We start from the raw sequence: 55430 nt of genomic DNA, 5'->3' as shown, positions 1-55430 counted from the left end.
AACCCTCGTACCCGCCTCGCGCTCGACTGGATGGGGCCGGACGTCGCCGTCGACATCAGCGCCGAGGATCTCGCCGAACGCACCGGGGCGCTGGCGAGCCGCATCAGCGGCCGGATCGCCTCCTGTCTCGCCCTTGCGGGGCTGAGGGCAGGCGACATCGATGCTCTGTTCCTGACCGGCGGCTCGACGCGCCTGGCGCATGTGCGCCGCGCCATCATCGGCGAACTGCCCCATGCCAGGGTTATCGAGGGCGATACTTTCGGCTCGGTCGGCATCGGCCTGTCCATCGAGGCGGGGCGGCGGTTCGGCCCCGCAGGCGGGCGCGCGGCGGCTCCGGCAACGAGGGGCGATGGCCGGCTGCCCGGAACGGCGCGCAGCCGCTGAGAGAAATCGCGCGAATGCCGGTATTTGTTGGTGGAACATATTGCGAACATCGAACAAAACGGGTACAACTCGGCCAACATTCGGCAAACCCCGATCCTCCCCTTGCATACAGCCCGGAGCCCGGCGATGACTCAAGCGTCTCTGCGACTCGTTGAAGGATCTTCCATGGACAAGGCCAAGGCGCTGGACGCCGCGCTTACTCAGATCGAGCGCCATTTCGGCAAGGGCTCGATCATGCGCCTCGGCAAGAACGACAAGATCATGGAGATCGAGACGGTCTCCACCGGGTCGATCGGGCTTGATATCGCGCTTGGCATCGGCGGCCTGCCGCGCGGACGCGTCGTCGAGATTTTCGGGCCGGAATCCTCGGGCAAGACCACGCTCGCGCTGCACACCATCGCCGAGGCGCAGAAGAAGGGCGGCGTATGCGCCTTCATCGACGCCGAGCATGCGCTGGACCCGATCTACGCCCGCAAGCTGGGCGTCGACCTCGACAACCTGCTGATCTCGCAGCCGGACGCCGGCGAGCAGGCGCTCGAGATCGCCGACACGCTGGTGCGCTCCGGTGCGGTGGACGTTCTGGTGGTCGATTCGGTGGCGGCGCTGACCCCGCGCGCCGAGCTCGACGGCGAGATGGGCGACAACCAGCCCGGCATGCAGGCGCGGCTCATGAGCCAGGCGCTGCGCAAGCTGACCGCCTCGATCAACCGTTCCCACACCATGGTGATCTTCATCAACCAGATCCGCATGAAGATCGGCGTGATGTATGGCAGCCCGGAGACCACGACGGGCGGCAACGCGCTCAAGTTCTATGCCTCGGTCCGCCTCGACATCCGCCGCATCGGCGCAATCAAGGAGCGCGACGAGGTGGTGGGCAACCAGACCCGCGTGAAGGTGGTGAAGAACAAGCTGGCGCCGCCCTTCAAGCAGGTCGAGTTCGACATCATGTATGGCGAGGGCGTCTCCAAGATGGGCGAGCTCATCGACCTCGGCATCAAGGCCGGCGTGGTCGAGAAGTCCGGCGCCTGGTTCTCCTATGACAGCCAGCGCCTCGGCCAGGGCCGCGAGAACGCCAAGAACTTCCTGCGGCAGAATCCCGACGTGTCCGGACGCATCGAGGCGACGATCCGCCAGAATGCCGGCCTCATCGCCGAGCAGATCCTCGCCGGCGCCGAGGCGGGCGAGGAAGACGAGGGCGAGGCCGAAGGCTGAGCCCGGCACCGCCTCGCCCGATGCGGGCGGGGATGGCCGGGGGCTGGCGAGGCCGGAAACCGGCGGGCGCGTGGCGGGCAGGCCTGCACGCGCCGGGTCGACGGTCGCGAGCGCGATAATGGAACGCCCTCGCCGTCTGGCGGGGGCGTTCGCGTTTGTGAGGCAGGGAACCGGGAAGGGCGGGGCCGGCGGGCCCGGCGCGGGCGCGTGGCGCTTTCTGGACAAGGGATTGGTGCCTCGTTAGAACCGTTGCGCCCGCGCCGGCGCGGGCCGGCGCCGCCACAGGCGCCGCTACTTCTCATCGGTGGATCCGGGTTTCATGAGCGGCGTTAACGAGATACGTGCGACCTTCCTCGACTATTTCGCGAAGAACGGTCATCAGGTCGTCGAATCGTCGCCGCTCGTGCCGCGCAACGACCCCACGCTGATGTTCACCAATGCCGGCATGGTGCAGTTCAAGAACGTCTTCACCGGCATCGAGAAGCGTCCCTATTCGCGCGCCGCCACCTCGCAGAAATGCGTGCGCGCCGGCGGCAAGCACAACGACCTCGACAATGTCGGCTACACCGCCCGTCATCACACCTTCTTCGAGATGCTCGGCAATTTCTCCTTCGGCGACTATTTCAAGGAGAACGCCATCGAGTTCGCGTGGAACCTGATCACCCGCGAATTCGAGCTGCCGGTCGATAAGCTCATGGTCACCGTGTACCATGAGGACGACGAGGCCTTCTCGCTGTGGAAGCGCATCGCCGGACTTCCCGACTCGAAGATCGTGCGCATCGCCACCTCGGACAATTTCTGGCAGATGGGCGACACCGGCCCCTGCGGCCCGTGCTCGGAAATCTTCTACGACCACGGTGCGCACATCGCCGGCGGCCCGCCCGGCTCGCCCGATGCCGATGGCGACCGCTTCATCGAGATCTGGAACCTCGTCTTCATGCAGTTCGAGCAGCTGCCGGGCGGCGAGCGCGTGAACCTGCCGCGCCCGTCCATCGACACCGGCATGGGGCTGGAGCGCATTTCGGCGGTGCTGCAGGGCACGCACGACAATTACGAGATCGACCTGATGCGCGCGCTGACCGGCGCCGTCGAGGAGATGACGGACGTGCCGGCCAACGGCCCGCAAAAGGCCAGCCACCGTGTCATTGCCGACCATCTGCGCGCCGCGACCTTCCTGGTCGCCGATGGCGTCCTGCCCTCCAATGAAGGGCGCGGCTATGTCCTGCGCCGCATCATGCGACGCGCCATGCGTCACGCGCAGCTGCTCGGCGCCCGCGACCCGCTGATGCACCGCCTGGTGCCGGTGCTGGTGCGCGAAATGGGGCGCGCCTTCCCCGAGATCGTGCGCGCCGAGACGCTGGTCGCCGAGACCCTGCGCCTGGAGGAGAGCCGCTTCCGCAAGACGCTGGAGCGCGGCCTGTCGATCCTCGAGGCGGAGAGCGAGGGGCTCGGCGCCGGCGCCAAGTTTTCCGGCGAGACCGCCTTCAAGCTCTACGACACCTATGGCTTCCCGCTCGACCTGACCGAGGACGCGCTGCGCGCGCGCGCCATCAGCGTCGATGTCGAGAGCTTCAACACGGCGATGGAGCGCCAGCGCGCCGAGGCCCGCGCCTCCTGGGCCGGCTCCGGCGAGGCGGCGACCGATACGGTGTGGTTCGGCGTGCGCGAGGATGTCGGGGCGACCGAGTTCCTCGGCTACGGCACCGAGGCGGCCGAGGGCGCGGTGACGGCGCTGGTGGCGGACGGGCGCCGCGTGCCGGAGCTGAAGGCCGGCGCGCGCGGGCTGGTGGTGCTGAACCAGACGCCCTTCTACGGCGAATCCGGCGGCCAGGTCGGCGACACCGGCATGCTGGCCGGCGAGGCGGGCCTGCGCGTCCGCGTGCTGGGCACCCAGAAGAAGCTCGGCGACGTCTTCGTCCACGAGGTCGAGGTGGAGGAGGGCACGCTCACCGTCGGCGCGCCTGTCGTGCTCACCGTGGACCCCGACCGCCGGCAGGCGATCCGCGCCAACCATTCCGCCACCCATCTGCTGCACGAGGCGCTGCGCCGCGTGCTCGGCGATCATGTGGCGCAGAAGGGCTCGCTGGTGGCGTCCGACCGGCTGCGCTTCGATTTCAGCCACCCCAAGCCCCTCGACGACGAGGAACTGCGGCAGGTGGAGGACATCGCCAACCGCATCGTGCTGCGCAACGAGCCGGTGGTGACGCGGCTGATGGCGGTGGACGATGCCATCGCCTCCGGCGCGCGGGCGCTGTTCGGCGAGAAATATGGCGAGGAGGTGCGCGTCGTCGCGATGGGCACCGATCCCGGCAATGGCGCGCCCTATTCGGTCGAGCTGTGCGGCGGCACCCATGTGGCGCGCACCGGCGACATCGGCATTGTCAGCGTGCTGGGCGAGAGCGCGGTCGGCGCCGGCGTGCGCCGCATCGAGGCGCTGACCGGCGATGGCGCCCGCCATCACCTGAACGGGCAGAGCCGGGCGCTGCAGGGCGCGGCCGGCCTGCTCAAGGCGCCGGTCGGCGAGGTCGAGGCGCGCATCGCGCAACTGGTCGAGGAGCGCCGCAAGCTGGAGCGCGAGCTCGGCGAGGCCCGGCGCAAGCTCGCCATGGGCGGCGGCACCGGGGCCGAGGAGCCGACCCGCACCGTCGGCGCGGTGCAGCTGCTCGCCCGCGAGGTCACGGGCATCGACCCGAAGGATCTCAAGAGCCTCGTCGACGAGGGCAAGAAGCGCATCGGCTCGGGCATCGTCGCCATTGTCGGCGTCACCGACGAGGGACGCGCCGGCCTCGTCGTCGGCGTGACCGATGACCTGACCGACCGCTACGATGCCGTGGCGCTGGTGCGGCACGGCGCCGAGGCGCTGGGCGGCAAGGGCGGCGGCGGGCGGCGGGATCTCGCGCAGGCGGGCGGCCCGGACGGGGCCCGCGCCGGCGAAGCGCTGGCGGCTATCGAGAAGGCGCTCGCCGGCTGAGGCCGCGCTGCCGGGCGTTTCCGGTCGGGGGAGTGGCCGGGCATGACGGCGCGCAGGCACGACAGGCGCTGGTTCACCGCCGCCGGATGGCGCGCGCGCCGACGGCGCCTCTACGAGATACTGGAACGCGATTCCGCGCGCGACCGCTGGTCCGAATGGGTCAATCTCGGCCTCATCGTGCTGATCGTCATCAACGTGCTGGCGGCCATTCTCGAGACGGTCCCGAGCCTGCTGCTGAAGGACTACGCGCTCTTTCACGCCTTCGAACTGCTGTCGCTGATCGTCTTCGCCTCGGAATACGCGCTGCGCGTGTGGGTGTCGGTGGAGGATCCGCGCTACCGCGGCCCCCAGCCCGTGCGCGCCCGGCTTCGCTACATGCTGACGCCGGTGGCGATCATCGACCTGCTGGCCTGGCTGCCTTTCGTCATCTCGGCCCTGTTCGGCGTCAATCTGCGCACGCTGGCCATTCTGCGCCTGCTGCGCTTCGTCAAGCTGGTGCGCTATTCGCCCGGCATGCAGTCGCTGCTGGAGGTGCTGCACCGCGAGCGGCAGTCGCTCATCGCCTGCTTCTGGTTGCTGGCGGCGGCGGTGCTCATCGCCGCCTCGGCGATGTATGTGGCGGAGGGCAGCGTCCAGCCCGACCATCTCGGCTCGATCCCGGCCGCCATGTGGTGGGCGATGGCGACGGTGACGACGGTCGGCTATGGCGATGTCTATCCGGTCACGGCGGCGGGGCGCATCATCGCGGGTATAACGATGGTGACGGGCATCGTGATGATCGCGCTGCCGGTCGGCATCATCGCCACCTCCTTCGTCGACGTGATCAAGCGGCGCGACTTCATCATCACCTGGGGCATGGTGGCGCGCGTGCCGCTGTTCGCCGATCTCGACGCCGCCGGCATCGGCGAGATTCACAAGGTGCTCTCGGCCCACACCGCCCAGCCCGGCGAGATCATCGCCCGGCGCGGCGACCCGGCGCGCTCCATGTACTTCATCGCCTCGGGCGAGGTGGTGCTGGAATTCGCCGAGGAAACGACGGTGCTGAGCGACGGGCAGTTCTTCGGCGAAATGGCGCTGCTGCATTCCGCGCGGCGCGCGGCGACGGCGCGGGCCCGCACGCGCTGCATGCTGCTGATGCTGGAGGCCGAGCACCTCGCCGACGTGATCCGCCGGCATCCCGAGATCGGCCTGCGCGTCCGCGCCATGGCGCGGGACGAGGAGGGCCCGCACGCGCTGAGCCGCCGGGCGGACATCGCCGGTGATGAACTGAAGAAGGATGAGGCGCGGGACTGACACCGCCCGCCGGGGCGAGGCCCCGGGGCGCGCGAGGCGCCCCGGGAGGGTCGATCAGGCAGGGACCGATCAGGCAAGCGCCTTCGACAGGTTCTCGGAGATCTTGTCGAGGAAGCCGGTGGTGGACAGCCACTTCTGGTCGGCGCCGACCAGCAGGGCGAGGTCCTTGGTCATGTCGCCGCCCTCCACCGTGTCGACGCACACCTTCTCCAGCGTGCTCGCAAAGGCGGCGAGGTCGGCATTGTCGTCGAGCTTGGCGCGATGGGCGAGGCCGCGTGTCCAGGCGAAGATCGAGGCGATGGAGTTGGTCGAGGTCTCCTTGCCCTTCTGGTGCTCGCGGTAATGGCGCGTCACCGTGCCATGGGCGGCCTCGGCCTCGACGGTCTGGCCGTCGGGCGTCATCAGCACCGAGGTCATCAGGCCGAGCGAGCCGAAGCCCTGCGCCACGATGTCGGACTGTACGTCGCCATCATAGTTCTTGCAGGCCCAGACATAGCCGCCCGACCATTTCAGCGCCGAGGCCACCATGTCGTCGATCAGCCGGTGCTCGTAGGTCAGCTTGCGCTTGTCGAACTCGGTCTTGAACTCGGCGTCGAAGACTTCCTGGAAGATGTCCTTGAAGCGCCCGTCATAGGCCTTGAGGATGGTGTTCTTGGTCGAGAGATAGACCGGGAAGTTGCGCGCCAGACCGTAGTTCAGCGAGGCGCGGGCAAATTCCCGGATCGATTCGTCGAGGTTGTACATCGCCATGGCGACGCCGGCGCTCGGGGCCTTGTAGACCTCGTGCTCAATGACCGCGCCGTCCTCGCCAACGAACTTGATCGACAGCGTGCCCTTGCCGGGGAACAGGAAGTCGGTGGCGCGGTACTGGTCGCCGAAGGCGTGGCGGCCGACGATGATCGGCTGCGTCCAGCCGGGCACGAGGCGCGGCACGTTCTTGCAGATGATCGGCTCGCGGAAGATCACGCCGCCGAGAATGTTGCGGATGGTGCCGTTGGGCGAGCGCCACATCTTCTTGAGGCCGAATTCTTCAACGCGGCCTTCATCCGGCGTGATGGTGGCGCACTTCACGCCCACGCCCACCCGCTTGATCGCCTCGGCGGCGTCGATCGTCACCTGGTCGCCGGTGGCGTCGCGGTTCTCGACGCTGAGGTCGTAATACTCCAGCGGCACATCGAGATAGGGGTGGATCAGCTTGTCCTTGATGTACTGCCAGATGATCCGGGTCATCTCGTCGCCGTCGAGCTCGACGACCGGATTCGCCACCTTGATCTTCGCCATGAACATTCACCTCGCACGGCAATCGTTGTCGGAGGGGTCGCGGCGCGTGTCCGCGCGGGCAGACGCCGGATGCGCGGGTGATACCGCGCCGTCCCCCTCAGGGAAAGCAGGTCCCGGGCCAATTTTCGACCAAACGACCCGGAGTCCGGCCTTCTCCACGCCAGCTTTCCTGGCATCTGGTATGCGGTATGGCCATAGGGCCTTGCTCGCGCGCCCGAACGCTTCGCAATTGCGCGCCGCGCGGCTATATCAGCGGCCTTCGAGAACGACGATCAGCGGGGAACGCGATGTCCGGCGCCGGTACCGACAGCACCAAGGCATGGCCGGAAGGCGGGCCGGTGGTGATCCTCGTCGAGCCGCAGCTCGGCGAGAATATCGGCTCGGCTGCGCGCGCCATGGGCAATTTCGGCCTGTCGCGGCTGCGCCTCGTCAATCCGCGCGAGGGCTGGCCCAACCCCAAGGCCGTCACCTTCGCCTCCGGCGCCGACCGCATCCTCGAGAATGCCGAGCTTTTTCCGGATCTGCGCTCGGCGCTGGCGGGCGTCAGCTTCGTCGCCGCCGCCACGGCGCGCGAGCGCGGCATGCAGAAGACCGTGCTCGGGGCGGATGCGGTCGTTGCCGAGATGGCCGGGCGCATTGCCGGCGGCGAGAACGTGGCGCTGGTGTTCGGGCGCGAGCGGACCGGGCTCTACACGGAAGAGGTCTCGCTCGCCGATGTCATCCTCACTCTGCCGGTGAACCCGGCCTTCGCCTCGCTCAACCTCGCCATGGCGGTGGCGGTGGTCGGCTATGAATGGTTCAAGCTGGCGTCGGGCGGGGCGCTGCCCTTCCAGCAGCCCGACCGCTACCCGATCGCCGACAAGGCGGACCTGTTCGCCTTCTTCGACCATATCGAGCGCGAGCTGGACGAGGCGCTGTTCTTCCGCTCGGAGCAGAAGAAGCCGGTGACGACGCGCAACATCCGCAACATCTTCCACCGCGTCGGCCTCACCCGGCAGGATATCGCCACGCTGCACGGCATGGTCACCGCGCTGGTGGAGGGCCGGCGCACCCGCGAGGAGCGCACCGCCGCTCGCCTTGCCGGGGAACGCAGGACGTCGACGGACGACGAGACGGCGGACTGAGCCGGAACGGCGGGACGGGGAGGGGACTTCCGCAACGTTCCGTTCACCAAGATGCGCCACAATGATGCCCGGGATGGAGGACATCAGATGCGTATCGAGGCTTCTCCCGTTTCCGGCTCCACCGGCACGCCCGGCGTCTCGCTTCTCGCTTCGTCAACGGGGCCGTCCGTCGTGTCGTCGCTGCCGCTTCAACCGCCTGTCGCCGCGCATCGTGCGCCGACCATCATCGTGTTCGATTCCGGCCTCGGCGGCCTCTCGGTCTTCCGCGAGCTTGCCCGCACGCGCCCGGATGCGCGCTTCGTCTATGCCGCCGACGATGCCGGCTTCCCCTATGGCCCGCGCAGCGAGGCGGATCTCGTCGGGCGCGTGGTGGCCGTGATGGACGCGCTTACCGCGCGGCTCGCGCCGGATGCCGTGGTCATCGCCTGCAACACCGCCTCGACGCTGGTGCTTCCGGCGCTGCGGGCGCGCTATGCCATTCCCTTCATCGGCACGGTGCCGGCCATCAAGCCGGCCTGCGAGCGCTCGCTCACGCGGCAGGTGAGCGTGCTGGCGACGCCCGGCACGGTGAAGCGCGACTACACGCAGGCGCTGATTCGCGATTTTGCCGGGGACTGCCGCGTGACGCTGGTCGGCAGTACCGATCTCGCGCGCCTTGCCGAGCTCGCCCTGTCCGGCGCCGAGGTGCCCGACGAGGCGTTCGCGGCCGAAATCGCCCCGGCCTTCGTCCGCGAGGGCAAGGGGCGCGAGAGCAAGGCGCGCACCGATACGGTGGTGCTCGCCTGCACGCATTATCCGCTGGTGCTGGACCGGCTGCAGAAGGTGGCGCCCTGGCCGGTGCGCTGGGTCGATCCGGCGGCGGCGATCGCCCGCCGGCTATCCTCGCTGCTCGGCCCGGTCGCCTTCGCCTCCAGCCCGGCGCCGCTGCGCCTGTTCTCCACCGGCACGCCGCTCGACGCCGCGCTTGTGGAGCGCATCGTCGGCCGCCGCGCGCGGGCCGGCGAACTGGTGCCGCTGACGCCGGCGCCGGTCTAGGCGGATCAGGATACGCCTTGCCTGTGCCGCGATCCCTGCCCAGCATGCCGGAACGGCAGGAGACGTGATGTGAGCGACGATTCCCTCGACGGCGGAGCCCGCCGCCCCGGACCGGGCACGGGGCCGACGCGGCGCGCCTTCCTCGCGGGCGCCGGTATGTGCCTCGTCGCGGCCGGTCCGTTCGGCGTGGGCGCGGCATCGGCGCAGAGCGCCCGCCAGTCCTTCGACACCTGGGTCGTGGAGTTTCGCGCCCGGGCCCGCGCGCGGGGGATTTCCGACGGGATCTATGACCGCGTGACTTCGGGCCTCAAGCCCGACACCTCGGTCTACGCCAAGGACGGCGCGCAGCCGGAATTCCGCGAGCAGCTCTGGCAGTATCTCAACCGCCGCATCTCCGAGTGGCGGTTGAACACCGGGCGCGCCGCCGCCAGGCAGAACGCCGCGCTGCTCAAGCGGCTGGAGAAGGATTTCGGCGTCGAGCCGGACGTGCTGCTCGGCCTGTGGGGCATGGAGAGCGCCTTCGGCGAGCTTGTCACCGATCCCGACCACATGAAGCCGGTGTTTCCCTCGCTGGCGGCGCTCGCCTGGGGCGAGCCGCGCCGGCGCAAATATTGGGAGACCGAGTTCCTCAACGGGCTGGCCGTGGTCCAGCGCGGCTGGGGCGAGCCGGACGAGATGCTGGGCTCCTGGGCCGGCGCCATGGGTCACACCCAGTGGATGCCGGAGGTCTGGCTGAATCTCGGCGTCGACTATGACGGCGACGGCCACCCTTCGCCCTACAGCGTGGCCGACGCGCTGGCCGGCTCCTCGCGCTACCTGATCCAGCGCGGCAAGTACCAGCGCGGTCTGCCCTGGGGCTTCGAGGTGACGATGCAGGGCGTGCCGGAGAAATATGCCGACGCGCGCGCCTGGCGCACCGTGGAGGACTGGGCGAAGCTCGGCGTGAAGCCGGCGGGCGGGGGCAGGTTCGCCTTTTCCAAGGCGAAGGCGCGGCTGTGGGCGCCGGTCGGCACGGACGGGCCGTGCTTCCTGCTGACGCAGAATTTCTACGCCGTGCGCAGCTACAACCCCTCCATGAACTACGCGCTGGCGGTCTGCCATCTCGGCGACCGGGTGCTGGGCGGCGATCCCTTCATCACCCCGTTCCCGGGCGGCGAGCGCGCGCTCACGCTGGCCGAGATCCAGGAAGTGCAGCGCCGGCTGACCAAGGCGGGCTTCGACACCGGCGGCGTCGACGGGCGCGTGGGCAACATGACCATGCGCGCCGTGGCCGGCTTCCAGCGCAGGATGGGTGTCCAGCCGGACGGCTATGCCGGGCTCGACGTGCTGGCGGCGCTGCGGCAGGGGCGCTAGCCTCCATCCGGGTGTCATCCCGGCCGGCGCGCAGCGAAGAGCCGGGATCGCTCTACCGTCGTCACGCGATCCCGGATCGCGCCGGTGGCGCGTCCGGGATGACGCTCCCGTGACGCCGCCCTTGACCTTCTGGCCTTTTTCTCCTAACACCCGCCCACTCGCGGGGCTGGCAACGGCCCCGTGAGACGTTTCACGCACCCGTGGTGGTGCTCGGCGCGTTCGAGCACTGCCTGTCGGCCCCTGTAAGGGGACAGAGGAGGGGGCGCGATCCAAACCGCAACCTTGCGAGAGGACCAGCGCAATGAGCAAGCGCGTTTCGGCCAAGCACAAGCTTGACCGCCGTATGGGCGAAAACATCTGGGGCCGCCCGAAGAGCCCCATCAACAAGCGTGAGTACGGCCCCGGCCAGCATGGCCAGCGCCGCAAGGGCAAGCTTTCCGACTTCGGCGTGCAGCTGCGCGCCAAGCAGAAGCTCAAGGGCTATTACGCCTCGATCGGCGAGAAGCAGTTCTACGCGGTCTATGTGGAAGCCTCGCGCCTCAAGGGCGACACCGGCGCCAACCTGATCGGCCTGCTGGAGCGTCGTCTCGACGCCGTCGTCTACCGCGCCAAGTTCGTCCCCACCGTGTTCGCCGCCCGCCAGTTCGTGAGCCACGGCCACGTCAAGGTGAACGGCCGCCGCGTCAACGTCCCGTCCTACCAGGTCAAGGTCGGCGACGTGGTCGAGGTGAAGGATGCCTCCAAGCAGCTCGCGCTGGTGATCGAAGCCGCCGCTTCCGGCGAGCGCGACGTTCCGGACTATCTCGAGGTCGACGCCCACAAGCTGACCGCGAAGTTCGCCCGCGTGCCCGAGCTCAACGAGGTGCCCTATCCGGTCGTGATGGAGCCGAACCTCGTGGTCGAGTATTATTCGCGCTGATACCTTCGGGGATCGCCGAGACGGAAAGCCGCCCGGGAGGGCGGCTTTTTTGTTGGAACGGGCCATGGCACGGAAACAGAAAAGCCGCCCCGGAGGGCGGCTTTTGCATTCTCGGTGCGTGCCGGGGCGCGATCAGGCGGTGGCGCGGCCGGCGACGACGACGCCCTTCTCTTCCAGAAGAGTCTGCAATTCGCCGGACTGGTACATCTCGCGGACGATGTCGCAGCCGCCGACAAACTCGCCCTTGACGAAGACCTGCGGAATGGTCGGCCAGTTGGTGTATTCCTTGATGCCGGTGCGCATCTCGTCGGAATCGAGCACGTTGATGCCCTTGTAGTCGACGCCGAGCAGGGCGAAGACCTGCGCGACCTGGCCGGAGAAGCCGCACATCGGGAATTGCGGGGTGCCCTTCATGAAGACGACGACGTCGTTGCTCTTCACCTGGCTGTCGATGAAATCGTGGATGCTCATGGCCTGGCCTTTCGCCCTTGCGGGCCTCGCGAGTGGTTGTCGCGGCGATGCGTCACCGGGCGGGGACGGGGGCCGCTTTCAGTCGGGTACATTGGTCTGAAGAGCGAGGGCGTGCAATATGCCGCCCATCTGGCCCTTCAGCGTCGCATAGACCATCTGATGCTGCTGCACGCGGCTTTTGCCGCGGAAGCTCGCGGATATGACGGTCGCGGCATAGTGATTGCCGTCGCCGGCGAGATCGCGGATCTCGACCGTTGCGCCGGGCAGTCCCTCCTTGATCAGCCGTTCGATCTCGGCTGCTTCCATCGCCATAAGCGGTGCTCCCTCACATCAGGCCCGCGCCCATATAGATGGGCAGCCAGGCCTCGTGCCGCTCACGCAGCGCGTCCACTACAATTGGGCGCTCGCCCGGGATATTCAATCGGTCGCCGCCGGTCGTGCCGAGCTTGGCGATGGCGACGCCGGCCGCCTCCGCGCGCTGGAGCACCAGCGCCTTGGAGCTGCCCTCGACGGTGAGGACATAGCGGGCCTGATCCTCGCCGAACCAGAAGCCGTAGGGATTGGTCTCCGCCGGCGGAGCCACGAGGTTGGCGCCGATTCCCGACGCCAGCGCCATCTCGGCCAGCGCGACCAGCAGGCCGCCGTCGGAGACGTCGTGTACGGCGGTGACAAGGCCCTCAGTGATCAGCGCGCGCACGAAGTCGCCATTGCGGCGCTCCAGGGCAAGGTCGACCGGGGGAGGGGCGCCGTCCTCGCGGTCGAGGATCTCGGACAGGAAGGCGGACTGACCGAGCCAGCCGGTGGTGGTGCCGATGACGAAGATGATCTCGCCGTTGTCCTTGAAGTCCAGCGTGGCCATCTTCTCGACATCGGCGAGCACGCCGACGCCGCCGATGGTCGGGGTCGGCAGGATGCCGCGCCCGTTGGTCTCGTTGTAGAGGCTGACATTGCCGGACACGACGGGGAAATCGAGTTCCTTGGCGGCGGCGGCGATGCCGCGCAGGCAGCCGACGAGCTGGCCCATGATCTCCGGCTTCTCGGGGTTGCCGAAGTTCAGATTGTCGGTCAGCGCCAGCGGCGTGGCGCCGACGGCGGTGATGTTGCGCCAGGCTTCCGCCACCGCCTGCTTGCCGCCCTCGAACGGGTCCGCCTCGCAGTAGCGCGGGGTCACGTCGCAGGTCATGGCGAGGCCCTTGGGGCCGTCCTCGACGCGCACCACGGCGGCGTCGCCGCCCGGCCGCTGCACGGTATTGTTGAGGATCAGGTGGTCGTACTGCTCCCAGATCCAGCGCTTGGAGGCGAAGTCGGGCGAACCGACGAGCCGCTCCAGCGCGCCGGGAATGGTGGCGCGGATGTCGAGCGCGGCCGGGTCGATGCGCTGCTGCTTGGGCGTCTCCACCCAGGGGCGGTCATAGAGCGGGGCCTCGTCGCCGAGTTCCTTGATCGGCAGGTCGGCCTTGATCTCGCCCTTGTGCTTCACGACGAAGCGCAAATCGTCGGTGGTGTGGCCGACGATGGCGAAGTCGAGCCCCCATTTGCGGAAGATGGATTCCGCCTGCTCTTCCTTGCCCGGCGCGATGACCATGAGCATGCGCTCCTGGCTCTCGGAGAGCATCATCTCATAGGCGCTCATGCCCTCTTCGCGGCAGGGCACGTTGTCGAGGTCGAGCTCGATGCCGAGGTTGCCCTTGGCGCCCATCTCGACCGCCGAGGAGGTCAGCCCCGCCGCGCCCATGTCCTGGATCGCGACGACGCAGCCGGCTTCCATGATCTCGAGGCAGGCTTCCAGCAGCAGCTTTTCGGCGAAGGGGTCGCCGACCTGGACGGTCGGGCGCTTCTCTTCCGCGTCCTCGCCAAAAGAGGCCGAGGCCATGGTGGCGCCGTGGATGCCGTCCCGCCCGGTCTTGGAGCCGAGATAGACCACCGGCAGGCCGACGCCGGTCGCCTTGGCGTAGAAGATCTTGTCGGCGTCGGCGAGGCCGACCGCCATGGCGTTGACGAGGCAGTTGCCGTCATAGCGGGTGTGGAAGCCGACGAGGCCGCCCACCGTCGGCACGCCGAAGGAATTGCCGTAGGAGCCGATGCCGCCGACCACGCCCGACACCAGATGGCGGGTACGCGGGTGCTTGGGATCGCCGAAGCGCAGCGCGTTCAGCGCCGCGATGGGGCGCGCGCCCATGGTGAACACGTCGCGCAGGATGCCGCCCACGCCCGTCGCTGCGCCTTGGTGGGGCTCGATATAGGACGGGTGGTTGTGGCTCTCCATCTTGAAGACGGCGGCCTTGCCGTCGCCGATGTCGATCACGCCGGCATTCTCGCCCGGGCCCTGGATCACCCACGGTGCCTTGGTCGGCAGGCCGCGCAGATGCAGGCGCGAGGACTTGTACGAGCAGTGCTCGTTCCACATGGCGGAGAAGATGCCAAGCTCGGTGAAGCTCGGCTCGCGGCCGATGAGCTTGAGGATGCGCTCGTACTCGTCGGGCTTCAGGCCGTGTTCGGCGACGAGCTCGGGGGAGATCTTCGGTTCGGCGGAGGTCATGCGAAGGCCGTCATTCCGTTTCGCGGGCGGGCACAGGCGGAGGGCGTGGCGCGGCCTAGGCCCGCTCCAGAACCCCGGCGATGCTCTCGAACAGGGCTCGCCCGTCGGTGGGGCCGACGAGCGGGTCGACATGGTTCTCGGGGTGCGGCATCAGGCCGAGCACGTTCAGCTTCTCGGAGACGATGCCGGCGATGGAGTTGGCGGCGCCGTTGAGCACCTGCGCGTCGTCGCGGCGCCCGTCCGGGAGCACATAGCGGAACACCACGCGGCCCTCGTCCTCCAGACGCTTCAGCGTCTCGGCGTCGGCGGTGTAGTTGCCCTCGCCATGGGCCACCGGGTAGCGCACGATGGCGCCCTTCGAATAGCGGCGCGTGAACGGCGTGTCGCTGCGCTCGACCTTGAGCAGCGCCTCGCGGCAGATGAAGCGCAGGCGCGCGTTGCGCACCAGCACGCCCGGCAGCAGGCCGCTCTCGCACAGGATCTGGAAGCCGTTGCAGATGCCGAGCACGAGGCCGCCGCGGGCGGCATGGTCGCGCACGGCCTCCATGATGGCGGCGCGGGCGGCGATGGCGCCGCAGCGCAGATAGTCGCCATAGGAGAAGCCGCCGGGCAGCACCACGAGATCGGTGCCGGCGGGCAGGGCGGTGTCGGCGTGCCAGACGAGGGCGGGCTTCACCCCGGTGACGAGCTGCAGCGCGCGCGCCACGTCGCCCTCGCGGTTGGAGCCGGGAAAGACGATGACGGCAGCTTTCATGGTCGTCAGCCCACGAGCTCGATGCGGTAGGTCTCGATCACCGTATTGGCGAGCAGTTTCTCGCAGGCATCCTTCAGCGTGGCCTCGGCCTTGGCCGGATCGGCGGTGTCGAGCTCGACGTCGAACACCTTGCCCTGGCGCACGCTGGCCACGCCCGGTACGCCGAGCGAGCGCAGGGCGCCCTCAATGGCCTTGCCCTGCGGGTCGAGCACGGCGGATTTCAGGGTGACGAGGACTCGCGCCTTCATGGAACCACTCTCGGGGACGTTCTAGCGAAACGGAAGCGGGACAAATAGAAACGGGGGCTTTGCGGCCCCCGCCTATCACTTGGCCGCGAACGGCTCAATGCTCGATTGCGGAATGGCAGACCCGAGGGCTGCGCATCCACTCACTTCTCGGGTTCGGACTTGACCAGCACCGGGCCGCCGGACTGCAGCCGCTCGTTCTCGGACATGATGCCGAGGCGGCGGGCGACTTCCGAATAGGCCTCGACCAGGCCGCCCATGTCGCGGCGGAAGCGGTCCTTGTCCAGCTTGTCGTTCGACTTGATGTCCCACAGCCGGCAGGAATCCGGGCTGATCTCGTCGGCGACGACGATGCGCATCAGGTCGTTTTCCCACAGGCGGCCGCATTCCATCTTGAAGTCGACAAGGCGGATGCCGACGCCGAGGAACAGGCCGGAGAGGAAATCGTTGACGCGGATCGCCAGCGCGATGATGTCGTCGATTTCCTGCGTGGTCGCCCAGCCGAACGCCGTGATGTGCTCTTCCGAGACCATCGGGTCGTTGAGCGCGTCGTTCTTGTAGTAGAACTCGATGATCGAGCGCGGAAGCTGGGTGCCTTCCTCGATGCCGAGGCGGGTCGACAGCGAGCCGGCGGCGACGTTGCGCACCACCACTTCCAGCGGGATGATCTCGACTTCGCGGATGAGCTGCTCGCGCATGTTCAGCCGCTTGATGAAGTGCGTGGGGACGCCGATCTCGTTCAACTTCTGGAAGATGTATTCCGAGATTCGGTTGTTCAGCACGCCTTTGCCGTCGATGACGTCGTGCTTCTTGTTGTTGAAGGCGGTGGCATCGTCCTTGAAGTGCTGGATCAGCGTGCCGGGCTCAGGGCCTTCATAGAGGACCTTCGCCTTACCTTCATAAATGCGGCGGCGGCGGCTCATGGGTGGGTACCGTCGGTTGAGGAAGTCCATTAGGGTGCCGGGGCTCCGGTTCCGGGTTCACGGCTGGGGCGCCGCTTATGCGCGATACGTTCGCGCTCTGTCGATTCGTTTCGCGTGGCACCGGCGCCCTCACCCGGACACTAGCCCATCGGGGGGGCGGATACAAACACCGGCGCGCGTATCGGCTGCGCGTCTGGCGCGGTCCCGCGGCCACGGGGGCGATGAGCGTCACATTGACGTAGGGGCGTGTCGTGACGTCGACGGGCGTTGATTTGGGGGCGGGCACGCGATAATCAAGCCCGCGACTTTCCGAGACACAGGGCGAGCAAGCATGAGCACGTTCAACGACCGCGAAGACGCGTTCGAGGCCAAGTACGCCCACGATCAGAAGCTGCGGTTCAAGGCCTTGGCCCGCCGCAACAAGGCGCTGGGCCTGTGGGCGGCCGAGAAGCTCGGCCTCGCCGGCGCCGAGGCGGACACCTATGCCCGCACGATCGTCGAGGCCGACCTCGAAGAGGCCGGCGACGAGGATGTCTACCGCAAGCTGAAGGCCGATTTCGACGCCAAGGGCCTCGACGTCTCCGAGCACCGCATCCGCCGTACCATGGAAGAGCTGCTCACCGCCGCCATCGAGACGCTGAAGAACGAAGGCTGATTCCGGGTCGGTCCGGGCGCCGGAGCGGGCGAATCACGCTTCGGCGCGGATCACGGCGGTTGCATCTTGGCAACCATCTTTCTGTCATTTGATTGCGAAGGAACCGCATTCGCGGCATCCCTGACGCTGGCTGCTGCCGTCCGCTCCGGACCGCCGCGCCAGGGGAGGAGCCGATGCGGTTCACGACGTCCTTCGCACTGGCCTCGTGCCTGACCGTCGCCGGCGCGCTCAGCGCCGCTGCGGCGCCGGCGGTCACGACGGCGTCGGCGAATGTGCGCGGTGGTCCGGGTACCTCCTATCAGGCGCTCGGCACGCTGCCGGCCGGCTCGCCCGTCGATGTGGTCGGATGCTCCGGCGGCTGGTGCCAGACCCAGTACGGCTACATCGCCGCCTCGCTGCTGAGCCAGGCCGGTGCCGCCTATGGCCTGCCCGCCGCGCGTCCCGGAACCGCCTACCGGTCTCCCGCCGCCGCGCCCATCCTGCCGTCTTCGCCATTGGCGCCGCCCACCTATTCCGCCCCGACCTATGCCGGCCCGGCCGCCGTGGCCGGCGCCGCCGCGCTCGGCTACGGCTCGGCGCCGTCGTCGGGGGCGGCCCCGGCCGCTCCCGCCCGGCCGGTCGCGCCCGCGCTCGCCGCCTCGCCGGCTCCCTCGGTCATGGCCGCGCCGGCCCAGACCCATGTCTATTCGCCGACCGGCCCGGCCGGGGCGGTCGCCCACGTGGCGGCCGAGGCGTCGCATCCGGGCACTGACACCACCATGGCGGGGCCGCGCACGACGATCGGCGTGGCCAATGTGCGCTCGGGACCGGGCGTCGAATACGATGTGGTCAAGACGCTGCCGGACTTCACCAAGGTCGAGGTCACGGGCTGCGCTAACAGCTGGTGCCAGACCAATGAGGGCTATATCAGCCTCTATCTGCTCTCGCGGGGCTCGGTGCAGCAGGTGCTGAGCCCGGCGGCGCAGCCGCGCATACCCGGCTCGAACACCCGCGACTCCGCTTCCTGGAACCCCGCCGCGCAGGCCGCCATGGGCTACGGCGCGGCCGGCATCGTGCCGCAGGGCTATCCCGCCCTGGCGCCGCGCACCGCTGCCGTTCCGCGCTCCATGCTCGCCGCCGCACCGGCGGGCTATGGCGCCGCGAGCACGGCATCGACGCGGACGGCGGCGAATGTGCGCGGCGGGCCGGGGACATCCTATCCCGCCCTCGGCACGCTGCCGGCCGGCTCGCCGGTCGATGTGGTGGGATGCACCGGCGGCTGGTGTCAGACCCAGTACGGCTACATCGCCGCCTCGCTGCTGGGGCAAGGCGGGGCCTATGGCGCGGCGGCCGCCTATCGTGCGCCGGCGCTGACCTATCGGGCTCCGCCGGTTCTGGCCGCGCCGGCGCCGATCTATGCGGCGCCTCCGGTCCTGGCGGCGCCGGCCCAGACCCATGTCTATTCGCCGACGGCTCCGGCCGGGGCGGTCGCCCACGCGGCGGCCGAGGCGGTGCATCCGGGCACCGACACCACCATGGCCGGGCCGCGCACGACAATCGGCGTGGCCAATGTGCGCTCGGGACCGGGCGTCGAATACGATGTGGTCAAGACGCTGCCGGACTTCACCAAGGTCGAGGTCACCGGCTGCGCCAACAGCTGGTGCCAGACCAATGAGGGATATATCAGCCTCTATCTGCTCTCGCGGGGCTCGGTGCAGCAGGTGCTGAGCCCGGCGGCGCAGCCGCGCATACCCGGCTCGAACACCCGCGACTCCGCTTCCTGGAACCCCGCCGCGCAGGCCGCCATGGGTTACGGCGCGGCCGGCATCGTGCCGCAGGGCTATCCCGCCGCCATTCCCGGTAGCGTGGTGCCGAACTATGCGGCGGCGGCGCGCGCCTATGCGCCTTCGACGGCGGTCGGCACCTATGGCGTGTCCGGCACGGCCACCACGACGGCCACGGTCAACGTGCGCAGCGGCCCCGGCACGGGCTACGACACGCTCGGCACGCTGCCGGCCGGCTCGCCGGTCGAGATCGTCTCCTGCACGGGGAGCTGGTGCCAGACGCAATATGGCTATGTCAGCGCGCGCCATGTCGACCAGGGCGGCGCCTTTGCCAGCGCAGCCCCGGCCCCGGCGCCGCGCCGGCGGACCGGCGTGACCGTTCCGGCCGCACGTCCCTATCCGGTCGGAACCAGCATCGGCACGGTGCCGATTTCGCCCTCGCAGGCGCCGCGTTATCTCGGCGCGCCCGGCATGGGCTCGGCGGTGACGCCCGCGCTGGCGCCCTCCGGGGCGGCGGGGAGTGCCGTCGCCGCGACGACGGTCAATGTGCGCAGCGGCCCCGGCACGGCCTATGACGTGCTCGGCACGCTGCCGGGCGGCTCGCCGGTCGACCTCGCCTCCTGCGCGGATGGCTGGTGCCAGACGCAATACGGCTATGTCAGCGCCCGGCTGCTCGAACCGGCGGGGGGCGACACCGGCGTCTACGCCGCGCCGACGCTGGCCGGCGCCTATCCCGGGACCGGCTATGCCGAGCCCGCATCAAGCCGGGGCTATTCGGCGCAGGCCTTTCCCGCCGTTTATGATCCCGCGCTCACTCCGCAGGCCGGCTACGCCACCGCCGCCAGCCTGCCGGTCGAGGACACACTGTCCGGCATCGGCAGCAGCCGGGACGGCTACGGGCGGGGTACCGGCTGGACCAACTGGCGCACGAGCTGGGGACCCGGCTACTGGGGGCCGGCCCTTCGCGGGCGCAACGCGACGTCCAACTGGGGCGCGCGCCCCAGCTACTGGGGCGGCCGCACCACCTTCTGGAACGTGCATCCGGGCTATCCCACGCGGGCCTATGCCGGCGACCGGCGCGGCAACATGTACTGGTCGCGAAAGGGCGAGGGGCGCCTGCCGCAATCGCCGGGCTTTTACTACGGCCTCGGCCCGCGCTGGCAGGGTCCCTATGCCGAGGGCCCCGAATATAACGGTCGGCCGGTGGTCTGGCGCCCGCGCAGCGGCGTGTGGTGAGCGCGGTCACATCTTCGTCCGACCGCGCCTTTCCGTAGGTAATGCAACCAATTCCGCCGGAATCGATTGCTATCGAGGATGAGGCGAGCACGAGGCCGGTCGACATGTCGACCGGCACGGCGCCCAAAAGGACGTTCGACGCCGGACGTCGGTGCTGCATCTTCGTGCGGCACGCACATCGCGGGAGGATGTGATGAAGCTCTTGAAGTCGCTCACGCTGGCGGCCGGCCTGCTGATCGCCGGCGCGGCCATGAACGCGGCGGCTGCGGCCGTTGTCACCAGCAATGTGAACATTCGCAGCGGTCCGGGCACGGGCTATCGCGTCATCGGCTCGCTTCCGGCGGGCGCGCGCGTCAATGTCGGCCGCTGCAGCGGCAACTGGTGCCGCGTGGCGGGCGGCTGGGTCAGCGCGGGCTTCCTGTCCGGCGGCGGCACGTCCGTGGTGGTGAACCCGAACTACTACGCGAACGACGTGGCTCTGGGCGTCGGCGCCTTCGCCCTCGGCGCGGCGGTCGGCTCGACCTGGGGTCCCGGTTGGGGCGGCGGTGGCTGGTACGGCCCCGGCTGGGGTGGCGGCTGGTACGGTCCCGGCTGGCGTCCGCGTCCCGTGTGGGGCCCGGGCTGGCGTGGTCCCGGCTGGCGCGGCGGTCGGGCCTGGCGCGGCGGTCCCGGCTGGCGCGGCGGGCGGGCCTGGCGTGGCGGCCCCGGTTTCCGTGGCCGCCCGGTCTACTTCCGTCCCGGTTTCCGCCGCCGCTAGTCGCGACGGCGGCGATCCGGCCGGGGCTCAGCTCCGGCCGAACACCCGCTGGAAGATCGTGTCGACGTGCTTGAGGTGATAGCCGAGGTCGAACTTCTCGGCGATCTCCTCGGCCGTCAGATACTGGCGGACCTCCGGGTCGTTGGTCAGCAGGGTCTGGAACTCGCCTTCGCCGCGCCAGACCGGCATGGCGTTGCGCTGCACGAGGCGATAGGCGTCCTCGCGGCTGGCGCCCTTCTGGGTGAGGGCCAGCAGCACGCGCTGGGAATGCACGAGGCCGCCGAGGCGGTCGAGATTGCGCTGCATGTTCTCCGGGTAGACCACCAGCTTCTCGATGACGCCGGCGAGGCGGTTCAGCGCGAAGTCGAGCGTCACCGTCGCGTCCGGCCCGATGCCGCGCTCCACCGAGGAGTGCGAGATGTCGCGCTCATGCCAGAGGGCGACATTCTCCAGTGCCGGCGTGACCATGCCGCGCACGAGACGGGCGAGGCCGGTCACGTTCTCGGTCAGCACCGGGTTGCGCTTGTGCGGCATGGCCGAGGAGCCCTTCTGGCCGGCGGAGAAGAACTCCTCGGCTTCCAGCACCTCGGTGCGCTGCAGGTGCCGGATTTCGATCGCGACGCGCTCCATCGAGGAGGCGACGACGCCGAGCGCGGCGAAATAGGCGGCGTGGCGGTCGCGCGGGATGATCTGCGTCGACACCGGCTCGACCTTCAGCCCGAGCTTTTCGGCGACATATTCCTCCACGCGCGGGTCGATCTGCGCGAACGTGCCGACCGCGCCGGAGATGGCGCAGGTCGCCACTTCCTCGCGCGCGGCGACGAGGCGGGCGCGGTTGCGCTGGAACTCGGCATGCGCCTGCGCCAGCTTCAGGCCGAAGGTGGTCGGCTCGGCATGGATGCCGTGCGAGCGGCCGATGGTGGGGGTGAGCTTGTGCTCGAAGGCGCGGGCCTCCAGCGCGGCCAGCAGCCGGTCGACGTCCTTGATCAGAATGTCGGCGGCGCGCACGAGCTGCACCGACAGGCAGGTGTCCAGCACGTCGGAGGAGGTCATGCCCTGATGGACGAAGCGCGCCTCGGGCCCGACGATTTCGGCCAGATGGGTCAGGAAGGCGATGACGTCATGCTTGGTGACGGCCTCGATCTCGTCGATGCGCTCGACGTCGAAGGTGGCGTCCTTGGCCATCTCCCAGATCTTCGCGGCGGCCTCCCTCGGCACCACGCCGAGCCCGGCGAGCGCATCGGTGGCGTGCGCCTCGATCTCGAACCAGATGCGGAAGCGGGTCTGCGGCTCCCAGATGGCAGCCATTTCGGGGCGGGTATAGCGCGGGATCACGGGCGGCTCTTTCGGCAAGCGACAGGATTGCCCGCGCTCTAGCAGATAGGCGAGAGCGGGACAAATCCCGCCCGTCCGTGGCGCCGACGCTCAGACCAGTTCGCCGCGCGCGCGCAGTGCCGCGTCACGGATGGCCTTCACGTTTCCAGCATAGGAATCTGCGCCGCCCTTGAACACGGCGGAGCCGGCGACGAGCGCGTTGGCGCCGGCCTCGATGCAGGCGGCCGCCGTGTCGCGGGTCACGCCGCCGTCGATCTCGATGTCGATCGGCCGCTCGTCGATCATGGCCGAGAGCCGGCGCACCTTGTCGAGCACGGAGGGGAGGAAGGCCTGCCCGCCGAAGCCGGGGTTCACCGTCATCACGATGACGAGATCGATGACGTCGAGCACCTGTTCCACCACGTCGGGCGGGGTGGCGGGATTGATGGCGACGCCCGCCTTCTTGCCCAGCGCGCGGATCGCCTGCAGCGAGCGGTGCAGATGCGGGCCGGCCTCGGCGTGCACGGTGATGTGGTCGGCACCGGCCTTGGCGAAGGCCTCCAGATACGGATCGGCCGGTTCGATCATCAGATGCACGTCGAAGGGCTTGGCGCAGAGCGGGCGGATCGCCTTCACCACGTCGGGGCCGAAGGAGATGTTGGGCACGAAATGCCCGTCCATCACGTCGATATGGATCCAGTCCGCCCCGGCGGCGTCGACCGCGCGCACCTCCTCGCCGAAGCGCGCGAAGTCGCAGGCGAGGATGGAGGGGGAGATGATCAGCGGACGGTCGGTCATGGCGGAACTCCGGCGTTTCGCGGGGGCGTAGCATCATGGGACCGGGGCGGCAATGGCGCGCCGCGCGGGGGAAGAAGCGCGCTGCGGCGGCAGCCCGGCGCCCTTGCGGAACTTGCGTATTGTCCGGGCAGGCGAAAAGGCCAAGCATATGGGGGTCGAATCCGTCCGTGCGCGAGGCGCGGGAAGCGGCGATCGAGTGGAGAACGTCTCATGATGAAGAAGAGCATGCTCGCCGCGCTGGCGGTGTTGTCGACAGTGGGCCTCATGGGCACGGTGCAGGAGGCCAGCGCATGGCGGGCGGCCGGCTGCGGCGGACGCGGCTGCGGCGTTGCCTGGGGCGGCGGCTGGCGCAGCCCGGGCCATTATTACGGTCCCGGCCGCTATTACGGCCCGGTGCCGCGCGGCGGCGGCGTGGTGGTGGTCAATCCGCGCCCCTACTGGCCGCCGGGCGGTGCCGTGGCCGCCGGAGCGGCGCTCGGCTTCCTGACCGGCGTGGCGGCGGCCAACCTCGCCGGCCCGCCGCCGCAGCCGAACTATTGCTGGTTCTACACCAATCCCCAGCGCACGCAGGGCTTCTGGGAACCCTGCCCCTGAGGCGTGAGCCGACGCCGGCCGCGAGGTCGGCGCAAAGAAAAGGCGGCCGGGATGAGCCGGCCGCCTGAGTGGAGGCAACACCGGGGGTGGATCATGTCCGGCCCCGGCCGTTCAGGAGGGTGGGCCGCCGAGCCCATCCGCTCCGCCGGCTCCCGGAAGAGCCGATCCGTCGTCACTTGGACCGCTCACTTGGACCCGTCACTTGGACCAGGCGTCGACCTTGTCCTTGTTCGCGGCGACCCAGGCCTTGGCGGTGGCGGCCGGGTCGGCGCCGGGCTTGTTGTTCTCGACCATCACCTTCTGCTCGTCGTCCAGCGAGAGCTTGAAGTTGCCGAGGATCTTGTAGGCCTCGGGGGCCTCGGTCTTCAGCTTGGTGGAGACGACGGTGTTCACGGTCTCCTCGCCACCGAAAACGCCCTTGGGGTCATCGAGGTATTTGAGGTCCCATTCGGCGAACATCCAGTGCGGCGTCCAGGTGGTGACGATGATCGGCTCCTTCTTGGAGTAGGCGTCCTTGAGCGCGGCGACCATGGTGGCGTCCGAGCCCTCGACCAGCTTCACCGGCAGGCCGTAATCCTTGATCGCCTTCTCCGACGCCTTCATCAGGCCGGCGCCGGGGTCGATGCCGATGACCTTGCCGCCGAACTTGGCCGGATCCTTCTTGATGTCCTCGATGGAGGTGATGTCGACATAGGTCGGCACGGCCCAGCCGATCTTGGCGCCGGTCACGTTCGGGCCGAGGTCTTCCACCTTGCCCTTCAGCTTGGCGTAATAGGCGGCGTGGGTGGCCGGCAGCCAGGCCGCGACCATGGCGTCGGCCTCGTCGGTGGCGACCGCCTGCCACATGGCCGCGCCCGAGAGCGGCACGATCTTGACCTTGTAGCCCTTCTCCTCCAGCGCGGTCTTGACGATGTTCGTCGCGACGACCGCGTCCGACCATTCGACATAGGCGATGGTCAGGTCCTTCTTCTCCGCCTGGGCGGCGCCGGCCGCGAGGCCAAGGGCGGTGGCGGCGAGGGCCGCGCTCTTCACGAATTTTCCGAGAAACGACATGTCGGGAGGCTCCACGTTGGAAGGGTTCGGGGGGCGGAAGTCGTTGCGCTGCTTCCGTTGAGGGTGAGGGATCAGCCGCGGTCGGCGGCCTGCCGGTCCTGCCGGATGTGGCGGGCGATGTGCTGGGTGATGCGGTCGAGGATGACGGCGAGCACGACGATGGCGATGCCGGCCTGGAAGCCCTGTCCCGCCTCGAGGCGCTGAATCGCCTTCCACACCTCGCCGCCGAGGCCGCCGGCACCGATCATCGCTGCGATCACCACCATGGAGAGCGCCAGCATGATGGTCTGGTTGATGCCGGCCATGATGGTCGGGATGGCGAGGGGAAGCTGCACCTTGAACAGCTTCTGCCAGCGGCTGGAGCCGAAGGCGTCGGCCGCCTCCACCAGTTCCGGCGGCGTCTGCATGATGCCGAGCGCGGTGAGGCGGATGGTCGGTGGCATGGCGAAGACGATGGTGGCGAAGCAGGCCGACACCGCCCCGAGCCCGAAGAACGGGATCGCCGGGATCAGGTACACGAAGCTCGGCATGGTCTGCATCATGTCGAGCGCCGGTGCCACCACGCGCCAGAAACGCTTGCTGAGCGCCGCCGAGACGCCGATCGGAATGCCGATGGCGAGCGCGAAGGCGGTGGAGACGAGCACCAGCACCAACGACTGGAGCGTCGCTCGCCACAGTTCGAGATTCCACAGGAAGGCGAAGCCGACGACCGTCGCGATGGCGATGCGGGCGGTGGTCAGGCGCCAGACCAGCAGGCCGAAGGCGAGGATGACCAGCCACGGCGGCAGGTCGACGAGGAAGTCGGTGGTACCCTCGATGCCGGAGCCCACCACGGCGCTGACCGCGCGGGTGACGCCGGAGAAATGCTCGGTCGCCCAGTCGAGGGCGATGTCGCACCATTCGGCGAGGGGAATGCGCGGAATCTCGAACGCCATGCCCGTGTCCCCCTAATGCGTCGTGTCGGCGCGGCGGCGCGCCAGCGCGGCCACGAGGTCGGCATTGGCGATGACCCCGCGCAGGAAGCGCTCGGCGTCGATCACGGCGATCTCGCCGCGCCCGTCGGCGAGCTTGGCGACAGTTTCGTTGAGGGTCGCGGAGGAGGGCACGCAGGCTTCGCGGTCGCTCAGCAGCAGGCGCAGCTCGGTGTCGCCGGCGCGCCGCAGCGTGTCGGCGTCGACCGTGCCCTGGAAACGGCCCTCGTGGCAGACGACGGTCATCACCGGCTCGCCGGACTGGACGAGGCTCGCCAGCGCCTCGGCGGCGGTGCTCTGCCAGGGCTTGACGGCCGCCGGCGCGCGCATGGCGTCGCCGGCCGTGACCACGCCCAGCACGTCGATATGCTCGACGAAGCGGCGGACATAATCGTCGGCGGGATGGGCGAGGAAATCGGCGGCGGTGCCTTCCTGCACGACGCGGCCGTCCTTCATCAGCACGATGCGCCCGCCGAGGGCGATGGCCTCGTCGAGATCGTGGCTGACGAAGACGATGGTCTTCTTGAGCCGCTTCTGCAGGGCGACGAGTTCCTGCTGCATGTCGCGCCGGATCAGCGGGTCGAGGGCGCTGAAGGCCTCGTCCATCAGCAGTACGTCGGGATTGAGGGCCAGCGCGCGGGCGAGGCCGGCGCGCTGCTGCATGCCGCCGGAAAGCTGCGAGGGGTAATGCTGGTCCCAGCCCTTGAGGCCGACGGTCTCGATCGCCGCCAGCGCGCGCTCGCGCCGTGCCTCGGCGGCGAGGCCCTGCACTTCCAGCCCGTATTCGACATTGCGCAGGATGGTGCGGTGGGGGAACAGCGCGAATTGCTGGAACACCATGCCGAAGCGGGTGCGGCGGAACTCCATCAGATCGCGCTCGCCGAGCGCGGTGACGTCGGTCTCGTCGACGAAGACAGAGCCCGAGGTCGGCTCGATCAGCCGGTTGATGCAGCGCAGGCAGGTCGACTTGCCGGAGCCGGACAGGCCCATGACGACAAGGATCTCGCCCTCGCCGACGTCGAAGCTCACATCGTGCAGCCCGATGACGGCGCCGGTCTGCTTCTGCACCTCGGCGCGGTTCTGCCCGGCCTGGAGCAGCGGCAGCGCCGCCCCGGCCTTGTCGCCGAAGATCTTGGTCAGACCCCGAACCCGAATGCGTGGCTTTGCGTCGTTCATGCGCTCCCCTCGTCTAGAGGCGAGTGTCGGGCGCATGGCAGCCATGCCGATTGGACAGATGCGACAATGGGGGCTGCAAAGACGACAGGAGGGTGACAGGACACCGTCGCTATTGCGTTCGCCTCAACAGCGCCGTTGCGTCGGCCGCAATGACGTCGCGCCCGCCGCGCGGCTCAGCCTCCGCGCCAGCGGTCGCGCCACGCGGGAATCGTGCCGGGCTGGGGCAGGGCGGTGGCCTCGAAGACGGCGCGGGCGCAGGCCCGGGCGAGCGCGCGCACCACTGCGTCGCCGATCAGGGCGAGGTCGAAGATCGGGTCGGCCAGCGGGCGCCTGCCGGTGGCAGCGGCGAAGATGGTGTCGCCATCGAGCGGGCTGTGCACCGGCCAGATGGCATGGGCGTAGCCGTCATGCGCCATCACCGCGAGGCGCTTGCACTGCGCCTTGGTGAGCACCGCGTCGGTGGCGACGATGGCGATGGTGGTGTTGGCGCCGGGCGGCAGGCCCTTCAGCAGCGGGCGCTCCGGCAAGGGGGGCAGCGGCGAGGGCAGGCCGAGCCCGCCGAACTCGCCGCCGCGCTCGAAGGGCGCCGCCCAGAAATGCGGCCCGCCGTTGAGATTGACAGTGCCGCAGGCATTGACCGCCACCAGCGCCCCGACCGTGTGGCCGGAGGGAGCGAGCGCCGAGGCCGAGCCCAGCCCGCCCTTGAAATCGACCGTCGTCGCGCCGGTTCCAGCGCCTGACGTGCCGAGCGGGAAGTCGCGTCCGGCGGCGTCGTCGGCCGCCTCGAGCGCCTCGATTGCCGCCCGGTAGCCCAGCTCGCGATAGGGCGAGAACCGGCCCCAGGCCTTGTTGCCGCCATTGATGAGATCGAACAGCACCGCCCCGGGCACGATGGGCACGCGCGCCTCGCCGACGGGAAAGCCGATGCCGCGCTCCGCCAGCGCCGCCATGACGCCGCCGCCGGCGTCGAGCCCGAAGGCCGAGCCGCCGGACAGGGTGAGCGCGTGAATGGCGCCGACCGTCTCGTCCGGCGCCAGCAGATCGGTCTCCCGCGTGCCCGGCCCGCCGCCGCGCACATCGACGGAGGCGACCGCCGGCTCGTCGAAGATGACGGTGGTGACGCCGGAGGCGAGGTCGAGGTCGGTGGCGTTTCCGACCCTGAGGCCGGCGACGTCGGTGATCAGGTTACGCATCGTTTTCCTCGCGCACGGGCATCACATCACGGGGAGGGCCAAGGCACCGCATTGCGCAACCCGATGCGGGCGTGCATTGGGAAGCTCCCCGGGAACGGCAAGGTTGCGCATTTCATGGCCGACGTCACTCTTCCGGCCGCCTTCGTGGCCGGTATCGCCAGCTTCGCCTCGCCCTGCGTGCTTCCGCTGGTTCCGCCTTACCTGTGCTACCTCGCCGGCACCAGCCTCGACCAGATCACCCACAAGGCGCCCACCGATGTCGCCGCGTGGCGCACGCTGGGCGCGGCCGGGCTGTTCGTTGCTGGCTTCACGACGGTGTTCGTCGCGCTTGGCGCCGGCGCCTCGGTGGCGGGCGGCTATCTGCGGCTCTACTCGCAGGAACTGGCCATCGTGGCGGGCGTCGCGATCCTGCTGATGGGCCTGCATTTCCTCGGCATTCTGCGCCTCGGCTGGCTGACGCGCAGCAAGCGCGTGCATGTCGACGCGCCGACCACGCTGGCCGGGGCCTATGTGATGGGGCTGGCCTTTGCCTTCGGTTGGACGCCCTGCATCGGCCCGGTGCTGGCGGCGATCCTCGCCGTGGCGGCGAGCGAGCAGACGCTGACGCGCGGAGCCGGTCTGCTGGCGACCTATTCCGCCGGGCTCGGCGTGCCCTTCCTGCTGGTCGCGGCGATGGCGCGCCCGGCGCTCGGCCTGCTCGGCCATGCGCGCCGTTACCTGCCGATCATCGAGAAGGTGATGGGCGCGCTGCTGGTGCTGACCGGCATCGGCTTCCTGTCCGGCTGGATGTCGGAGATGAGTTTCTGGCTGCTGGAGACGTTCCCGGCGCTCTCGGCCATCGGTTGAGCGGTACGCCGCTTCCACGGCATGGCCAAAAGAAAACCCGCCGGATCGCTCCGGCGGGTTTCGTCATAGGCGCGGTGAAAACCGACGCCGCGCGGCGAAGCGCGGCGGTGCGGCTCACATCTGCGAGTAGCCGCCGTCCTTCCAGACGTACAGCACGTAGTCGAGGGTGGTGCGGTCGCCCTTCTTGTCGAAGATCAGGTCGCCAAGAACGGTCTTGAAGGTCTTGCCCGAGTGGATGTACTCGGCCAGCTTGGCGTTATCGAGCGACTTGGTCGCCTCGGCAGCCTGCTGGAACACCTGGCCGGCGGCGTAGGTGTAGAGCACGTAGCCTTCCGGATCGATGCCCTTCTTCTTGAACTCGGCGACGACCGCGGCGGCAGCCGGGCTGTTGCGCGGATCGGGGCCGAAGGTCATCAGGGTGCCGGCGGCGCCCGGACCGGCGATGGTCCAGAACTCCTTGTCGGTGATGCCGTCGCCCGAGAACAGGACGGTGGTCATGCCCTGGTCGCGCATCTGGCGCACGAGCAGGCCGGCTTCGGTGTGCAGGCCGCCGTAATAGAGCACGTCGACATTGGCGGCCTTCAGCTTCGACACGAGCGCGGAATAATCCTTCTCGCCCGGGTTGATGCCTTCATAGACGACTTCCTTGATGCCGGCGGCATTCATGGACTTCTGGGTCTCGTCGGCAAGGCCCTTTCCGTAGGGGGTCTTGTCGTGAACGATGCCGACCTTCTTGCCCTTCAGGTTCTTGGCGATGTAGTCGCCGGCGACGGCGCCCTGCTGGTCGTCACGACCGCAGACGCGGAACACGGTGGTCATGCCGCGCTCGGTGAAGGTCGGGTTGGTCGAGGCCGGGGTGAGCTGGAGAATGCCCGCTTCGGCATACTGCTCGGAGGCCGGGATCGACACGCCCGAGTTGAAGTGGCCGAGGACGACCTTGACGCCGTCCGAGATGAACTTGTTGGCCACCGAGACGCCCTGCTCGGGCTTGGAGGCGTCGTCGCCGATGATCAGCTCGACCTTCTGGCCGAGGATGCCGCCCTTGGCATTGACGTCGGCGGCCCACTGTTCGGCGCCGTTCTTCAGCTGGGCGCCGAAGGTGGCATTCGCGCCGGTCATGGGACCGCCCACGCCGACCTTGATCTGCGCCGACGCCGGAGCGGCCAGCGCCGCCATGGCGCCGAGCGCGAGGCCGGCAATCAGAAGCTTCTTCATGAACGTCTCTCCTGGTTCTGGAAGGGTGGAAAGCAGGGCCTTTACGGCTCGGCGACGATCGCCCCGGGCCGGTATCATGCCTTTTTCGGTGCTCTTGTCGACGAGCAAGCGAAACATGGTGAAGGCGCCTATCGCGACTCGCCGGAACGGTTTCCGGCGCTGCCTTCGAGCCAGCCGAACAGCCCGGACTGGCGGTAGATCCAGCCATAGCGGGTGGCCATCTGCCGGGCCCGCTCGGCACGGAAGCCGAGGGTGGCGATGGCGACCAGGAAGGCCGTATCGGTGAGGAAATAGTGCAGCGAGAGCAGCGTGCCCTCGAACAGCGCGAAATGGAAGAAGCGCACCACGCAGCCCAGCAGCAGCGCATAGAGCACCGCCTGCCGGTAGGGCCGCCAGGTGGTGGCGATGGAACGGCCGGTCAGCCACGCCGCGCCGCCGCCCAGAAACAGGGAGACGAGCACGAAGTCGGCGCGCGACACCTCGACCACCAACTCGGGCATGAACGCTGCCGAGAGCAGGACGAGGGCGACCACCAGCAGGGGGAGGGCGACGGCGAGGCTTGCCGAACTGCCCTTGGAGACGAGGGTGCCGGAAACGGGAGCCATCAGTGCGCCCCTCCTTCGAGATAGGCGGCGCGCACTTCCGGACGCTCCAGCAGTTCGCGGCCCTCGCCGGAGAGGGTGATGGCGCCGTTGACGAGAACATAGCCGCGATGGGCGAGCTTGAGCGCGTGGAAGGCGTTCTGCTCGACCAGGAACACGGTGAGTCCTTCGGTGCGGTTGAGCTCGCGGATGGCGTCGAAGATCTGGCGCACCACCAGCGGCGCGAGCCCGAGCGAGGGCTCGTCCAGCATCAGCAGGCGCGGCCGGCTCATGAGCGCCCGGCCGATCGCCAACATCTGCTGCTCGCCGCCCGAGAGCGTGCCGCCGCGCTGGTTGATCCGCTCCTTGAGTCGCGGGAACAGCACGAAGACCTTTTCCAGATCGGCGTCGAAATGGGCGAAGCCATCGACCGCCGCGCCCATTTGCAGGTTCTCGAACACGCTCATGCGCGGGAAGATGCGCCGGCCCTCGGGCGACTGGGCGATCTTGAGATGGGCGATCTCATGGGTCGGCACCTTGGTGATGTCGCGCCCCTCGAACAGGATCGAACCCTCGCGCGGGCGCGGCTGGCCGAAGATGGTCATCATCAGCGTCGACTTGCCGGCGCCGTTGGAGCCGATCAGGGTGACGATCTCGCCCTTGTAGACGTCCACATCGACGCCGCGCAGGGCCATGATGTTGCCGTAGAAGGTCTTGACCCCGCGCACCTGGAGCATCGGCGCATCGGTGCGGGCCGGCGTGGCGAGGGCGGGTGTGGTGGCGGTGAGACTATCGCTCATGCGCTCGCTCCCGGCGCGGAATGCTCCATGTGAAGCTCGGCCTCGACTTCCTCCACGGCGTCCTCGTCGACGCCGAGATAGGCGGCGATCACGCGCGGGTCGTTCTTCACCGCCTGCGGCGTGCCGTCGGAAATCTTGGTGCCGTAGTCCAGCACGACCACATGGTCGGAAATTTCCATCACCACGCTCATGTCGTGCTCGATCAGCAGGATCGAGGTGCCGTGCTCGGCGCGGATGGCGCGCAGCAGGGTGTTGAGTTCGAGGCTTTCGCGCGGGTTGAGGCCGGCGGCGGGCTCGTCGAGACAGAGCAGGATCGGCTCCGAGCACATGGCGCGGGCGATCTCCAGCCGGCGCTGGGCGCCATAGGGCAGGTCGCCGGCCGGGTCGTCGGCGCGGTCGGTGAGGCCGACCTTGTCGAGCCAGTATTCCGCCTTCGCGGTCGCGGCCTTCTGGGCCTTCGTCCAGCCCGGCAGCCCGAACAGCCCCTTGAGCGAATAGCCCGAGGCGGCCATCAGCGCGTTGTGCTGGGCGACCATGAGGTTTTCCAGCACGGTCATGCCGGTGAACAGCCGGATGTTCTGGAAGGTGCGGGCGACCTTCGCCTCGCCGGACACCCGGTAGTCGGGCATCCGCTCCAGCAGGAACACGCCGGCGTCTCGCCCGACGAGCGAGCGCTCGCCGATGCGCGTGACCTCGGCGATCTCGTCGGGCGTCGGCGCACGGCCATGCGCCAGGATGAGGCGGCCCTCGCTCGGCTTGTAGAAGCCGGTGATGCAGTTGAACACCGTGGTCTTGCCGGCGCCATTGGGGCCGATCAGGGCGGTGATGTCGCCGCGCCCGACCTTGAAGCTGAGGTCGTTGACCGCGATCAGGCCGCCGAAGCGCATGAACAGGTGTTCGACCATGAGGATGGGGTCGGCTTCCCAGCGCGGGAGGCCGCTTGCGGGAGAGGTTGCCATCAGCCGTGGCCCTCCTTCACGAGATCGCCGGAAACCGCCTTGCGCTCCTTGAGGAAGATCGTCGGGTCGCGGGTGGAGACGAGGCCGCGCGGCTTCCACACCATGATGGCGACCATGGCGAAGCCGAAGATCAGCATGCGGTAGAGGCTGGGGTCGAAGTCGTTACCGAAGATCTGCTTGAGGAAGCCGAGATTGCGCAGCATCTCCATGCCGCCCATCATCACCGCCGCCGCCACGGCGACGCCGATCTGCGAGCCCATGCCGCCGAGCACGACGATGGCCAGGATCATCGCCGACACGTCGAAGGTGAAGCTCTCCGGGCTGACGAAGCCGGCACGCACGGCGAAGAAGCAGCCGGCGAAGCCGCCGAACATGGCGCCGGTCGCGAAGGCCGACAGCTTGGTCGTCGTGGTGTTGATGCCGAGCGAGCGGCAGGCGATCTCGTCCTCGCGCAGCGCTTCCCAGGCGCGGCCGACGGGCAGGCGCCGGAGGCGCACGGTGACGAAGGCGGTCAGCAGCGCCAGCGCCAGGATCACGAAGTAAAGGAAGACGATGCGGTGCATCGGGCTGAAGGGCAGCCCGAACAGCGCCGCGAATCCATCCGGCCCGGCATTGAAGGGAATGCCGAAGAAGGTGGCACGCGGGATCGAGGCGATGCCCGCCCCGCCATTGGTGAAGTCCACCCAGTTGATGAGCACCAGGCGGATGATCTCGCCGAAGGCCAGGGTGACGATGGCGAGATAGTCGCCGCGCAGGCGCAGCACCGGGAAGCCGAGAATCATGCCCCAGACACCGGCGAAGATGCCGGCCATCGGCAGGCAGAACCAGAACGCCCAGTTGGCCCAGAAGGTGGCGCCGAACAGGCCGGCGAAGAAGTCGTTGATCGGGGCCGAGGTGGCGAGCAGGGCATAGGTGTAGGCGCCCACCGCGTAGAAGGCGACGTAGCCGAGATCGAGCAGGCCGGCGAGGCCGACGACGATGTTCAGCCCCCAGCCAAGCATCACATAGGTGAGGATGAGGATGCCGAGGTCGATGAGGTAGCGGCTCTCGTTCAGCCCGCCCAGGGAGAAGGTGGCGATGGCCGGGAAGAGCACCGCGAAGGCCAGCAGCGCCGGCTTGACGCCGGGGCCCATCACCGTGCCGGCCCGGTCGAACAGGGTCGGGCCGGTGTGGGTGGAGGGTTTGCGGTTCGGCGACCACAAGGTGAGGTTGAGCAGCAGCCGGCCGACGAAGATGATGCCGACCATGATGGCCAGCAGCGAAGGCCGGTAGGCCAGCCCCAGCGCGCCGTCGATGATGACGGTCTCGAACCCGACAAGCGGGCCGAACAGGCCCAGCGCGACAAGGCCGGCGATCAGCGCGTCCTTGAAGGCGGGGCCCAGCACGGGGTTGGCGGCCGCGGGCGGAGCGGTTTCGGCGGTCTGGACAGCCATGATGCGCGACCTCAGACCTTCTCGACCTCAGGCCGCCCCAGAAGGCCCTGCGGCATGAAGATGAGCGTGATGGCGAGGATGGAGAACGCCGCCACGTCCTTGTACTCGATGGAGAAATAGGCCGACCAGAAGGTCTCGATCAGCCCGATCAGCAGCCCGCCGAGCACGGCGCCGGGCAGCGAGCCGATGCCGCCGAGCACGGCCGCCGTGAAGGCCTTCACGCCCGGCACGAAGCCGTCGGCGAAGTTCGCGACGCCGTAATACATCAGGTACAGCGTGCCGGCGACGGCGGCCAGCGCGGCGCCGATGACGAAGGTCAGCGAGATGGTGTGGTCGACATTGATGCCGAGCAGCGCCGCCATCTTGCGGTCCTGTTCGCAGGCGCGCTGGGCGCGGCCGAGCGAGGTCTTCTGCACCAGGTACCAGAAGCCACCGAGCAGCGCCGCCGTGATCACCATGATGATCACCTGCTTCCAGGCCAGCGTGACCTGATAGGAACCGTTGTCCATCAGCACGATCACATCGGTGATCATGGGCGGGATCGGCTTGTTGCGCGGACCCTGCGTCACCTGGACGAAATTGGCGAGGAAGATCGACATGCCGATGGCGGAGATCATCGGAGCCAGCCGGAACGAGCCGCGCAGCGGCCGGTAGGCCACCCGCTCGATCGCCCAGTTCAGCAGCGAGGTAAACACCATCGCCACGACAAGCACGATGGCCAGCGCCAGGAATATCGAGGTGATGCCCATCACCGTCGTGACCAGCAGGAAGCAGATCAGCGCGATGAAGGCGGAGACCATGAACACGTCGCCATGGGCGAAGTTCACCATGCCAATGATGCCGAACACCATTGTATAGCCGATGGCGATCAGCCCGTAGATCGAGCCGAGCGTCAGCCCGTTGATGAGCTGCTGAACAAAGATTTCCATATTATGCTCCGGCTCCCCTCAGCCGTTTCTGCGGAAGGCGCCTGCGCCGGGCTTTTGCGTAATTTATGATCGTGCCCATAGCGTATGCGCTTCTGACTCTTAGCCTGCACCGCGCTCCGATACAATTCGATCGAAAGACGAAATGCAATCGATCGAAACAGATGATATATGGGTAATAAGATACCGTTTTCTTGAAATCCCTTGCAACTCAGGCGCTTATTGAGGCGTTTGCACGGCACTGTCGTAGCGAAGGGGTTCATCTTTTCGTCACGTTCCGGCCATGCCGGGGTCGTGAATTCCTGTGGCTTTTCAAATTCGCACGGGGAGAGTTATGCACAGCGACGCTCCCGGCCGGGTCGGTGCGGGCGGCTGTGCACAATGGAAGGTGGAACGGGTTTGGATGAAGTGCGGAACCACGGCGCGCAGACGCATGTCGAACCCGGCCTCTATCGCGAGGCGATGAGCCGGCTCGTCGCGGCGGTGCATGTCGTCACCACGCGCGGCGAGGCGGGACGGGTCGGCTTCACCGCGACGGCGGTCGCCTCGGTGTCGGACAGCCCGCCGACCCTGCTGGTCTGCCTCAACCGTCGCGTCAGCTCGGCGGCGGCGTTCCGGCAGGCCGGGCGCTTCGCCGTCAACATGCTCGCCGCCGGGCAGCAGGAGATGGCGGAGATCTTCGGCGGTCGCGGGGCCCTGAACGGCGAGCAGCGCTTTGCCGCCGGGCGCTGGCACGAGGGCGCGCTTGGTGTGCCGTGCGTTGTCGGGGCCATTGCGGTGTTCGAGTGCGCGATGGTGGACGTGCGCACCATCGCCACCCATGACGTCCTCGTCGGCCGGGTCGAGGCGGTCACGCTCGGGCCGGATGGCGCCAAGCTGGCTTATGTGGATCGCAGATTCCGCGCGGTCTGACGCGTTCAGGCGAACTGGCCGGCGACCCAGCCGGACGACCACGCCCACTGGAAATTGTAGCCGCCAAGCCAGCCGGTGACGTCCACCACCTCGCCGATGAAATAGAGCCCCGGCACCTCGCGCGCCTGCATGGTGCGGGAATCGAGCCCGGCCGTGTCGACGCCGCCCAGAGTGACCTCGGCGGTGCGGTAGCCCTCCGAGCCGGTCGGCTTGAGCCGCCAGTTGTTCACCGCCTCGTCGAGGCGCCGCAGCGCCTTGTCCGAGAGGTCGGCGAGGTTGGCCGGACCGGCCTCGGCCTCGGTGACGAACTGGGCCAACCGCTTGGGAATGAAGGCGGAAAGCGCGGTGACCGGCGACTGCCGGCCATTGGCGGAGCGTGCCGCGCGCAGGGTGGCGAAGACGTCGGTATCGGGCGCGAGCGAGAGGGCAATCTCGTCGCCCTCGCGCCAGTAGGAGGAAATCTGCAGGATCGCCGGGCCGGACAGGCCGCGATGGGTGAACAGCAGCCCTTCCTCGAAGGCGGTCCTGCCGTGCCGCACACGTGCCTCGACGGAAACTCCGGTGAGCGGTGTGAGACGCCCAAGCAGCCCCGGCTCCAGGGTGAGGGGCACGAGGCCGGGCCGCGTGGGCTGCACCTTGAGGCCGAACCGTTCGGCCAGTTCGTAGCCAAAGCCGGTGGCGCCCATTTTCGGGATCGACTTGCCGCCCGAGGCGACGACCAGCGAGCGGCAGGCGAGCGCGCCCGTCGTCGTCGCCAGCGAAAAGCCGTCGGTGGTGCGCTCGATGCCGTCAATGGAGGTCGACAGGCGCAGTTCCGCCCCGGCTTCGCGCAGGTCGTCGGTCAGCATCGCCACGATCTGCCGCGCCGAGCCGTCGCAGAAGAGCTGGCCGAGGGTCTTCTCGTGCCAGGCGATGCCGCGCGCGTCGACGCGGCGGATGAAGTCGTGCTGCGTGTAGCGCCGCAGCGCCGAGATGCAGTAGCCCGGATTGGCCGACAGGAAGTTCTTCGGGCCCGCGTCGCGGTTGGTGAAGTTGCACCGGCCGCCGCCGGAGATGCGGATCTTCTCGCCCGGCGCGTCCGCATGGTCGATCACCACCACGCGGCGCCCGCGCCGGCCGGCCTCGATGGCGCACATCAGCCCGGCCGCGCCGGCGCCGACCACCACCACATCCACGTCCACAGGCCGGCTCACACCGCCTCCCCATAGGCATGCACGCCGCCGCAATAATCGGTGACGCGCCAGCCTTCCGGCGCCGGCTCCAGCCAGGAGGGGCCGACCGGCACCTTGCCGTGGCCGCCGGGTATGTCGAGCACATAGGTCGGGAGCGCGAGGCCGGAGACGCGACCGCGCAACGCTCGCATCAGTTCCTGCCCACGCTCGATGGTCAGGCGGAAATGCGCGGTGCCCGGCGCGAGGTCGGGATGGTGCAGGTAATAGGGCTTCACCCGGCACTCGACGAGGGCGCGGAACAGCGCGGCGAGCGTCTGCGCGTCGTCGTTCACCCCGGCGAGCAGCACGCTCTGGCCGACGAGCGCGAGGCCGGCATCCGCCAGCCGGGCCAGAGCGGCGCGGGCCTCGGACGCCAGCTCGCGGGCGTGGTTGGCATGCACCGCGACATAGGTCGTCACATCAGGCGCGCGCAACGCCTCCACCAGCGCCGGCGTCACCCGCTCGGGCGCCGCCACCGGCACGCGGGTATGGAAGCGCACGATCTTCACATGGCCGATGGCGGCAAGCCGGGCCATGAGGTCGGCCAGCCGGCGCGGCGCGACGACAAGCGGATCGCCACCCGTCACCACCACTTCCCAGATTTCCGGATGGGCGGCGACATAGGCGAGCGCGGCGTCGAGCGCCGCGTCGGACAGGCTGGTCTCGGCGCCGGGCCCCACCATCTCGCGGCGGAAGCAGAAACGGCAATAGACGGCGCAAACCCCCACCAGCTTCAGCAGAACGCGGTCGGGGTAGCGGTGAACGATGCCCGGCACCGGGCTGTGCGCCCCGTCGCCGATGGGATCGCCCAGTTCCTGCGGGTGCGTCTCCAGTTCGCGCGCATCGGGCACGAACTGGCGGGCGATGGGATCGGCGGCGTCATCGCGGTCGATCAGGCCGGCAAGGGCCGGCGTGACCGCCACGGCGTAGCGGGCGGCGACGCGGGCGAGGTCGTCGCGCGCGGCCTCGGCCGGCAGCAGGCCGGCCTCGCCGAGCTCGTCGAGCCCGCGCAGCGTGCGGGCCGGCAGCGCGGCGACGGCGGGAGAAGCAAGGGGGCGGTTCATGCGCGGCTTTGTGATGGTTTCCGCCCCGCTCGGCAAGGCGGACGCCGGCCGGCGCGTTATAGTCGCGTGGAAATGACCGGGAGGCGGCCATGCGCGCAGGCGACGACGACGTATTGCGGGTGGCCGCCGAGTGGCGGCGGGCGGGGCGGGGCGTGGCGCTGGCGACGGTGGTCGCCACCTGGGGCTCGGCGCCCCGGCCGGTCGGCAGCCATCTGGCGATCGACGGCGAGGGCAACTTCCTCGGCTCGATCTCCGGCGGCTGCGTGGAAGGCGCCGTCGTCGCCGAGGCGGCCGAGGTGATCGCCGGCGGCGGGGCGCGCCTCGTCGAATTCGGCGTCGCCGACGAGACCGCCTGGCAGGTCGGGCTGTCCTGCGGCGGACGCATCGCGGTCTATGTCGAGAGGGTCGACTGATGGAGCTCGCCCTTCTCGACGCGATGAATGCCGAGCGCGCGGCGCGCCGCGCCTGCGTGCTGGTGACGGTGCTGTCGGATGGCCGGCAGCGGCTGGTGAAGGCCGCGGATGCGGCCGCCGACCCGCTGGCGGGGCCGCTCGGCGAGGCGCTGCGCAGCGGCCGCAGCGGGCGGATCGAGCACGAAGGCGAGGCGCTGTTCCTGACCGTAGAGGTGCCGCCGCCGCGCCTGATCATCACCGGCGCCGTGCATATCTCGCAGGCGCTGGCGCCGATGGCGGCGATGGCCGGGCTGGACGTGACCATCATCGACCCGCGCACCGCCTTCGCCACGCCCGAACGCTTTCCCGGCATCGACCTGCGGGCCGAATGGCCGGACGACGCGCTGGCGCGCCTGCGCCTCGATTCCTTCACGGCGGTCGCCGCGCTCTCGCACGAGGCGCGGATCGACGATCCCGCGCTGGTCGCGGCGCTTGCGGCCGGCTGTTTCTATGTCGGCGCGCTCGGCTCGCGGCGCACCCATGCGGCGCGGCTGGAGCGGCTGGCAGGGCAGGGCGTGCCGCGCGCGGCGCTGGCGTCCATCCGCGCCCCGATCGGCCTCGACATCGGCGCCGCGAACCCGGCCGAGATCGCCGTCTCGGTGCTCGCCGAGGTAATCGCCGCGCGGCGCCGGGCGCCGCTGGCGCGCGTGATGCCGGCGGAAGGGGCGGGGGAGCCGCCGGCCGGCGGGCGTACCGCCGCCGTGGTGCTGGCGGCGGGGCTGGGCTCGCGCATGCCGGAGGCGCACAAGCTGACCGTGCCGCTCGGTGGCGAGCCGCTGGTGCGGCGGGCGGTGACGGCGGCGCTGGCCTCGGCGGCGCGCCCGGTCGTCGTGGTCACGGGCCATGCGGCGGAGGCGGTGCGCGCCGCGTTGGCCGGGCTCGACGTCGAGTTCGCCCATAACCCCGATTTCGCGGCGGGCCTGTCCACCTCGCTGCGCACCGGCATCCGCGCGCTGCCGGAGGCGGTTGACCGCGCGGTGGTGATGCTTGGCGACATGCCCGCCATCGAGGGGGCGCTGGTCGACCGGCTGGCGGGGGCCATCGACGTTCCGGCCGGCCGGCTCATCGCCGTGCCGGTGGCGCAGGGGCGGCGCGGCAACCCGGTCGCCTGGTCGCGGCGGATGTTTCCCGCGCTCACCGCGCTGGAAGGCGATATCGGCGCGCGGGAGATCATCGCCGCCAATGCCGGTCTCGTCGCCGAGGTGGCGGCCGAGGGGGAGGCGGTGTTCCTCGACATCGACACGCGCGACGAACTGGAGGCGCTGGCGCTGCACGAACTGGCGGCGCGGGCCGATGTCGACGCCGAGGCGGCATTGGACGGCATGAGGGCCGAAGACGCCTGACTCTTTCCGCCTGACGCTTGCCGCCTGAGGTTGGCCCGTGCGTCAGAACGGCATGAAGACGGAGAGCGCGCCATAGGCGCCGTCGTCGCTGTCGCTGCTCCAGCGCCAGCCGCCGGCGACGCGCAGCTCCTGCCGCGCGAGCGGAACGAGAAGAAACCCGCCGACCCGGGCGCTCTCGTCCAGCCAGTCGGTGGTCGCGCCGGCCTCGACGCCGAGGTCGAGCCAGTCGAAGGCCCGCCAGCCGGCGCTGGCGCGGGCGTTCATCGTGCCGTCGGCGGTGGAGCCGGCGAGGGCGGCGGACAGGGTGCGGCGTTCGTCGATCCGGTAGAACCATTCCACGACGAATTTGGCGCCGAACTGCGTGCCCTGGTCGGGATTGCCGGGGTCGGGGTACTGAAGCCGGTTGTCGACCACGTTGACGCCGCCATAGAGCGCCAGCGCGTGGGCGCCGCGCAGGAACTGCCAGCCGGCGAGCACCTCGCCCTCCTGCTTCTCGCCGGTGTTCCAGCCGCCGGGGACCGCCTGCGTGCGGTAGTCATAATGGCCGCCGCCGGCCTGCCCGCGCAGCCGCACGCCCTCCCGGTCCATCCGGTCGAACGGCGCCCAGGCCATGCCGGCCCAGCCATAGGCCGTGTCCCGCGCGATATCGACGCCGGAGAAGAAGTACAACCTGTCCTTGAGCGATGCCGGCATGAGTTCGCCGCCCGCGGCCTCGGGGCAGAGGGCGGCGAACAGCGCCGCCGCAAGCGGGCGCGCAAGCGGGCGCGCGTCGATACGCACGGGCGAAAGGAGCATCGCCGCGCTCGCGAGGTTGTGGGGAGATCAGATGGTTGTGCAACCCATCCGAGCACTTCGGGGCAGCGGTCTCAATCAACCGGGGATTGCCGACGAATCAGTATGCAAGCTGTGGAATGCCGCATTTTGTCGCAGGCGGTCAGACCGGCGGCGCCGCCAGGTGCTCGACCTCGACGCCCACCCGCTCGCAGATCAGCTCGGCGATCATCTGGCGGTGGCAATGTTCGGGATGGCGCTCGAAGCAGAGCAGGCAGACGCGCCGGCCCGCCGCCACGAGACCGACGAGTTCGTCGAGCTGTTCCTGCGCGGTGGGCGTGGCGAGATGGGCGTCGTAGATGCGGCGCAGCGTGCCGTAATCGCCGCCGCGCGCCGCCTGCCGGCCTTCCGCCGGCGTGCCGAGACCGCGCAGGTGCAGATAGTCGATCTCGCGCTCGCGCAGCCCGGCGGCCAGGATGTTCTTGGAGAAGCCGGCCCGGCGCGAGGCGGCCACCGCCCGCACGTCGACCAGCAGCCCGACGCCCGCCCCCTCCAGCGTGTCGAGCACGGCGGAGGAGGAGACCTGTTCGTATCCGATGGTGAAGAGCGGGGCGGTCATGGTTCCCGTTTGGCACAGCCGCGCGGCGGCGTCGAGCGCCCTCGTTTCCCCCGCTCCCGCGTGAGCCCCTTGCCCCCGCCTCCCGAATCTGTGGAGTTCTGCGGTCAAGCCCCTGAAGCGATCGCGCGCGCGTGCTAGGCGGGGGCTTAACATCGGGATCGCAGGCAGCATGAAGATCGGTATCGATCTGGGAACCAACGGCGCCGGCCAGCCGGTGCGGCTCGATCTGGAGGAGCTGCTGTCCACGCGCCTGCTGGTGCAGGGCAATTCCGGTTCCGGCAAGTCGCATCTGCTGCGCCGGCTGCTGGAGCAGAGCGCCGGCCATGTGCAGCAGGCGATCATCGACCCCGAGGGCGATTTCGTCGGGCTGGCCGAGCGCTTCGGTCACGTCGTCATCGATGCCGAGCGCACCGCCGGCGAGATCGGCCGCATCGCCGCGCGCATCCGCCGCCACCGCGCCTCGGTGGTGTTCAACCTCGAGGGGCTGGATGCCGACGCGCAGATGCGCTCGGCCGCCGCCTTCCTCAACGGCCTGTTCGACGCCGAGCGCGAGCACTGGTACCCCATGCTGGTGATCGTCGACGAGGCGCAGCTCTTCGCTCCCTCCGGCGCCAGCGAAATCTCGGAGGAGGCGCGCCGCGTCTCGCTTTCGGCGATGACCAACCTGATGTGTCGCGGCCGCAAGCGCGGCCTTGCCGGCGTCATCGCCACCCAGCGCCTCGCCAAGCTCGCCAAGAATGTCGCCGCCGAGGCGTCGAACTTCCTCATGGGGCGCACCTTCCTCGACATCGACATGGCCCGCGCGGCGGACCTGCTCGGCATGGAGAAGCGGCAGGCCGAGAGTTTCCGCGACCTCAACACCGGCTCCTTCGTGGCGCTCGGCCCCGCCCTGTCGCGCCGCCCGCTGCCGGTGAAGATTGGCCATGTGGAAACCGCCAGCCGCAACGGGCGCCCCGAGCTGATGCCGCCGCCCGAACTCGACTCGGCGCAGATCCAGGACCTGATCTTCGACGATCTGGCCACCGAGCCGCTGCCGGCCCCGCCGCCGCGTGCCGCCGTGCCGGCGACCGACGAGCTTCTGGACACCATCGAGGACACGCCGGCCCCCGCGCCGGTGCCGGTCGACCCGGAGGCCGCCGCCGCCTTCGATGCCGAGCGCGAGGCGCTGGTCGAGGAGATCGTGCGCCAGTTCGTGGCCGATCCGGAGGCGCCGTTCCGCTCCGCCGCCGCGCTCTATCCCGATTTCCTCGTGCATTGCCGGGTCCGCCGGGTCGGCTCGAAGGTGCCGGACCTTGCCGACTTCACCCGCCGCCTCGCCATCGCCCGCGCCGGGCTGGAGGCGCGCATCGGCGACGAGGGCTGGCAGCGCGCGGTGAATCAGGCGGCCGGCCTGCCGGAAGAGATGCAGGGCGTGTTCCTGCTGCTGGCCCGCGCCGGCATGGACGGGGCGCCGTCCCCGGCCGACGAGGCGCTGGCGCGCGCCTATGGCAGCCGCTCGCCCTCGCGCGGGCGCTGGCTGCTGACCTATATGGAGGAGCGCGGCCACCTCGTCTGCGAGGCGGATTTCCGCGGCCGGCGCGTGGTGCGCTTCCCCGCGCTCGGCTGGAAGACCGCGCCGGGCGACCCCAAGGCGCTGACCGCCTGACGTCCCGCCTCTGCTGCGGAGCCCCTCCCGCCGGCTCGGCCGGTACCCCCGACATGAAAACGGGCCCGTCGCCGGGCCCGTTTCCGTTTGTCGCTGTCACGTCGCTATGCGTCAGCCGCCATAGAGGTAGTTGGGCAGCCAGAGCGCGAAGTTCGGGAAGGTGTAGAGCAGCACCATCGCGAAGACGACGATGAAGATGAAGGGCATGACGCCGGAGAAGATCTCGTCGATCGAGACATGCTTGGGGGCCACGCCCTTCAGGTAGAAGGGAGCCATCGCCACGGGTGGCGACAGGAACGAGGTCTGCAGGTTCAGCGCCACCAGCACGCCGAAGAAGATCGGGTCGATGTTGAAGTGGTCGAGCAGCGGCAGGAAGATGGGCAGGAAGATCACGATGATCTCCGTCCATTCCAGCGGCCAGCCGAGCACGAAGATGATCACCTGGGTGAGGATCAGGAAGCCGATCGGGCCCAGGTCCAGCCCCATGATGAACTCTTCCACCAGGCGCTGGCCGCCGAGCAGGGCGAAGACGGCGGAGAACACCGCCGAGCCCACGAACAGCCAGCAGACCATCGCCGAGGCGCGCGCCGTGAGGAACACCGAGTCCTTGAGCTTCTCGATGCTGAAGGTGCGGTAGGCCAGCGCCAGCAGGATGGCGCCGAGCGCGCCGACCGCCGCCGCCTCGGAAGGCGTGGCAAGGCCGAGGATGATGCAGCCCAGCACGGTGACGATCAGCAGGACGAGCGGGAAGAAGGAGGTCAGCAGCGCCCAGATGATGGTCATCGTCGGGACGTTGCGCTCCGACGCCGGCAGCTTGGGCGCCAGCGACGGATTGATCATCGCCCGGATAACGACATAGGCGATGTACATGCCCGCCAGCGTGATGCCGGGGATGAAGGCGGCGGCGTAGAGCTTGACCACCGACACGCCGGCGGTCGCGCCGTAGAGGATGAGCATGACGCTCGGCGGGATCAGGATGCCGAGGCAGCCGCCGGCGCAGACGACGCCCGAGGCGATCTTGGTGTCGTAGCCGGCGCGCAGCATGGCCGGGAAGGCCAGAAGGCCCATCAGCGTGACGACGGCGCCGACGATGCCGGTCGCGGTGGCGAACAGCGCGCAGGTGATCAGCGTCGCGACGGCCAGCGAGCCGGGAATCCAGCCGGCGGCGAGCTGGATGGCACGGAACAGCCGGTCGAGGATGTTGGCGCGCTCGATCACATAGCCCATGAACAGGAACAGCGGGATCGAGATCAGCACGTCGTTGGCCATCACCGAATAGGTGCGCTGGACGAAGAGCTGGAAGATGCCGTCGCCGATCGAGAGGTAGCCGAAGGCCACGCCGAGCGCCATCAGGGTGAAGGCGATCGGGAAGCCGAGCATCAGCAGAATCAGGAACAGCACCAGCATCAAAATGCCGAGTGCGGGATCGGAGATGAACATCACAGGGACCCCCGGGTCGTGGCCTCACGCTCGGCGGCGTTGGCGGCTTCTTCTTCTGCGGCGGCCTTGGCGGCGGCTTCGTCGAGGATGACCTTCTCCAGTTCCTCCACATCGTGCAGGCGCTGCGGCCAGTCGCCGTCGCGGATGCATATCCAGCAGCGCACGACCTCGACCACGCCTTGGAACAGCATCATCACGCCGACGAAGGGAATGATGGCCTTGAACGGCCAGATGACCGGGCCTTCGGGGCTGAAGGAGGAATGCTCGTTCAGCAGCCAGGAGAGGTAGAAATACCCCCAGCCCGAATAGATCAGCGCCAGGATGCCGGGGAAATAGAACAGGAAATACAGGACCAGATCGCTCTTGGCCTGCGTCGTCGGCGCCCACTTCCGGTAGATGAAGTCGCCCCGCACATGGCCGTTGCGCGACAACGTGTAGGCGCCCGCCATCATGAACAGGGCGCCATAGAGCATCAGGCTGACGTCATAGGCCCAGGTGGTGGGGGCGCGCAGGACATAGCGGCAGTACACCTCGTAGCAGATCGCTACCATGAGGATGACGATGCACCAGGCGAACAGCTTGCCGATGAAGGCGTTCACCCGGTCAACGCCGAGAAGGATGGATTGCATTGGAAGTGGCCTCTTTTGGCATGGCCTCGTGCAGGCGCCGGCTGCCGGCAAGACAGAACGGCGTCCACCGCGCCCGGCACCGTGCGAGAGGCCGGTGCCGGGCGGATGATCGCCGGTGCTCTACCGAAACCAAAAGCCCCTCTCCGTCGCCGGAGAGGGGCGAAACGCGGCAGCAGGTCAGGCCGTCTTGAAGAAGTGGTCGTAGGCGAACTTGGAGTCCGGCTCGTATTCGAGACGGAAGCCGACGATGCGCTTGGCCCATTCCTTCTGGCTGTCGACCACCTTCTTGAAGACGGGGTCGGTCGAGAGGTTGGCGATCACGACGTCCCAGGCCTTGAGCTGGGCTTCCAGCACCGCCTTCGGGGTCGGCAGCACCTTCACGCCGCGCGCCTTGATGGCCGCGAGATCCTTGGAGTAGCGGTCCTGGGCCTTCCACATCATGGTGGAGGAGGTGGCGTCGGACGCGCCCTTGAGGATCTCCTGCACGTCGGAAGGCAGGCTGTCGAACTTCGTCTTGTTGAACAGGATCTCGAAGCACTCGAGCGCCTGATGGTAGCTGCCGAGCATGTAGACCTTGGCCACGTCGGGGAAGCCGAGGATGAGGTCGGAAGACGGGTTGTTGAACTCGGCGCCGTCGAGCAGGCCGCGGTCGATCGCCGGGACGATTTCGCCGCCGGGAACGATGGTCACCGCCGCGCCGAACTCCTTGAAGAGGTCCGCGCCGAGGCCGACGGTGCGGTACTTCATGCCCTTCATGTCGTCGGCGCTGGTGATTTCCTTCTTGAACCAGCCGAGCGGCTGGCTCGGCATCGGGCCGGTCAGCATGCCGACGACGTTCAGCTTCAGCGTGTTCTGGACGAGGTCGTCATAGAGCTGCTGGCCACCGCCATAGCGTACCCAGCCCAGCAGTTCGTCGGCGTCCCAGCCAAAGGCGGGCGCGGTGCCGAACAGCGAGAAGGCCTTGCTCTTGCCATACCAGTAGGCGGCGACGCCATGGCCGCCGTCGAGAATGCCCGAGGACACGGCGTCGAGCATCTGGAAGGCGGGGACGACCGAGCCGGCCGGCAGGATTTCCAGCTCGACGCGACCGCCGGTCATGGCGTTGACGCGCTTCACATAGTCGCCGGCGAACTCGTGGAAGATGTCCTTGTTCGGCCAGGTCGACTGGAATTTCAGCTTGATGGGGGCCTGCGCATGCACGGCCGGAGCCGCGACGGTGACGCCGGCGGCGGCGGCCGCAGCCGTGGCGATGAAGCGGCGACGGCTGGTGCGGACCTCGTGACGCGCGTCCGCATTCTTCCCTGACGTATCGGTCATGGGTGTTTCCTCCTTTAGCGTTTCCTTCGCGGGTCGTGCCCGCCGGGCGGCGATTGAGCGCCTTGTCCCGATGCCCCAAGGAGACGATGCCGAAACGGCAAGTGCAAGCCCTAATTCACGCCATTACGGCTAAATGACATCGACCAAAGTCGCATTTTGTCCCTGTTTGCGGGGCTTTGCGGGGTGGTTGGCAAATTTTTCTGACCGGAGCCGACGTCCGGGCAGTCGTTCCCCGGCGACGCGGCCGGGCGCGGTGGCGGCGCGCGTTCTGCGGTGCCCGCGCGATTTCGTCATCCGCCTGTCATTCGCGCGGCGTTGAACGGCGGCAGCGCGGGCGCCCGCCCGCATACTGACGGGGATCATTCCATGCGCGCGATTCTTCTTGCCGGCGTGTCGGCGGCGGTGCTCGCCCTCGCCGGCGCGTTGGCCACGGCCGAGGCGGCCGACGCACCCTTCAACCGCATCGGCACGTTCAACGTGGTCGACAACCTGCCCGCCGGCGCCGATCCGGCCAAGTCGACCGCCGCCGAGATCATCACCTTCACCGAGGACGGCAACACGCTGATCTACAGCGACAGCCCCGGCCAGCGCATCGGCTTCATCGACATCACCGACCCGGCCGCGCCCAAATCCGCCGGCGTCGTCGCCCTCGACGGCGAGCCGACGACCACGGTGGTGATCGGCAGCAAGGCCTATGTCGGCGTCAACACCTCCGAATCCAAGGCCAAGCCCTCCGGCCATCTGGCGGTGGTCGACCTCGCCACCCGCAAGGTCGAGGACAAGATCGACCTTGGCGGCCAGCCCGATTCGATCACCAAGAGCCCGGACGGCAGCTACCTCGCCATCGCCATCGAGAATGAGCGCGACGAGGACGTGAACGACGGCGCCATCCCGCAGATGCCGGCCGGCAACCTCACCTATTTCCAGGTGAAGAACGGCCGCGTGGTCGACGAGTCCAAGAAGGTCGTGGACCTCACCGGCCTCGCCGCCGTCGCGCCGGAAGACCCGGAGCCGGAATATCTCGACATCAATTCCCGCAACGAGGTCGTGCTCACCCTGCAGGAGAACAACCACATCGTCGTGGTCGACCTGCCCACCGGCAAGGTCACGTCGCATTTCTCCGCCGGCACGGTCGACCTCGACCATATCGACACCAAGAAGGACGGCGTGATCGACCTGTCCGGCTCGGCCAAGGGCGTCGCCCGCGAGCCGGACACCGTGCAGTGGATCGACGACGACCGCTTCGTGATCGCCAATGAGGGCGACTGGAAGGGCGGCACGCGCGGCTTCTCCATCTTCGACAAGACCGGCAAGCTGGTGTTCGAGAGCGGCACGGCGCCGGAACACATGGCGGTGCGTCTCGGCCACTACCCCGACAAGCGCAACAAGAAGGGCTTCGAGATGGAGGGCGCGGAAGTCGCGACCTTCGGCGACGACCGCCTCATCTTCGTCGCCTCCGAGCGCGGCTCGCTGGTGTTCGTCTATCGCGACAAGGGCCCCGGCGCGGCGCCGGAGTTCCTTCAGGTGTTGCCGGGCGGCGTCGGCCCCGAGGGCCTGATCGCCCTGCCCAAGCGCGACCTGTTCGTCACCGCCGCCGAAACCGACCTGCGCGAGGATGGCGGCATCGGCTCGGTCGTGACCGTCTACCAGCGCCAGCCCGGCGCCAAGCCGGCCTATCCGACCATCCTCTCGGCCGACGGCGCGGACGGGCAGCCGATCTGGTGGTCGGCCCTGTCGGGCTTCGCCGCCGATTCCAAGCAGCCGGGCACGCTCTACGCCGTGACCGACAGCGCCTATGCGCAGGCGCGCATCCTCACCGTCGACGCGACCGCCACCCCGGCGAAGATCGTCGCGGCGAAGGTGCTCACCAAGGGCGGCGAGCCGGCCAAGGGTCTCGACCTTGAAGGCCTCGCGGTGCGTCCCGAGGGCGGCTTCTGGGTGGTTTCCGAGGGCAACCCGGAGAAGAAGGAAAAGGCCACGCAGAACCTGCTGCTGCGGGTCGACGCCGACGGCGCCGTCGCCGAGGAGATCGTTCTTCCCGAGGCTCTCGCCGCGCAGGCCACCCGCTTCGGCTTCGAGGGCGTGGCGGTGATCGGCTCCGGCGCCGACGAGACCGTGTGGATCGCCGTGCAGCGCGAGTGGAAGGACGACCCGAAGGGCTTCGCCAAGCTTCTCGCCTACAAGCCGGCGACCAAGAGCTGGGGCTATGTCCGCTACCCGCTCGCCAAGACCGAGAAGGGCTGGGTCGGCCTGTCCGAACTCACCCCCTACAAGGACGGGCTGATCGCCATCGAGCGCGACAACCTCATCGGCCCGGACGCCAAGCTGAAGAAGCTCACCTTCGTCTCGCTCAAGGGCGTGACGCCGGCCGGGCTCGGCAGCGAGGCGGCCCCGCCGGTCCTCGCCAAGACCGAGATCAAGGACCTGCTGCCGCTGCTGCAGGCGCCCAAGGGCTATGTGCTCGACAAGGTCGAGAGCTTCGCCATCGACGCCGCCGGCAATGCCTTCATCGTCACCGACAATGACGGCGTGGACGGCTCCTCCGGCGAGACGCAGTTCATCGGCCTCGGCAAGCTCTGAGTCGACGGCTCGACCTCTCCGCTTTCCCTCATCCCCGGGCTTGACCCGGGGATCCCGCTCTGCGCCGGCGGTCCCGGTCCTCTGGGTGGCCGGGTCAAGCCCGGCCATGAGGGAGAAAAGGTCCGGAAAATCAGGAACGGGCGCCTTCGGGCGCCCGTTTGCGTTCCGGCCGGTCTTTGCGGGCCCGCGTGCTTCGAGTGCCTGCTGCGCAGGGCGCCTCAGCATGACGGAGTGTCGTCTCGGAAGGAGCGACGTCATCCTGAGGTGCGAGCGCAGCGAGCCTCGAAGGATGAAGGGTTCGGCTTAGTCGAGCACGGCGGCCTTGAGCAGGCAGACCATGGTGGCGTGCGCCGGCTCGGTGCCGAGGTTGCGGATGACGTGGCGGCGGTCGCAGCGGTAGCGCAGCGTCTCGCCGGCGCGGGCGGTCTCGAACGCGTCGCCGCATTCGACCTGCAACTCGCCGCTGAGCACCGACAGGCACTCGACCGAACCGCGCTGGTGCCCGTCGGAGACCAGCTCGCCGCCCGGTTCGGCGGCGAAGTCGAACCATTGAAGCCATTCCACCGTCTTGATCCAGCCGGTGATGGTGAGCCGGCATTTGCCGTCTTCCGACAGCAGGATCGGCGTATCGGCGCGGGTGAGGTGCTCGACGAAGGGCTCGTCGTCGGTGGCCGCCATGAAGCGGTCGATCGACATGTCGAGCGCCTGCGAGAGCCGCCACACGGTGGCCAGCGTCGGGTTGGTCTCGTTGCGCTCGATCTGGCTGATGATCGACTTGGCGACGCCCGACTGTTCCGACAGTTCCGACAGCGAGAGATTATAGGCCTTGCGCAGCCGCTGGATGGTGCGGCCGAGCTGGCCGGTGATGGCCTGCGCGCCGGCATCCATGTCGCTCCGATCGAAACTGCGCGTGCGACCTGACATGCCTGCTCCTGTTCGCCGATGTGCCCGTGTATCTAGGTTGCGCGCGCCGGCCGGCGCAAGCGCGCCGCGCCGTCGCGGCGAATTCAGATGCGCGCCGCATGGGGCCGGACTAAGCTCGCGCCATGATGCAGAGCAACGCCCTTCCCACCATCGATGACGTGGTTTCCGCCGCCGAGCGCCTTGCCGGCGTCGCCATCCGCACGCCGCTGATCAGTTCGCCGCGCCTCGACGAGATCGTCGGCGGGCAGGTGTTCCTGAAGCCCGAGCCGCTGCAGCGCACGGGCTCCTTCAAGTTCCGCGGCGCCTATAACCGCATCTCGCGCATCCCGCAGGACCAGCGCGCCGGCGGCGTGGTCGCCTGTTCCTCGGGCAACCACGCGCAGGGCGTGGCGGCGGCGGCGACGCTGATGGGCATGCGCTCGGTCATCGTGATGCCGAAGGACGCGCCGGAGATGAAGCGGGCGCGTACCATCGCCTTCGGCGGCGAGGTGGTGGAGTACGATCGCGAGCGCGACGACCGCGACGCCATCGCCGGCGCCATCGCGGCCGAGCGCGGCGCCGTCTTCGTGCCGCCCTATGACGATTTCTACATTATCGCCGGGCAGGGCACGGTCGGCCTGGAGATCGCCGAGGATCTTGCCGCGCGCGGGCTCGTACCCGACGTCGTGGTGGCCAATGCCTCCGGCGGCGGCCTCGTCTCCGGCATCGCGCTGGCGGTGAAGGACCGCTTCCCCGAGGCGCGGGTGATGACGGCCGAGCCGGCCGGTTTCGACGATCACGCGCGCTCCTTCCGTTCCGGCGGGCGCGAGCGCAACAACCGCGCCTCGGGCTCGATCTGCGACGCGCTGCTGGCGGCGACGCCGGGCCGGCTGACCTTCGAGATTTCCTCGCGCATCGTCGGCGAAGGCGTCTCCGCCACCGACGAGGAAGTGGCGCGGGCGGTGGCCTTCGCCTTCGAGGAACTGAAGATCGTGGTGGAGCCGGGCGGGGCGGTGGCGCTGGCCGCCGTGCTTGCCGGCCGGCTCGACCTCAAGGGCAAGGTGGCCGCCATCGTGCTGTCGGGCGGCAATGTCGACCGCTCGACCTTCGCCCGCTGCCTCGCCGCGGCCTGAGCCGGGCGGCGACGTCGGTCGTCGCGTCACCCCGCGAGGGCGGCGGCCCGCGCGGCGCGGGAATGGGCCATCTCGATATTGTGCAGGAACTGCTCGGTGCAGGCGCGCCAGCTGAAACGCTGCGCATAGGCGCGCGTGGCGGCGCGGTCGATGTCGAGCGCGGCGAGGGCGGACTGGCGCAGATCCTCGCCCAGCACGCCGACGGGAATCTCCGTCTCGCCGATCACGTCCTTCGGGCCGGTGACGGGATAGGCGGCGACCGGCAGGCCGCTGGCGAGCGCCTCCAGCAGCACGATGCCGAAGGTGTCGGTGAGGCTGGGGAAGACGAACACGTCCGCCGCCGCATAGATGCGCGCCAGAGCCTCGCCCTCGTTCAGGCCGAGGAAATGCACGTCCGGGTGACGGGCGGTGAGTTCGGCGCGCGCCGGGCCGTCGCCGACCACGACCTTGCTGCCGGGCAGGTCCAGATCCAGGAAGGCGCTGATGTTCTTCTCCACCGCGACGCGGCCGACCGACAGGAAGATCGGGCGCGGCAGCGCGGCGACGCGCGGGTCGAATTCCTCGGGCGGGCGCGGGTGGAACAGCCCGGAATCGACGCCGCGCGACCAGCGCATGATGTTCTTGAAGCCGCGCCCGCTCAGCTCCGCTTCCAGCGTCGGCGTGGAAACCATGATCCCGGCGCCGGAATTGTGGAAGCGGCGCAGGAAGGCGTAGGACAGCCGCTCCGGCACCGGCGCCCGGGCGGCGAGATATTCCGGGAAGCGGGTGTGGTAGCTGGTGGTGAAGCTCTGCCGGCGGCGCAGGCACACGCGCCGCGCCATGAGACCGATCGGGCCCTCGGTGGCGATGTGCACGAAGTCGGCGCCGATCTCGTCCATGCGCCGGGCGATGCGGCCGGGCGTGGCCAGGGCGAGGCGTATCTCGGGATAGGTCGGCATCGGCACGGTGCGGAAGTCGGCCGGGGTGAGGAAGTCGATGCGCGCGCCGAGCGCGGCGGCTTCGCGGGCGGTGTTCTGCAGCGAGCGGACGACGCCGTTGACCTGGGGCAGCCAGGCGTCCGTCGCGATGAGAATGTGCATCAGGCGGCGACCTTCGGGCTTTCGAGCAGCAGCGGCGCGTTCACCCGCGCCCGGGTCTCGCGCGCCCAGTCGATCAGCTCGAAGCGCCCGTCGGAATGCTCGACGATCGCCGTGCAGCTCTCGACCCAGTCGCCGCAGTTAAGGTACTCGACGCCGAAACTGTTGTGAATGACGGCATGGTGGATGTGGCCGCACACCACGCCGTCCACCTTGTGACGCCGGGCCTCGGTGGCCACGGCTTCCTCGAAGCGGCCGATGAAGTTGACCGCGTTCTTCACCTTCAGCTTCGCCCACTGGCTCAGAGACCAATAGGGAAAGCCGAGCTTGCGCCGTATCCAGTTGAGATAGGTGTTGAGCCCGAGAGCGGCGGTGTAGGCGCCGTCGCCGAGGAAGGCGAGCCATTTGGCGTGGCGCACGACGACGTCGAACACGTCGCCATGGATGACGAGGTAGCGCTTGCCGTCGGCGGCTTCGTGGATCGCCGTCTCGACCACCTCGATGCCGCCGAAATGGCTGCCGTAATAATCGCGGAGGAATTCATCGTGGTTCCCCGGCAGGTAGACGATGCGCGCGCCCTTGCGGCCCTTGCGCAGGAGCTTCTGCACCACGTCGTTATGGGCCTGCGGCCAGTACCAGCCGGAGCGCAGGCGCCAGCCGTCCACGATGTCGCCGACGAGATAGATCGTGTCGGCCTCGTGGTAGCGCAGGAAGTCGAGCAGCAGATCGGCCTGGCAGCCCTTCGTGCCGAGATGAACATCGGACAGGAAGAGGCTGCGGTAGCGGCGACCCTCGGGTGCGTCGTTCACCTCGGAAGCCCCGTCGATCATGGCTGCGAACAGGCCCGGTGATGTGTTCATGAGGGCAGAAAGCCCGAGTCACATCACGCTTTTATGACGATGCTGCGCTGCAGCGTTCACATGAAAAGCATCACCACGCTGGCGGCGACGAGCGCGGCCATCACGTAATTGACGATCCGCTGCTGGCGCGGGGTCGACAGCAGCCGGGCGAGCAGGGCGCCGAATCCGGCCCACAGGCACAGGCTCGGGAAGGTCACGATGCCGGTGACGATGGAAATGACGACGACTTCGGCGAACAGATTGTCTCCGCCCACCGTCGTGAAAGCCGGCACGATGCTGAGCGCGATCGTCCACGCCTTCGGGTTCACCCACTGGAACAGCGCCGATTGCAGCACCGTCATTGGCTTCTCCATGGCGGTGCCTCCGCCCGGCCCGCCGGCATTGGCGATCTTCCAGGCGAGGTAGAGCAGATAGAGCGAGCCGACGATCTTCAGCGTCTGGTGCATGTAGGGGATGGTCATGAACAGCGTGCCGAGCCCCATGCCGACCGCGACCACCATGATGCTGAAGCCGACCGTGACGCCCCATATCTGCGGCAGGGTGCGGCGGAAGCCGAAGGCGGCGCCCGAGCCGGCCGAGATCATGTTGTTGGGCCCCGGCGTGAGCGCGCCGGCGAGGGCGAAGAGAAACAGCGGCAGGAGTTGCGACGACAGCGGCACGGCGGGCTCCCTCGCGAGCCGGCGGAAACGTCACGCGCCGCCGGCACAGGCCGTCGACTGCTAGGCGGGGCGGCGCCCGCTTGCAACCCGGAATCCCCGCGGGGCGCGCCGCCGGCCGCCGGGCGGAAAAGCCGATGCCGCCGGCCCGGCCGGGCGCGGCGGCATCGCATTGTCGACGGGCTGCCCCGGAGGGCGGCGATCAATGGGCGACGAGCAGGGTCGCCGGCGGGTCGGTCAGCAGCGAGGCGGTGACGCCGCCGAGCACCATCTCGGCGAGGCGCGAGCGGCTGTAGACGCCCATCACCACCAGATCGGCGCCGAACTTCTGGGCCTCGTTGGCGATGGCGACGCCGGCCGTGCTTTCCTTGGCGTGGTGATGGCGGGCATTGACGCCATGGCTGGTGAGCCAGACGGTCAGCCGGGCGCCGGACGCAGCGGTGGCCGGATCGCCTTCCTCGACGGTGAGCACCTCCACCTCGTCGGCGGTGGCGAGCACCGGCAGGGCGAAGCGCACGGCGTGGCCCGCCTCACGGGAGGGCTTCCACGCCACCAGGGCGCGGCCGATGCGGGTCGGCACCGGCTTGCCGGTCGGCACCACCGCCACCGGGCCGTTGCAGGCGAGCGCAAGATGCTCGGGCAGGGTGGCGGCGAGCTGGTCGTCGACGGTGCCGTAGGGCGTCTCGCTGACGACGGTGACGTCGGCGAAGGTGACTTCCTCGCGCAGCGCAGAGGCGACCTCACCCTCGACAACCGTCCAGGTGCCGGTCACGCCGGCACCGGCGATGGTCTGCTCGAACTGAGCCTTGAGGCCGGCTTCCTTCTCCTTCGCCTCATGGACGAGTTCGTTCACGTAGATCGAGAGAGCGCGGCCCACCCGCGGGACACCGGCGGGATAGAGCGTATAGACCGCCTTGATCGCCGCTCCGGACTGGCGGGCCAGCGTCACGGCGAAGGCGAGACGGTCGTTGAAGCCCGAATCGGGCGCGGCGTGCAGCAGGACGGTGCGGATGGACATGGGCGCTTCTCTCCGGTGGGTGGGTTATCTGTTGTGACCTAAGGTCAAAGCGGTACCGATGAAAATGCGGAAAAGCACGATCAGCAAGAAACACTAGGTATTCACCATACCTGTTCCCGGCGCGGCGCGGCGCGGCGCCCGCGCCTTCACGAGCGCGCGACCGCGACCTCCGGCCGATTGTCTTTGTCTGGAGCGACAATAAGGTAGCCCGGCCTGTGCTGCGCCGCAGCACGTCGAGTAGGGAGTTCTTCATGTCGCGTCGCCTGACGATTGCCGCTGCAATCGCCATGTTCTCCGCCATTGCGGCTACCGCCGTGGTCGCCCAGCCCGACGTCGTAAAGGAGCGGCAGGCCCTCCTGAAGGAGTTCGGCAGCGTCACCCGGCCGGTCGCCGGCATGCTGCGGGGTCAGGCCCCGTTCGACCTCGCGACGGTACAGACGGCGCTCGACGCCTATGCGAAGAACGCAAAGGCGCTGCCCGCGCTGTTCCCCGAGGGATCCGGACCGGGCCCGGACACCGAGGCGCTGCCGGCCGTGTGGCAGAAGAAGGCCGAATTCGACGCGCTGTTCGGCAAGCTGGCGTCCGATGCGACCGCCGCCCGCGCCGCCATTACCGACGAGGCTAGCTTCAAGGCGAATTTCCCGGGCGTGATCCGCACCTGCGGCACCTGCCACGACACGTACCGCCAGAAGAAGTGAGGTTGAGCGTGCCCTCGACATCGCCGGCGCCGTCCCGGGCGCCGGATGTGCTGGCGAAGGACGTGCCGGCGAAGGACGTGCTGGCGTGGGACCTGCCGACGCGGCTCGCCAAGTGGACTCTGGCCGCGCTGGTGGGGCTCGCCTTCGCCAGCCGCTATTATGGCGATGCCGGGCTGGTCTGGCACCAGTGGAACGGCCTCGCGATTCTTGTCGTGCTGGTGTTCCGCCTGCTCTGGGGCTTCGTCGGCGGCTCGACGGCGCGCTTTGCCGGCTTCCTGCGCGGCCCCGGTGCCGTGCTCGCCTATGCCAGGGACATGCGGCGCGGCCGC

Annotated in this window: 52 protein-coding genes and 1 pseudogene (2 of these 53 cut by a window edge); 22 read left to right on the top strand and 31 right to left on the bottom strand. The window is 69.0% G+C overall.

What is annotated here, in order from left to right; all coding sequences use genetic code 11:
* From GBB76_RS05700 to GBB76_RS05685, 4 genes are all read left to right on the top strand, one after another.
* On the top strand, positions 1-384 hold the 3' end of the coding sequence (locus GBB76_RS05700) for an Hsp70 family protein (RefSeq protein ID WP_152302401.1). The gene continues 936 nt to the left of window position 1, outside the view; the window shows 384 of its 1320 coding nt (coding positions 937-1320); its start codon lies beyond the left edge, outside the window; it ends in the stop codon at positions 382-384.
* 126 nt (positions 385-510) lie between these two features.
* A complete protein-coding gene (gene recA / locus GBB76_RS05695) occupies positions 511-1596 on the top strand; it encodes a recombinase RecA (RefSeq protein ID WP_152302400.1) in 1086 nt (361 codons plus the stop codon).
* 319 nt (positions 1597-1915) lie between these two features.
* Positions 1916-4567: an alanine--tRNA ligase gene (gene alaS, locus GBB76_RS05690; protein ID WP_152302399.1), complete on the top strand. Its 2652-nt coding sequence runs from the start codon at positions 1916-1918 to the stop codon at positions 4565-4567.
* A gap of 42 nt (positions 4568-4609) precedes the next feature.
* Positions 4610-5860 (top strand): cyclic nucleotide-gated ion channel, encoded by a 1251-nt coding sequence (locus GBB76_RS05685; protein WP_152302398.1) that lies wholly within the window; start codon positions 4610-4612, stop codon positions 5858-5860.
* A 69-nt stretch (positions 5861-5929) separates the two neighbouring features.
* Here the strand turns inward: GBB76_RS05685 and GBB76_RS05680 are convergent, their stop codons facing one another.
* The gene (locus tag GBB76_RS05680) at positions 5930-7141 is read right to left on the bottom strand and encodes an NADP-dependent isocitrate dehydrogenase (protein ID WP_152302397.1); all 1212 of its coding nucleotides are present in this window, start codon (positions 7139-7141) and stop codon (positions 5930-5932) included.
* A gap of 287 nt (positions 7142-7428) precedes the next feature.
* Here GBB76_RS05680 and GBB76_RS05675 point away from each other — a divergent pair, with 287 nt between their 5' ends.
* The 4 genes from GBB76_RS05675 to rpsD all read left to right on the top strand — a co-directional run bounded on the left by GBB76_RS05675 (position 7429) and on the right by rpsD (position 11572).
* Complete coding sequence (locus GBB76_RS05675) at positions 7429-8265, top strand: RNA methyltransferase (protein WP_152302396.1); 837 nt, start codon at positions 7429-7431, stop codon at positions 8263-8265.
* Positions 8266-8352: 87 nt separating this feature from the next.
* Positions 8353-9300 carry a glutamate racemase gene (murI, locus tag GBB76_RS05670; RefSeq protein ID WP_202911174.1) on the top strand — a complete coding sequence of 316 codons (948 nt, stop codon included), beginning with the start codon at positions 8353-8355 and terminating at the stop codon, positions 9298-9300.
* A 156-nt stretch (positions 9301-9456) separates the two neighbouring features.
* The gene (locus GBB76_RS05665; RefSeq protein ID WP_152304761.1) at positions 9457-10653 is read left to right on the top strand and encodes a lytic murein transglycosylase; all 1197 of its coding nucleotides are present in this window, start codon (positions 9457-9459) and stop codon (positions 10651-10653) included.
* A gap of 301 nt (positions 10654-10954) precedes the next feature.
* On the top strand, positions 10955-11572 hold the full coding sequence (gene rpsD / locus GBB76_RS05660) for a 30S ribosomal protein S4 (RefSeq protein WP_152302395.1): 618 nt from the start codon (positions 10955-10957) through the stop codon (positions 11570-11572).
* 132 nt (positions 11573-11704) lie between these two features.
* Here rpsD and grxD read toward each other — a convergent pair whose 3' ends face one another.
* The 6 genes from grxD to purC all read right to left on the bottom strand — a co-directional run bounded on the left by grxD (position 11705) and on the right by purC (position 16534).
* Positions 11705-12043: a Grx4 family monothiol glutaredoxin gene (gene grxD, locus GBB76_RS05655; protein ID WP_152302394.1), complete on the bottom strand. Its 339-nt coding sequence runs from the start codon at positions 12041-12043 to the stop codon at positions 11705-11707.
* A 78-nt stretch (positions 12044-12121) separates the two neighbouring features.
* Positions 12122-12355 (bottom strand): BolA family protein, encoded by a 234-nt coding sequence (locus GBB76_RS05650; protein WP_152302393.1) that lies wholly within the window; start codon positions 12353-12355, stop codon positions 12122-12124.
* Between the two features lie 13 nt (positions 12356-12368).
* A complete protein-coding gene (gene purL, locus GBB76_RS05645) occupies positions 12369-14582 on the bottom strand; it encodes a phosphoribosylformylglycinamidine synthase subunit PurL (RefSeq protein ID WP_152302392.1) in 2214 nt (737 codons plus the stop codon).
* Between the two features lie 55 nt (positions 14583-14637).
* The gene (gene purQ, locus GBB76_RS05640; protein ID WP_152302391.1) at positions 14638-15336 is read right to left on the bottom strand and encodes a phosphoribosylformylglycinamidine synthase subunit PurQ; all 699 of its coding nucleotides are present in this window, start codon (positions 15334-15336) and stop codon (positions 14638-14640) included.
* A gap of 5 nt (positions 15337-15341) precedes the next feature.
* The gene (purS, locus tag GBB76_RS05635; RefSeq protein WP_152302390.1) at positions 15342-15584 is read right to left on the bottom strand and encodes a phosphoribosylformylglycinamidine synthase subunit PurS; all 243 of its coding nucleotides are present in this window, start codon (positions 15582-15584) and stop codon (positions 15342-15344) included.
* 140 nt (positions 15585-15724) lie between these two features.
* Complete coding sequence (gene purC, locus GBB76_RS05630; RefSeq protein WP_152302389.1) at positions 15725-16534, bottom strand: phosphoribosylaminoimidazolesuccinocarboxamide synthase; 810 nt, start codon at positions 16532-16534, stop codon at positions 15725-15727.
* Between the two features lie 301 nt (positions 16535-16835).
* Here purC and GBB76_RS05625 point away from each other — a divergent pair, with 301 nt between their 5' ends.
* From GBB76_RS05625 to GBB76_RS05615, 3 genes are all read left to right on the top strand, one after another.
* A complete protein-coding gene (locus GBB76_RS05625; RefSeq protein WP_152302388.1) occupies positions 16836-17159 on the top strand; it encodes a DUF1476 domain-containing protein in 324 nt (107 codons plus the stop codon).
* Positions 17160-17332: 173 nt separating this feature from the next.
* Complete coding sequence (locus tag GBB76_RS05620) at positions 17333-20158, top strand: SH3 domain-containing protein (RefSeq protein WP_152302387.1); 2826 nt, start codon at positions 17333-17335, stop codon at positions 20156-20158.
* A gap of 193 nt (positions 20159-20351) precedes the next feature.
* Positions 20352-20915 (top strand): SH3 domain-containing protein, encoded by a 564-nt coding sequence (locus GBB76_RS05615; RefSeq protein ID WP_202911173.1) that lies wholly within the window; start codon positions 20352-20354, stop codon positions 20913-20915.
* Positions 20916-20942: 27 nt separating this feature from the next.
* Here GBB76_RS05615 and purB read toward each other — a convergent pair whose 3' ends face one another.
* On the bottom strand, positions 20943-22250 hold the full coding sequence (purB, locus tag GBB76_RS05610) for an adenylosuccinate lyase (protein ID WP_152302385.1): 1308 nt from the start codon (positions 22248-22250) through the stop codon (positions 20943-20945).
* Between the two features lie 90 nt (positions 22251-22340).
* Positions 22341-23027: a ribulose-phosphate 3-epimerase gene (gene rpe, locus GBB76_RS05605; protein WP_152302384.1), complete on the bottom strand. Its 687-nt coding sequence runs from the start codon at positions 23025-23027 to the stop codon at positions 22341-22343.
* 210 nt (positions 23028-23237) lie between these two features.
* Here rpe and GBB76_RS05600 point away from each other — a divergent pair, with 210 nt between their 5' ends.
* A complete protein-coding gene (locus GBB76_RS05600) occupies positions 23238-23621 on the top strand; it encodes a hypothetical protein (RefSeq protein ID WP_152302383.1) in 384 nt (127 codons plus the stop codon).
* A gap of 198 nt (positions 23622-23819) precedes the next feature.
* Here the strand turns inward: GBB76_RS05600 and GBB76_RS05595 are convergent, their stop codons facing one another.
* The 4 genes from GBB76_RS05595 to GBB76_RS05580 all read right to left on the bottom strand — a co-directional run bounded on the left by GBB76_RS05595 (position 23820) and on the right by GBB76_RS05580 (position 28014).
* The gene (locus tag GBB76_RS05595) at positions 23820-24674 is read right to left on the bottom strand and encodes a glycine betaine ABC transporter substrate-binding protein (protein WP_152302382.1); all 855 of its coding nucleotides are present in this window, start codon (positions 24672-24674) and stop codon (positions 23820-23822) included.
* Between the two features lie 71 nt (positions 24675-24745).
* A complete protein-coding gene (locus GBB76_RS05590) occupies positions 24746-25609 on the bottom strand; it encodes a proline/glycine betaine ABC transporter permease (RefSeq protein ID WP_152302381.1) in 864 nt (287 codons plus the stop codon).
* A 12-nt stretch (positions 25610-25621) separates the two neighbouring features.
* On the bottom strand, positions 25622-26821 hold the full coding sequence (locus GBB76_RS05585) for a glycine betaine/L-proline ABC transporter ATP-binding protein (RefSeq protein WP_152302380.1): 1200 nt from the start codon (positions 26819-26821) through the stop codon (positions 25622-25624).
* 173 nt (positions 26822-26994) lie between these two features.
* Positions 26995-28014, bottom strand: coding sequence for a P1 family peptidase (locus GBB76_RS05580; protein ID WP_152302379.1), 1020 nt, complete (start codon positions 28012-28014; stop codon positions 26995-26997).
* A gap of 114 nt (positions 28015-28128) precedes the next feature.
* Between GBB76_RS05580 and GBB76_RS05575 the strand changes: the two genes are divergently transcribed.
* Positions 28129-28860, top strand: a complete 732-nt coding sequence (locus GBB76_RS05575) for a cytochrome c biogenesis CcdA family protein (protein WP_152302378.1) — start codon at positions 28129-28131, stop codon at positions 28858-28860.
* 114 nt (positions 28861-28974) lie between these two features.
* On the opposite strand, the gene GBB76_RS05570 is transcribed toward GBB76_RS05575, so the two are convergent.
* From GBB76_RS05570 to GBB76_RS05545, 6 genes are all read right to left on the bottom strand, one after another.
* Entirely contained in the window at positions 28975-30075 is a 1101-nt protein-coding gene (locus tag GBB76_RS05570; protein ID WP_152302377.1) for a branched-chain amino acid ABC transporter substrate-binding protein, read from the bottom strand.
* Between the two features lie 128 nt (positions 30076-30203).
* Positions 30204-30575: a DUF6867 family protein gene (locus tag GBB76_RS05565; protein ID WP_202911209.1), complete on the bottom strand. Its 372-nt coding sequence runs from the start codon at positions 30573-30575 to the stop codon at positions 30204-30206.
* Positions 30576-30679: 104 nt separating this feature from the next.
* Positions 30680-31456 carry an ABC transporter ATP-binding protein gene (locus GBB76_RS05560; protein WP_152302375.1) on the bottom strand — a complete coding sequence of 259 codons (777 nt, stop codon included), beginning with the start codon at positions 31454-31456 and terminating at the stop codon, positions 30680-30682.
* Positions 31453-32415 (bottom strand): ABC transporter ATP-binding protein, encoded by a 963-nt coding sequence (locus tag GBB76_RS05555; protein ID WP_152302374.1) that lies wholly within the window; start codon positions 32413-32415, stop codon positions 31453-31455. The genes GBB76_RS05560 and GBB76_RS05555 overlap by 4 nt, the downstream gene beginning before the upstream one ends.
* Positions 32415-33848, bottom strand: a complete 1434-nt coding sequence (gene livM, locus GBB76_RS05550; RefSeq protein ID WP_152302373.1) for a high-affinity branched-chain amino acid ABC transporter permease LivM — start codon at positions 33846-33848, stop codon at positions 32415-32417. Before livM ends, GBB76_RS05555 begins: the two co-directional genes overlap by 1 nt.
* Positions 33849-33859: 11 nt before the next feature.
* A complete protein-coding gene (locus tag GBB76_RS05545; protein WP_018391412.1) occupies positions 33860-34777 on the bottom strand; it encodes a branched-chain amino acid ABC transporter permease in 918 nt (305 codons plus the stop codon).
* 405 nt (positions 34778-35182) lie between these two features.
* On the opposite strand from GBB76_RS05545, the gene GBB76_RS05540 reads away from it, so the two are divergent.
* Positions 35183-35686 (top strand): flavin reductase, encoded by a 504-nt coding sequence (locus tag GBB76_RS05540; protein ID WP_246669101.1) that lies wholly within the window; start codon positions 35183-35185, stop codon positions 35684-35686.
* Between the two features lie 5 nt (positions 35687-35691).
* Here the strand turns inward: GBB76_RS05540 and GBB76_RS05535 are convergent, their stop codons facing one another.
* Together GBB76_RS05535 and GBB76_RS05530 are read right to left on the bottom strand one after the other, a co-directional pair.
* Entirely contained in the window at positions 35692-36879 is a 1188-nt protein-coding gene (locus GBB76_RS05535; protein ID WP_152302371.1) for an NAD(P)/FAD-dependent oxidoreductase, read from the bottom strand.
* Positions 36876-37961 carry a lysine-2,3-aminomutase-like protein gene (locus GBB76_RS05530; protein WP_152302370.1) on the bottom strand — a complete coding sequence of 362 codons (1086 nt, stop codon included), beginning with the start codon at positions 37959-37961 and terminating at the stop codon, positions 36876-36878. The genes GBB76_RS05535 and GBB76_RS05530 overlap by 4 nt, the downstream gene beginning before the upstream one ends.
* A gap of 89 nt (positions 37962-38050) precedes the next feature.
* Here GBB76_RS05530 and GBB76_RS05525 point away from each other — a divergent pair, with 89 nt between their 5' ends.
* The 3 genes and pseudogenes from GBB76_RS05525 to GBB76_RS18815 all read left to right on the top strand — a co-directional run bounded on the left by GBB76_RS05525 (position 38051) and on the right by GBB76_RS18815 (position 39756).
* Positions 38051-38374, top strand: a complete 324-nt coding sequence (locus GBB76_RS05525) for an XdhC family protein (RefSeq protein ID WP_152302369.1) — start codon at positions 38051-38053, stop codon at positions 38372-38374.
* Positions 38374-39048, top strand: a pseudogene (locus tag GBB76_RS18820) (XdhC family protein); the annotation flags it as partial. The gene GBB76_RS05525 and the pseudogene GBB76_RS18820, both read left to right, overlap by 1 nt.
* A gap of 15 nt (positions 39049-39063) precedes the next feature.
* Positions 39064-39756, top strand: a complete 693-nt coding sequence (locus GBB76_RS18815; protein WP_305765049.1) for a nucleotidyltransferase family protein — start codon at positions 39064-39066, stop codon at positions 39754-39756.
* Positions 39757-39798: 42 nt separating this feature from the next.
* Here GBB76_RS18815 and bcsS read toward each other — a convergent pair whose 3' ends face one another.
* Together bcsS and GBB76_RS05510 are read right to left on the bottom strand one after the other, a co-directional pair.
* Positions 39799-40551: a cellulose biosynthesis protein BcsS gene (bcsS, locus tag GBB76_RS05515; protein WP_246669050.1), complete on the bottom strand. Its 753-nt coding sequence runs from the start codon at positions 40549-40551 to the stop codon at positions 39799-39801.
* Positions 40552-40690: 139 nt separating this feature from the next.
* The gene (locus GBB76_RS05510; RefSeq protein WP_152302367.1) at positions 40691-41146 is read right to left on the bottom strand and encodes a DUF488 family protein; all 456 of its coding nucleotides are present in this window, start codon (positions 41144-41146) and stop codon (positions 40691-40693) included.
* 169 nt (positions 41147-41315) lie between these two features.
* Between GBB76_RS05510 and GBB76_RS05505 the strand changes: the two genes are divergently transcribed.
* Positions 41316-42791: an ATP-binding protein gene (locus tag GBB76_RS05505; RefSeq protein ID WP_152302366.1), complete on the top strand. Its 1476-nt coding sequence runs from the start codon at positions 41316-41318 to the stop codon at positions 42789-42791.
* 111 nt (positions 42792-42902) lie between these two features.
* On the opposite strand, the gene GBB76_RS05500 is transcribed toward GBB76_RS05505, so the two are convergent.
* The 3 genes from GBB76_RS05500 to GBB76_RS05490 all read right to left on the bottom strand — a co-directional run bounded on the left by GBB76_RS05500 (position 42903) and on the right by GBB76_RS05490 (position 46177).
* A complete protein-coding gene (locus GBB76_RS05500) occupies positions 42903-44231 on the bottom strand; it encodes a TRAP transporter large permease subunit (protein WP_152302365.1) in 1329 nt (442 codons plus the stop codon).
* The gene (locus GBB76_RS05495) at positions 44231-44860 is read right to left on the bottom strand and encodes a TRAP transporter small permease subunit (protein WP_152302364.1); all 630 of its coding nucleotides are present in this window, start codon (positions 44858-44860) and stop codon (positions 44231-44233) included. Before GBB76_RS05495 ends, GBB76_RS05500 begins: the two co-directional genes overlap by 1 nt.
* Positions 44861-45037: 177 nt before the next feature.
* Positions 45038-46177 carry a TRAP transporter substrate-binding protein gene (locus tag GBB76_RS05490; protein WP_152302363.1) on the bottom strand — a complete coding sequence of 380 codons (1140 nt, stop codon included), beginning with the start codon at positions 46175-46177 and terminating at the stop codon, positions 45038-45040.
* Between the two features lie 366 nt (positions 46178-46543).
* On the opposite strand from GBB76_RS05490, the gene GBB76_RS05485 reads away from it, so the two are divergent.
* Positions 46544-48757 (top strand): esterase-like activity of phytase family protein, encoded by a 2214-nt coding sequence (locus tag GBB76_RS05485; protein ID WP_152302362.1) that lies wholly within the window; start codon positions 46544-46546, stop codon positions 48755-48757.
* A 303-nt stretch (positions 48758-49060) separates the two neighbouring features.
* On the opposite strand, the gene GBB76_RS05480 is transcribed toward GBB76_RS05485, so the two are convergent.
* Positions 49061-49681, bottom strand: coding sequence for a helix-turn-helix domain-containing protein (locus GBB76_RS05480; protein ID WP_152302361.1), 621 nt, complete (start codon positions 49679-49681; stop codon positions 49061-49063).
* Positions 49682-49803: 122 nt separating this feature from the next.
* Here GBB76_RS05480 and GBB76_RS05475 point away from each other — a divergent pair, with 122 nt between their 5' ends.
* The gene (locus tag GBB76_RS05475) at positions 49804-50793 is read left to right on the top strand and encodes a threonine/serine dehydratase (protein WP_152302360.1); all 990 of its coding nucleotides are present in this window, start codon (positions 49804-49806) and stop codon (positions 50791-50793) included.
* Between the two features lie 26 nt (positions 50794-50819).
* On the opposite strand, the gene GBB76_RS05470 is transcribed toward GBB76_RS05475, so the two are convergent.
* From GBB76_RS05470 to GBB76_RS05455, 4 genes are all read right to left on the bottom strand, one after another.
* Positions 50820-51872 (bottom strand): glycosyltransferase family 1 protein, encoded by a 1053-nt coding sequence (locus tag GBB76_RS05470; RefSeq protein ID WP_152302359.1) that lies wholly within the window; start codon positions 51870-51872, stop codon positions 50820-50822.
* Positions 51872-52699 carry a UDP-2,3-diacylglucosamine diphosphatase gene (locus GBB76_RS05465; protein WP_202911207.1) on the bottom strand — a complete coding sequence of 276 codons (828 nt, stop codon included), beginning with the start codon at positions 52697-52699 and terminating at the stop codon, positions 51872-51874. Before GBB76_RS05465 ends, GBB76_RS05470 begins: the two co-directional genes overlap by 1 nt.
* An 86-nt stretch (positions 52700-52785) precedes the next feature.
* Positions 52786-53388: a LysE family translocator gene (locus GBB76_RS05460; protein ID WP_152302357.1), complete on the bottom strand. Its 603-nt coding sequence runs from the start codon at positions 53386-53388 to the stop codon at positions 52786-52788.
* Positions 53389-53587: 199 nt separating this feature from the next.
* Positions 53588-54403 (bottom strand): universal stress protein, encoded by an 816-nt coding sequence (locus GBB76_RS05455; RefSeq protein WP_152302356.1) that lies wholly within the window; start codon positions 54401-54403, stop codon positions 53588-53590.
* Between the two features lie 251 nt (positions 54404-54654).
* On the opposite strand from GBB76_RS05455, the gene GBB76_RS05450 reads away from it, so the two are divergent.
* Both GBB76_RS05450 and GBB76_RS05445 read left to right on the top strand, forming a co-directional pair.
* On the top strand, positions 54655-55101 hold the full coding sequence (locus tag GBB76_RS05450; RefSeq protein ID WP_152302355.1) for a cytochrome c: 447 nt from the start codon (positions 54655-54657) through the stop codon (positions 55099-55101).
* A gap of 8 nt (positions 55102-55109) precedes the next feature.
* Positions 55110-55430: the 5' portion of a cytochrome b/b6 domain-containing protein gene (locus GBB76_RS05445; RefSeq protein ID WP_246669049.1), read on the top strand. The gene runs 420 nt beyond the window's last position; 321 of the gene's 741 nt are visible here — the first part of the coding sequence; its start codon is at positions 55110-55112; the stop codon falls past the right edge of the window.

Source organism: Ancylobacter sp. TS-1, assembly GCF_009223885.1.
GTDB lineage: Bacteria > Pseudomonadota > Alphaproteobacteria > Rhizobiales > Xanthobacteraceae > Ancylobacter.
This window is presented reverse-complemented; position numbering and strand designations above follow the sequence as displayed.

What these genes read in the sequence shown, in the direction of transcription:
- GBB76_RS05505 (WP_152302366.1), top strand. Translation starts at nt 41,316, where the DNA reads ATGAAGATCGGTATCGATCTGGGAACCAACGGCGCCGGCCAGCCGGTG.
- murI (WP_202911174.1), top strand. Translation starts at nt 8,353, where the DNA reads ATGCGTATCGAGGCTTCTCCCGTTTCCGGCTCCACCGGCACGCCCGGC.
- GBB76_RS05680 (WP_152302397.1), bottom strand. Translation starts at nt 7,141, where the DNA reads ATGGCGAAGATCAAGGTGGCGAATCCGGTCGTCGAGCTCGACGGCGAC.
- GBB76_RS05590 (WP_152302381.1), bottom strand. Translation starts at nt 25,609, where the DNA reads ATGGCGTTCGAGATTCCGCGCATTCCCCTCGCCGAATGGTGCGACATC.
- GBB76_RS05530 (WP_152302370.1), bottom strand. Translation starts at nt 37,961, where the DNA reads ATGAACCGCCCCCTTGCTTCTCCCGCCGTCGCCGCGCTGCCGGCCCGC.
- GBB76_RS05455 (WP_152302356.1), bottom strand. Translation starts at nt 54,403, where the DNA reads ATGTCCATCCGCACCGTCCTGCTGCACGCCGCGCCCGATTCGGGCTTC.
- grxD (WP_152302394.1), bottom strand. Translation starts at nt 12,043, where the DNA reads ATGAGCATCCACGATTTCATCGACAGCCAGGTGAAGAGCAACGACGTC.
- GBB76_RS05565 (WP_202911209.1), bottom strand. Translation starts at nt 30,575, where the DNA reads ATGCCCGAGTTGGTGGTCGAGGTGTCGCGCGCCGACTTCGTGCTCGTC.
- GBB76_RS05470 (WP_152302359.1), bottom strand. Translation starts at nt 51,872, where the DNA reads ATGCACATTCTCATCGCGACGGACGCCTGGCTGCCCCAGGTCAACGGC.
- GBB76_RS05580 (WP_152302379.1), bottom strand. Translation starts at nt 28,014, where the DNA reads ATGCGTAACCTGATCACCGACGTCGCCGGCCTCAGGGTCGGAAACGCC.
- purL (WP_152302392.1), bottom strand. Translation starts at nt 14,582, where the DNA reads ATGACCTCCGCCGAACCGAAGATCTCCCCCGAGCTCGTCGCCGAACAC.
- GBB76_RS05450 (WP_152302355.1), top strand. Translation starts at nt 54,655, where the DNA reads ATGTCGCGTCGCCTGACGATTGCCGCTGCAATCGCCATGTTCTCCGCC.
- GBB76_RS05525 (WP_152302369.1), top strand. Translation starts at nt 38,051, where the DNA reads ATGCGCGCAGGCGACGACGACGTATTGCGGGTGGCCGCCGAGTGGCGG.
- purC (WP_152302389.1), bottom strand. Translation starts at nt 16,534, where the DNA reads ATGGACTTCCTCAACCGACGGTACCCACCCATGAGCCGCCGCCGCCGC.
- GBB76_RS05500 (WP_152302365.1), bottom strand. Translation starts at nt 44,231, where the DNA reads ATGTTCATCTCCGATCCCGCACTCGGCATTTTGATGCTGGTGCTGTTC.
- GBB76_RS05665 (WP_152304761.1), top strand. Translation starts at nt 9,457, where the DNA reads ATGTGCCTCGTCGCGGCCGGTCCGTTCGGCGTGGGCGCGGCATCGGCG.
- GBB76_RS05685 (WP_152302398.1), top strand. Translation starts at nt 4,610, where the DNA reads ATGACGGCGCGCAGGCACGACAGGCGCTGGTTCACCGCCGCCGGATGG.
- GBB76_RS05675 (WP_152302396.1), top strand. Translation starts at nt 7,429, where the DNA reads ATGTCCGGCGCCGGTACCGACAGCACCAAGGCATGGCCGGAAGGCGGG.
- GBB76_RS05480 (WP_152302361.1), bottom strand. Translation starts at nt 49,681, where the DNA reads ATGTCAGGTCGCACGCGCAGTTTCGATCGGAGCGACATGGATGCCGGC.
- GBB76_RS05570 (WP_152302377.1), bottom strand. Translation starts at nt 30,075, where the DNA reads ATGAAGAAGCTTCTGATTGCCGGCCTCGCGCTCGGCGCCATGGCGGCG.
- bcsS (WP_246669050.1), bottom strand. Translation starts at nt 40,551, where the DNA reads ATGCTCCTTTCGCCCGTGCGTATCGACGCGCGCCCGCTTGCGCGCCCG.
- GBB76_RS05475 (WP_152302360.1), top strand. Translation starts at nt 49,804, where the DNA reads ATGATGCAGAGCAACGCCCTTCCCACCATCGATGACGTGGTTTCCGCC.
- GBB76_RS05650 (WP_152302393.1), bottom strand. Translation starts at nt 12,355, where the DNA reads ATGGCGATGGAAGCAGCCGAGATCGAACGGCTGATCAAGGAGGGACTG.
- GBB76_RS18815 (WP_305765049.1), top strand. Translation starts at nt 39,064, where the DNA reads ATGCCGGCGGAAGGGGCGGGGGAGCCGCCGGCCGGCGGGCGTACCGCC.
- purS (WP_152302390.1), bottom strand. Translation starts at nt 15,584, where the DNA reads ATGAAGGCGCGAGTCCTCGTCACCCTGAAATCCGCCGTGCTCGACCCG.
- rpsD (WP_152302395.1), top strand. Translation starts at nt 10,955, where the DNA reads ATGAGCAAGCGCGTTTCGGCCAAGCACAAGCTTGACCGCCGTATGGGC.
- GBB76_RS05490 (WP_152302363.1), bottom strand. Translation starts at nt 46,177, where the DNA reads ATGACCGATACGTCAGGGAAGAATGCGGACGCGCGTCACGAGGTCCGC.
- GBB76_RS05575 (WP_152302378.1), top strand. Translation starts at nt 28,129, where the DNA reads ATGGCCGACGTCACTCTTCCGGCCGCCTTCGTGGCCGGTATCGCCAGC.
- GBB76_RS05545 (WP_018391412.1), bottom strand. Translation starts at nt 34,777, where the DNA reads ATGGAAATCTTTGTTCAGCAGCTCATCAACGGGCTGACGCTCGGCTCG.
- GBB76_RS05465 (WP_202911207.1), bottom strand. Translation starts at nt 52,699, where the DNA reads ATGATCGACGGGGCTTCCGAGGTGAACGACGCACCCGAGGGTCGCCGC.
- livM (WP_152302373.1), bottom strand. Translation starts at nt 33,848, where the DNA reads ATGGCTGTCCAGACCGCCGAAACCGCTCCGCCCGCGGCCGCCAACCCC.
- rpe (WP_152302384.1), bottom strand. Translation starts at nt 23,027, where the DNA reads ATGACCGACCGTCCGCTGATCATCTCCCCCTCCATCCTCGCCTGCGAC.
- GBB76_RS05555 (WP_152302374.1), bottom strand. Translation starts at nt 32,415, where the DNA reads ATGGCAACCTCTCCCGCAAGCGGCCTCCCGCGCTGGGAAGCCGACCCC.
- GBB76_RS05560 (WP_152302375.1), bottom strand. Translation starts at nt 31,456, where the DNA reads ATGAGCGATAGTCTCACCGCCACCACACCCGCCCTCGCCACGCCGGCC.
- GBB76_RS05595 (WP_152302382.1), bottom strand. Translation starts at nt 24,674, where the DNA reads ATGTCGTTTCTCGGAAAATTCGTGAAGAGCGCGGCCCTCGCCGCCACC.
- purQ (WP_152302391.1), bottom strand. Translation starts at nt 15,336, where the DNA reads ATGAAAGCTGCCGTCATCGTCTTTCCCGGCTCCAACCGCGAGGGCGAC.
- recA (WP_152302400.1), top strand. Translation starts at nt 511, where the DNA reads ATGACTCAAGCGTCTCTGCGACTCGTTGAAGGATCTTCCATGGACAAG.
- GBB76_RS05585 (WP_152302380.1), bottom strand. Translation starts at nt 26,821, where the DNA reads ATGAACGACGCAAAGCCACGCATTCGGGTTCGGGGTCTGACCAAGATC.
- alaS (WP_152302399.1), top strand. Translation starts at nt 1,916, where the DNA reads ATGAGCGGCGTTAACGAGATACGTGCGACCTTCCTCGACTATTTCGCG.
- GBB76_RS05620 (WP_152302387.1), top strand. Translation starts at nt 17,333, where the DNA reads ATGCGGTTCACGACGTCCTTCGCACTGGCCTCGTGCCTGACCGTCGCC.
- GBB76_RS05485 (WP_152302362.1), top strand. Translation starts at nt 46,544, where the DNA reads ATGCGCGCGATTCTTCTTGCCGGCGTGTCGGCGGCGGTGCTCGCCCTC.
- GBB76_RS05600 (WP_152302383.1), top strand. Translation starts at nt 23,238, where the DNA reads ATGATGAAGAAGAGCATGCTCGCCGCGCTGGCGGTGTTGTCGACAGTG.
- GBB76_RS05510 (WP_152302367.1), bottom strand. Translation starts at nt 41,146, where the DNA reads ATGACCGCCCCGCTCTTCACCATCGGATACGAACAGGTCTCCTCCTCC.
- GBB76_RS05495 (WP_152302364.1), bottom strand. Translation starts at nt 44,860, where the DNA reads ATGCAATCCATCCTTCTCGGCGTTGACCGGGTGAACGCCTTCATCGGC.
- GBB76_RS05615 (WP_202911173.1), top strand. Translation starts at nt 20,352, where the DNA reads ATGAAGCTCTTGAAGTCGCTCACGCTGGCGGCCGGCCTGCTGATCGCC.
- GBB76_RS05625 (WP_152302388.1), top strand. Translation starts at nt 16,836, where the DNA reads ATGAGCACGTTCAACGACCGCGAAGACGCGTTCGAGGCCAAGTACGCC.